This window comes from Polymorphospora sp. NPDC051019 (genome assembly GCF_040683055.1).
In the GTDB taxonomy this organism is placed as follows: Bacteria; Actinomycetota; Actinomycetes; order Mycobacteriales; family Micromonosporaceae; genus Polymorphospora; species Polymorphospora lycopeni.
In genome coordinates this window covers 872,071-923,427 of record NZ_JBFBCH010000001.1, presented here as the reverse complement: position 1 = coordinate 923,427, position 51,357 = coordinate 872,071, and the positions used below count along the sequence as shown (strand labels likewise).

54 protein-coding genes and 1 pseudogene (1 of these 55 only partly in view) are annotated in these 51,357 nt (G+C 72.8%); 10 read left to right on the top strand and 45 right to left on the bottom strand.

Annotation, left to right across the window (positions count from 1 at the left end):
• Positions 1-602 precede the first annotated feature (602 nt).
• Complete coding sequence (gene tyrS, locus AB0M79_RS04170; RefSeq protein WP_364207575.1) at positions 603-1,862, bottom strand: tyrosine--tRNA ligase; 1,260 nt, start codon at positions 1,860-1,862, stop codon at positions 603-605.
• 42 nt (positions 1,863-1,904) lie between these two features.
• Positions 1,905-2,543 (bottom strand): DNA-3-methyladenine glycosylase, encoded by a 639-nt coding sequence (locus tag AB0M79_RS04165; RefSeq protein ID WP_364207635.1) that lies wholly within the window; start codon positions 2,541-2,543, stop codon positions 1,905-1,907.
• Positions 2,544-2,626: 83 nt separating this feature from the next.
• Here AB0M79_RS04165 and AB0M79_RS04160 point away from each other — a divergent pair, with 83 nt between their 5' ends.
• A complete protein-coding gene (locus AB0M79_RS04160; RefSeq protein WP_364207573.1) occupies positions 2,627-3,424 on the top strand; it encodes an aminoglycoside 3'-phosphotransferase in 798 nt (265 codons plus the stop codon).
• A gap of 47 nt (positions 3,425-3,471) precedes the next feature.
• Here AB0M79_RS04160 and argH read toward each other — a convergent pair whose 3' ends face one another.
• From argH to AB0M79_RS04070, 18 genes are all read right to left on the bottom strand, one after another.
• Positions 3,472-4,935, bottom strand: a complete 1,464-nt coding sequence (argH, locus tag AB0M79_RS04155; protein WP_364207633.1) for an argininosuccinate lyase — start codon at positions 4,933-4,935, stop codon at positions 3,472-3,474.
• Between the two features lie 116 nt (positions 4,936-5,051).
• Positions 5,052-5,564, bottom strand: coding sequence for an arginine repressor (locus AB0M79_RS04150; RefSeq protein WP_357540126.1), 513 nt, complete (start codon positions 5,562-5,564; stop codon positions 5,052-5,054).
• A gap of 94 nt (positions 5,565-5,658) precedes the next feature.
• Entirely contained in the window at positions 5,659-6,588 is a 930-nt protein-coding gene (gene argF / locus AB0M79_RS04145) for an ornithine carbamoyltransferase (protein WP_364207571.1), read from the bottom strand.
• The gene (locus tag AB0M79_RS04140; RefSeq protein WP_357540122.1) at positions 6,585-7,769 is read right to left on the bottom strand and encodes an acetylornithine transaminase; all 1,185 of its coding nucleotides are present in this window, start codon (positions 7,767-7,769) and stop codon (positions 6,585-6,587) included. Before AB0M79_RS04140 ends, argF begins: the two co-directional genes overlap by 4 nt.
• The gene (gene argB / locus AB0M79_RS04135) at positions 7,766-8,707 is read right to left on the bottom strand and encodes an acetylglutamate kinase (RefSeq protein WP_364207569.1); all 942 of its coding nucleotides are present in this window, start codon (positions 8,705-8,707) and stop codon (positions 7,766-7,768) included. Before argB ends, AB0M79_RS04140 begins: the two co-directional genes overlap by 4 nt.
• Positions 8,708-8,763: 56 nt before the next feature.
• Positions 8,764-9,936: a bifunctional glutamate N-acetyltransferase/amino-acid acetyltransferase ArgJ gene (argJ, locus tag AB0M79_RS04130; protein WP_357540118.1), complete on the bottom strand. Its 1,173-nt coding sequence runs from the start codon at positions 9,934-9,936 to the stop codon at positions 8,764-8,766.
• A 70-nt stretch (positions 9,937-10,006) separates the two neighbouring features.
• Positions 10,007-11,008: an N-acetyl-gamma-glutamyl-phosphate reductase gene (argC, locus tag AB0M79_RS04125; protein ID WP_364207567.1), complete on the bottom strand. Its 1,002-nt coding sequence runs from the start codon at positions 11,006-11,008 to the stop codon at positions 10,007-10,009.
• A 79-nt stretch (positions 11,009-11,087) separates the two neighbouring features.
• Positions 11,088-11,399 (bottom strand): DUF6510 family protein, encoded by a 312-nt coding sequence (locus AB0M79_RS04120; RefSeq protein ID WP_364207565.1) that lies wholly within the window; start codon positions 11,397-11,399, stop codon positions 11,088-11,090.
• A gap of 1 nt (position 11,400) precedes the next feature.
• Entirely contained in the window at positions 11,401-12,165 is a 765-nt protein-coding gene (locus AB0M79_RS04115; RefSeq protein ID WP_364207563.1) for a ferredoxin reductase, read from the bottom strand.
• Positions 12,135-12,734 carry a sulfite oxidase-like oxidoreductase gene (locus tag AB0M79_RS04110; RefSeq protein ID WP_364207561.1) on the bottom strand — a complete coding sequence of 200 codons (600 nt, stop codon included), beginning with the start codon at positions 12,732-12,734 and terminating at the stop codon, positions 12,135-12,137. Before AB0M79_RS04110 ends, AB0M79_RS04115 begins: the two co-directional genes overlap by 31 nt.
• 71 nt (positions 12,735-12,805) lie before the next feature.
• Positions 12,806-13,294, bottom strand: a complete 489-nt coding sequence (locus tag AB0M79_RS04105; protein ID WP_364207559.1) for a S26 family signal peptidase — start codon at positions 13,292-13,294, stop codon at positions 12,806-12,808.
• A gap of 5 nt (positions 13,295-13,299) precedes the next feature.
• A complete protein-coding gene (gene pheT, locus AB0M79_RS04100; RefSeq protein WP_364207557.1) occupies positions 13,300-15,822 on the bottom strand; it encodes a phenylalanine--tRNA ligase subunit beta in 2,523 nt (840 codons plus the stop codon).
• A gap of 27 nt (positions 15,823-15,849) precedes the next feature.
• Complete coding sequence (gene pheS / locus AB0M79_RS04095; RefSeq protein WP_357540105.1) at positions 15,850-16,932, bottom strand: phenylalanine--tRNA ligase subunit alpha; 1,083 nt, start codon at positions 16,930-16,932, stop codon at positions 15,850-15,852.
• A gap of 258 nt (positions 16,933-17,190) precedes the next feature.
• On the bottom strand, positions 17,191-18,054 hold the full coding sequence (locus AB0M79_RS04090; RefSeq protein WP_364207631.1) for an RNA methyltransferase: 864 nt from the start codon (positions 18,052-18,054) through the stop codon (positions 17,191-17,193).
• A 32-nt stretch (positions 18,055-18,086) separates the two neighbouring features.
• Positions 18,087-18,479 (bottom strand): 50S ribosomal protein L20, encoded by a 393-nt coding sequence (gene rplT, locus AB0M79_RS04085; protein WP_212817162.1) that lies wholly within the window; start codon positions 18,477-18,479, stop codon positions 18,087-18,089.
• A 35-nt stretch (positions 18,480-18,514) separates the two neighbouring features.
• Positions 18,515-18,709 (bottom strand): 50S ribosomal protein L35, encoded by a 195-nt coding sequence (gene rpmI, locus AB0M79_RS04080; RefSeq protein ID WP_212817161.1) that lies wholly within the window; start codon positions 18,707-18,709, stop codon positions 18,515-18,517.
• 19 nt (positions 18,710-18,728) lie between these two features.
• Positions 18,729-19,364, bottom strand: coding sequence for a translation initiation factor IF-3 (gene infC, locus AB0M79_RS04075; protein ID WP_364207554.1), 636 nt, complete (start codon positions 19,362-19,364; stop codon positions 18,729-18,731).
• Positions 19,365-19,757: 393 nt separating this feature from the next.
• A complete protein-coding gene (locus AB0M79_RS04070) occupies positions 19,758-20,222 on the bottom strand; it encodes a PH domain-containing protein (protein ID WP_364207552.1) in 465 nt (154 codons plus the stop codon).
• A gap of 229 nt (positions 20,223-20,451) precedes the next feature.
• On the opposite strand from AB0M79_RS04070, the gene AB0M79_RS04065 reads away from it, so the two are divergent.
• Positions 20,452-21,600 (top strand): PASTA domain-containing protein, encoded by a 1,149-nt coding sequence (locus tag AB0M79_RS04065; RefSeq protein ID WP_364207550.1) that lies wholly within the window; start codon positions 20,452-20,454, stop codon positions 21,598-21,600.
• A gap of 24 nt (positions 21,601-21,624) precedes the next feature.
• Here the strand turns inward: AB0M79_RS04065 and AB0M79_RS04060 are convergent, their stop codons facing one another.
• Genes AB0M79_RS04060 through AB0M79_RS04045 form a run of 4 tightly spaced genes read right to left on the bottom strand, consistent with a single transcriptional unit; the run spans position 21,625 to position 24,483 of the window.
• Entirely contained in the window at positions 21,625-22,248 is a 624-nt protein-coding gene (locus AB0M79_RS04060; protein WP_364207548.1) for a class I SAM-dependent methyltransferase, read from the bottom strand.
• 36 nt (positions 22,249-22,284) lie between these two features.
• Positions 22,285-23,211, bottom strand: a complete 927-nt coding sequence (locus tag AB0M79_RS04055; protein WP_364207546.1) for a DMT family transporter — start codon at positions 23,209-23,211, stop codon at positions 22,285-22,287.
• A gap of 56 nt (positions 23,212-23,267) precedes the next feature.
• Positions 23,268-24,170: an ATP phosphoribosyltransferase gene (gene hisG / locus AB0M79_RS04050; protein WP_364207544.1), complete on the bottom strand. Its 903-nt coding sequence runs from the start codon at positions 24,168-24,170 to the stop codon at positions 23,268-23,270.
• A gap of 43 nt (positions 24,171-24,213) precedes the next feature.
• Entirely contained in the window at positions 24,214-24,483 is a 270-nt protein-coding gene (locus AB0M79_RS04045) for a phosphoribosyl-ATP diphosphatase (protein ID WP_343221495.1), read from the bottom strand.
• Between the two features lie 261 nt (positions 24,484-24,744).
• Between AB0M79_RS04045 and AB0M79_RS04040 the strand changes: the two genes are divergently transcribed.
• Genes AB0M79_RS04040 through AB0M79_RS04030 form a run of 3 tightly spaced genes read left to right on the top strand, consistent with a single transcriptional unit; the run spans position 24,745 to position 27,198 of the window.
• Complete coding sequence (locus tag AB0M79_RS04040; RefSeq protein WP_364207541.1) at positions 24,745-25,617, top strand: ABC transporter substrate-binding protein; 873 nt, start codon at positions 24,745-24,747, stop codon at positions 25,615-25,617.
• Positions 25,614-26,453, top strand: a complete 840-nt coding sequence (locus AB0M79_RS04035; protein ID WP_364207539.1) for an amino acid ABC transporter permease — start codon at positions 25,614-25,616, stop codon at positions 26,451-26,453. Before AB0M79_RS04040 ends, AB0M79_RS04035 begins: the two co-directional genes overlap by 4 nt.
• A 1-nt stretch (position 26,454) precedes the next feature.
• Positions 26,455-27,198, top strand: coding sequence for an amino acid ABC transporter ATP-binding protein (locus tag AB0M79_RS04030; protein ID WP_364207537.1), 744 nt, complete (start codon positions 26,455-26,457; stop codon positions 27,196-27,198).
• A gap of 88 nt (positions 27,199-27,286) precedes the next feature.
• Here AB0M79_RS04030 and ribH read toward each other — a convergent pair whose 3' ends face one another.
• From ribH to rpe, 6 genes are all read right to left on the bottom strand, one after another.
• Entirely contained in the window at positions 27,287-27,754 is a 468-nt protein-coding gene (gene ribH, locus AB0M79_RS04025; RefSeq protein WP_364207535.1) for a 6,7-dimethyl-8-ribityllumazine synthase, read from the bottom strand.
• A 38-nt stretch (positions 27,755-27,792) separates the two neighbouring features.
• Positions 27,793-29,046, bottom strand: a complete 1,254-nt coding sequence (locus AB0M79_RS04020) for a bifunctional 3,4-dihydroxy-2-butanone-4-phosphate synthase/GTP cyclohydrolase II (RefSeq protein ID WP_357540083.1) — start codon at positions 29,044-29,046, stop codon at positions 27,793-27,795.
• Positions 29,046-29,675: a riboflavin synthase gene (locus AB0M79_RS04015; RefSeq protein ID WP_357540081.1), complete on the bottom strand. Its 630-nt coding sequence runs from the start codon at positions 29,673-29,675 to the stop codon at positions 29,046-29,048. The genes AB0M79_RS04020 and AB0M79_RS04015 overlap by 1 nt, the downstream gene beginning before the upstream one ends.
• Positions 29,676-29,678: 3 nt before the next feature.
• A complete protein-coding gene (gene ribD / locus AB0M79_RS04010; RefSeq protein ID WP_364207532.1) occupies positions 29,679-30,740 on the bottom strand; it encodes a bifunctional diaminohydroxyphosphoribosylaminopyrimidine deaminase/5-amino-6-(5-phosphoribosylamino)uracil reductase RibD in 1,062 nt (353 codons plus the stop codon).
• Between the two features lie 438 nt (positions 30,741-31,178).
• Positions 31,179-32,141, bottom strand: a complete 963-nt coding sequence (locus AB0M79_RS04005; protein ID WP_364207530.1) for a response regulator — start codon at positions 32,139-32,141, stop codon at positions 31,179-31,181.
• 94 nt (positions 32,142-32,235) lie between these two features.
• A complete protein-coding gene (gene rpe, locus AB0M79_RS04000; protein ID WP_357540075.1) occupies positions 32,236-32,916 on the bottom strand; it encodes a ribulose-phosphate 3-epimerase in 681 nt (226 codons plus the stop codon).
• A 138-nt stretch (positions 32,917-33,054) separates the two neighbouring features.
• On the opposite strand from rpe, the gene ppgK reads away from it, so the two are divergent.
• On the top strand, positions 33,055-33,789 hold the full coding sequence (gene ppgK, locus AB0M79_RS03995; RefSeq protein WP_357540073.1) for a polyphosphate--glucose phosphotransferase: 735 nt from the start codon (positions 33,055-33,057) through the stop codon (positions 33,787-33,789).
• 69 nt (positions 33,790-33,858) lie between these two features.
• Here the strand turns inward: ppgK and AB0M79_RS03990 are convergent, their stop codons facing one another.
• Positions 33,859-34,359, bottom strand: coding sequence for a DUF456 domain-containing protein (locus AB0M79_RS03990; RefSeq protein ID WP_364207528.1), 501 nt, complete (start codon positions 34,357-34,359; stop codon positions 33,859-33,861).
• Between the two features lie 269 nt (positions 34,360-34,628).
• Between AB0M79_RS03990 and AB0M79_RS03985 the strand changes: the two genes are divergently transcribed.
• From AB0M79_RS03985 to AB0M79_RS03975, 3 genes are read left to right on the top strand one after another with little or no spacing between them, the layout of a single operon-like run.
• Complete coding sequence (locus AB0M79_RS03985; RefSeq protein ID WP_364207526.1) at positions 34,629-35,501, top strand: septum formation family protein; 873 nt, start codon at positions 34,629-34,631, stop codon at positions 35,499-35,501.
• Positions 35,498-36,403, top strand: a complete 906-nt coding sequence (locus AB0M79_RS03980) for a septum formation family protein (protein WP_364207524.1) — start codon at positions 35,498-35,500, stop codon at positions 36,401-36,403. The genes AB0M79_RS03985 and AB0M79_RS03980 overlap by 4 nt, the downstream gene beginning before the upstream one ends.
• A gap of 8 nt (positions 36,404-36,411) precedes the next feature.
• Positions 36,412-37,296 (top strand): septum formation family protein, encoded by an 885-nt coding sequence (locus tag AB0M79_RS03975; protein ID WP_364207522.1) that lies wholly within the window; start codon positions 36,412-36,414, stop codon positions 37,294-37,296.
• Between the two features lie 40 nt (positions 37,297-37,336).
• Here the strand turns inward: AB0M79_RS03975 and AB0M79_RS03970 are convergent, their stop codons facing one another.
• From AB0M79_RS03970 to AB0M79_RS03955, 4 genes are all read right to left on the bottom strand, one after another.
• The gene (locus AB0M79_RS03970; protein ID WP_364207520.1) at positions 37,337-38,866 is read right to left on the bottom strand and encodes a transcription antitermination factor NusB; all 1,530 of its coding nucleotides are present in this window, start codon (positions 38,864-38,866) and stop codon (positions 37,337-37,339) included.
• A complete protein-coding gene (fmt, locus tag AB0M79_RS03965) occupies positions 38,863-39,789 on the bottom strand; it encodes a methionyl-tRNA formyltransferase (RefSeq protein WP_364207518.1) in 927 nt (308 codons plus the stop codon). The genes AB0M79_RS03970 and fmt overlap by 4 nt, the downstream gene beginning before the upstream one ends.
• A gap of 5 nt (positions 39,790-39,794) precedes the next feature.
• Positions 39,795-40,355: a peptide deformylase gene (gene def / locus AB0M79_RS03960; RefSeq protein WP_364207516.1), complete on the bottom strand. Its 561-nt coding sequence runs from the start codon at positions 40,353-40,355 to the stop codon at positions 39,795-39,797.
• A gap of 191 nt (positions 40,356-40,546) precedes the next feature.
• A complete protein-coding gene (locus AB0M79_RS03955; protein WP_364207514.1) occupies positions 40,547-41,128 on the bottom strand; it encodes a type 1 glutamine amidotransferase domain-containing protein in 582 nt (193 codons plus the stop codon).
• 384 nt (positions 41,129-41,512) lie between these two features.
• On the opposite strand from AB0M79_RS03955, the gene AB0M79_RS03950 reads away from it, so the two are divergent.
• Entirely contained in the window at positions 41,513-41,689 is a 177-nt protein-coding gene (locus tag AB0M79_RS03950; RefSeq protein ID WP_357540055.1) for a hypothetical protein, read from the top strand.
• Positions 41,690-41,705: 16 nt separating this feature from the next.
• Here AB0M79_RS03950 and AB0M79_RS03945 read toward each other — a convergent pair whose 3' ends face one another.
• The 10 genes and pseudogenes from AB0M79_RS03945 to AB0M79_RS03900 all read right to left on the bottom strand — a co-directional run.
• Positions 41,706-42,350, bottom strand: a complete 645-nt coding sequence (locus tag AB0M79_RS03945) for a hypothetical protein (RefSeq protein ID WP_364207512.1) — start codon at positions 42,348-42,350, stop codon at positions 41,706-41,708.
• A gap of 82 nt (positions 42,351-42,432) precedes the next feature.
• Complete coding sequence (locus tag AB0M79_RS03940) at positions 42,433-42,642, bottom strand: phosphatidylethanolamine-binding protein (protein ID WP_357540051.1); 210 nt, start codon at positions 42,640-42,642, stop codon at positions 42,433-42,435.
• 64 nt (positions 42,643-42,706) lie between these two features.
• Entirely contained in the window at positions 42,707-44,698 is a 1,992-nt protein-coding gene (locus AB0M79_RS03935; RefSeq protein WP_364207629.1) for a primosomal protein N', read from the bottom strand.
• Between the two features lie 113 nt (positions 44,699-44,811).
• Positions 44,812-46,008: a methionine adenosyltransferase gene (gene metK, locus AB0M79_RS03930; protein ID WP_364207510.1), complete on the bottom strand. Its 1,197-nt coding sequence runs from the start codon at positions 46,006-46,008 to the stop codon at positions 44,812-44,814.
• A 106-nt stretch (positions 46,009-46,114) separates the two neighbouring features.
• On the bottom strand, positions 46,115-47,320 hold the full coding sequence (coaBC, locus tag AB0M79_RS03925) for a bifunctional phosphopantothenoylcysteine decarboxylase/phosphopantothenate--cysteine ligase CoaBC (protein ID WP_364207508.1): 1,206 nt from the start codon (positions 47,318-47,320) through the stop codon (positions 46,115-46,117).
• Between the two features lie 15 nt (positions 47,321-47,335).
• A complete protein-coding gene (rpoZ, locus tag AB0M79_RS03920; RefSeq protein ID WP_067373935.1) occupies positions 47,336-47,599 on the bottom strand; it encodes a DNA-directed RNA polymerase subunit omega in 264 nt (87 codons plus the stop codon).
• 248 nt (positions 47,600-47,847) lie between these two features.
• Positions 47,848-48,420, bottom strand: a pseudogene (gene gmk, locus AB0M79_RS03915) (guanylate kinase); the annotation flags it as partial.
• Positions 48,421-48,452: 32 nt separating this feature from the next.
• The gene (gene mihF / locus AB0M79_RS03910) at positions 48,453-48,770 is read right to left on the bottom strand and encodes an integration host factor, actinobacterial type (RefSeq protein ID WP_357540045.1); all 318 of its coding nucleotides are present in this window, start codon (positions 48,768-48,770) and stop codon (positions 48,453-48,455) included.
• Between the two features lie 170 nt (positions 48,771-48,940).
• The gene (gene pyrF / locus AB0M79_RS03905) at positions 48,941-49,783 is read right to left on the bottom strand and encodes an orotidine-5'-phosphate decarboxylase (RefSeq protein WP_364207506.1); all 843 of its coding nucleotides are present in this window, start codon (positions 49,781-49,783) and stop codon (positions 48,941-48,943) included.
• Between the two features lie 346 nt (positions 49,784-50,129).
• Positions 50,130-51,357 carry the 3' portion of an adenosylmethionine--8-amino-7-oxononanoate transaminase gene (locus tag AB0M79_RS03900; RefSeq protein ID WP_364207504.1) on the bottom strand. The gene runs 47 nt beyond the window's last position, so the window shows 1,228 of its 1,275 coding nt (coding positions 48-1,275); its start codon lies beyond the right edge, outside the window — the gene reads right to left on this strand; the stop codon is at positions 50,130-50,132.

The following is a 51,357-nucleotide window of genomic DNA, read 5'->3' as shown; positions in this document are numbered from 1 at the left end:
AAGCAGACCAGGCCCGGGAAATAATCATTCTTGGCACTGGCTTACAAGCACCCTGTTGAGTTCTCAAAGAACAAACACACACCAAACCCGAACCCGACCAACAAGCAGGACCCGAACCCGGGGCTCCACACCCTGCACCCCGCGCTCAGCGCCAGGCACTTTTACTACGTTACCCGCCAGTTTCTACCGTGTCAACCCGATATTTCCGATCAACACCGCATCATCCAGCTTTGCCCCAACCGCAACACGCAGAGTCATGCCCCGCAGTGTTGATGTTTGGGATTCCGGCAGGCCGGCCGCCGCAGGTCCGCTCCCTCGGGAGCGACTTGCTGGCTCGCCCGGTTCCCTGTCCGGTCGTTCACTCTACCCGGCCGGTTTCGCGGCGCCAAATCGACCCTTCAGGTCGTCGTGCCGCACCACCCGGCCCCGATCAGATCCGGCGGAACGCCGTACCGTCTCGGGGTTGCCCCTGTGGTCCTCGGCCTCGAGGTGCTTTCGCACCTTTCGTCCGTGTCCCCTGCGGGCAGAGAGAAAGTTACGCACCCGGTGGATCGATCGTCAAATCCACCGGGTGCGTCCCGCGTCACATCAACGAGGACTGACTATCTGGCCAGCTCAACGCCGGCGAAGGTGCGCTTGCCCCGGCGCAGGACCAGGAACCGGCCGTGCAGCAGCGCCGCCGGCGCGACCGTCGCCTCGACGTCGGTCACCCGCTCGTTGTTGAGGTACGCGCCGCCCTCGGTGATCGCCCGACGCGCCTCGTTGAAGCTGCCGACCAGGCCGGAGTCCTTCAACAACGTGGCCACGGTCGGCAGCTCCCCACGGACCTCCAGCAGGCCGGCCTCGGCCAGCGCGGCACGCAACGTCTCCGGCGCCAACTCGTCGAGCGACCCGCGGCCGAACAGCGCCTGGCTGGCGGCGATCACCTGCCGCGTCTCCTCCTCGCCGTGCACGAGCGTGGTCAGTTCCTCCGCCAGCGCCCGTTGTCCGAGCCGGGCCTGCGGCCGCTCCTCGGTCGCGGCGACCAGCTCCTCGATCTCGTCACGGGATCGGAAGCTGAAGTAGCGCAGGTAACGCGGCACATCCCGGTCGTCGCTGTTGAGCCAGAACTGGTAGAAGGCGTACGGGCTGGTCATGGTGGGGTCGATCCAGACGGCACCGCCCTCGCTCTTGCCGAACTTGGTCCCGTCGGACTTGGTCACCAGCGGTGTGGTGAACGCGTGCACCGGCCCGGCGCCGCGCCGGCGGATGTAGTCGACCCCGGCGGTGATGTTGCCCCACTGGTCGGAGCCACCGAACTGCAGCGTGCAGCCGTGCCGGCAGTGCAGTTCGAAGTAGTCGTTGGCCTGGAGCAACTGGTAGCTGAACTCGGTGAAGCTGATGCCGCTCTCCAGGCGCGCCTTGACCACCTCGCGGGCCAGCATCCGGTTGACCGGGAAGTGCTTGCCGACGTCGCGGAGAAACTCGACGACCGACATCTCCGCCGTCCAGTCCAGGTTGTTGACCAGGGTCGCGGCGTTGTCGCCGGTGTACGTCACGAACGGCGAGAGCTGGTCACGGATCCGGGCCACCCATCCGGTCACCGTCTCCGGGCTGTGCAGGCTGCGTTCGCCGCCCTCCTTCGGATCACCGATCTGGCCGGTCGCCCCACCGACCAGCAGCAGCGGACGGTGACCGGCGAGCTGCAGGCGCCGGGCGGTCAGCACCTGCACCAGGTGGCCGACGTGCAGGCTCGCGGCGGTCGGGTCGAAGCCGACATAGAAGGTCACCTGCTCGTTGTCCAGGTGCTTGCGCAACTCGTCGAGGTCGGTCGAGTCCTGGATGAGACCCCGCCACAGCAGGTCGTCGATCAGATCGGTCACACAGCGAATTGTCCCCCACGACCGCGCCCCACCTGTACCGGGTTACGGACGGACGCCCGACGCGCCGGCCGTACGCGCCGGTTTCGGAACATGCCGGCGGTAGGCGCTGACGGTCGGGTCCCCGGTGATCCAGAACCGCCACGGCCGGTCGTGCGCGCCGGTCACCCCGACCCGGGGGCCGGCGCTGACCGTCGCCGGATCGACCGGTGCCGGCGGCGCGGTGAGCCGTACCGGACCGGCGCCGAGCAGGTGGACGCCGTACGCGGAGCCGTCCAGGCCGAGCGCGGAACACAGCCGCGCCGGACCGCGGGCCAGGTCGACGTCCCGGCGTACGGCGGGACGCCGGGACCGGGCGACGTCCAGGCCCGCGACGATCTCGCCGGCCCGCAGGAGTACCGCGGACGCCTCCCCTTCCGGTCCGGTCACCACGTTCATGCACCAGTGCATGCCGTACGTGAAGTAGACGTAGGCGTACCCGGACGGGCCGAACATGACCGAGTTGCGTGGGGTACGGCCCCGGTACGCGTGCGAGGCGGGGTCACCGGCGGTGCCCGCGTACGCCTCGACCTCGGTGACGCGCACGGTGACGCCGCCGGCGGACAGCCGGCAACCGAGCAGTCCGTGCGCCGCGGGCACGACCGGGCCGGCGAGCAGGTGGGCGAGGTCGGTCACGTCGTACAGGACAGCACGGATGGTGCCGCCGATGCCACCTCGGTGCGGGTCGCGGGACCCGCCGGCGGATCCGGCTCTGGCAGAATGCCCCGATGCTCTCCGGTCCCCCGCCGCCCGACCAACCGGTTCCCGAGGTCGTACGGCGGCTCGCCGCCGGGCGGCCGACCCGCCCGGTGTGGCGCAACGAACTGGGCGGCCTCACCTTCGAGATCACCGTCGGCGCCGGACGGTGGTTCGTGAAGTGGGCGCCGCCGGACAGCGGGCTGCGGCTGGACCGGGAGGCGGAACGGCTGCGGTGGGCGGTCCGGTACGCGCTCGTGCCGCCGGTCCTCGACGAGGGAGCCGACGAGAGCGGGAGCTGGCTGCTGACCGACGGCCTGCCCGGCGAACCTGCGGTCGTCGACCGGTGGAAGGCGGACCCGGCGACCGGCGCGGCCGCGATCGGCGCCGGGCTGCGGCGGTTGCACGACCGGCTGCCGGTCGCGGACTGCCCGTTCGGTTGGCGGGTCGAGGACCGGCTCGCCCGGGTGCGGCGGTCCGCCGCGGCCGGGCGGCTCGATCCGGCGTGGTGGCATCCGGACCACGCCGCGTTGGGCGTGGCCGGGGCGCTGGCCCGGCTCGCCGACGTGCCGGCGGTCGACCGGCTGGTGGTCTGCCAGGGTGACCCGTGCGCCCCCAACACGCTGATCACCCCGGACGGCCGGTTCGCCGGACACGTCGACCTCGGTGCGCTCGGGGTCGCCGACCGGTGGGCCGACCTGGCGGTGGCCACCTGGAGCCTGCACTGGAACTACGGGCCGGATTGGGAAGGTGTGCTGCTGGCCGCGTACGGGGTCGAGCCGGACGCCGACCGGATCGCCTACTACCGGCTGCTCTGGGACCTGGAGTAGGCCCCGGGCCACCGTGGCCGCCGCCCGGGCGGCGGCCACGGTGCCGGTCAGCGGGGTACGACGACCTCGGTGGCCCAGGCACGCCAGCCGGCGAGCTTGTCGATGGCGGTGGCGAGCTGGTCGGCGACCGGGCCGGGGCCGGTCGAGCCGGGCGTGGTGCGGGCGGCGAGTGCCGTACGGACCGACAGGACGTCGCGTACGCCGGCGTCGAGATGTGGGCTGACGAGGGTGAGGTCCTCGTCGGAGACCTCGTCGAGGGCGCAGTCGCGGGCCACGCACAGCGCCACCAGCTTGCCGGTGATCTCGTGTGCCTCCCGGAACGGCACGCCCTTGACGACCAGCCAGTCGGCGACCTCGGTGGCGAGGGTGAAGCCGACCGGCGCGGCGGCGGCGAGCCGGTCCACCCGTACCGTCATGGTGGAGATCATTCCGGCCAGTGCGGGCAGCAGGAGCTGGAGGGTGTCGACGGCGTCGAAGACCGGCTCCTTGTCCTCCTGCATGTCCCGGTCGTAGGTCAGCGGCAGGCCCTTGAGCATCGTCAGGACGGCGACGAGGCCGCCGACCAGCCGGCCGGACTTGCCGCGGGCCAGTTCGGCGATGTCGGCGTTCTTCTTCTGCGGCATGATCGACGATCCGGTGGCGAAGCTGTCGTCGAGTTCGACCCAGCCGAACTCCTGCGACGTCCAGAGCACCACCTCCTCGCCGAGCCGGGACAGGTGCACCCCGATCAGCGAGGTGACGAACAGGAACTCGGCCACGAAGTCCCGGTCGGCGACCGCGTCCATGGAGTTGGCGGCCGACGCGGTGAACCCGAGTTCCTTGGCGACCTGGACCGGGTCGAGCGGCAGCGAGGAGCCGGCGAGCGCGCCGGCGCCCAGTGGTGAGATCGCCGTACGGGCGTCCCAGTCCCGCAGCCGCTCCAGGTCGCGCAGCAGCGGCTGGACGTGGGCGAGCAGCCAGTGGCCGAAGGTGACCGGCTGGGCGTGCTGGACGTGGGTCATGCCCGGGGCGGGCGTGTCGACGTGCCGCTCGGCCTGCTCGACCAGGGCGTCGGCGAGCTCGACCAGCCGCTCGGCGACGCCGCGGGCGTGGTCACGCAGGTAGAGGCGCAGGTCGGTGGCGACCTGGTCGTTGCGGGAGCGGCCGGCGCGCAGCTTGCCGCCCAGGGTGCCGAGCCGTTCCAGCATCCCGCGTTCGAGCGCGGTGTGGACGTCCTCGTCGTCGACCGTCGGCCGGAACTCGCCGGAGGCGCAGGCGGCCTCCAGGTCGTCCAGGGCGGCCAGGACCCGGCCGAGTTCCTCGGCGTCGAGCAGCCCGGCGCGGGCCAGCACCCGGGCGTGTGCCCGGGAGCCCGCGAGGTCGTACGGCGCGAGGCGCCAGTCGAACTGGACGCTGACCGACAGCCGGGCCAGCGCCTCGGAGGGGCCGCCGGCGAACCGGCCTCCCCACAGGCTGGTCCGGTTGGCGGGCGCGCTGTTCTCGGTCAGGCTCTTGTCATCCACGCCGACAATCATTGCGAACGTGCCTTCCAATCAGATTTGCGGGGAGCCGAGGCGGGCGTCACGGGCGGCGGCCATCCGGCGTGGTGCTCCTTCTACGACGTGTCGACCGCGCCGGGTCGCGCCCGCTAGGCGGGTTCGGACCCGGCCGGCGGGGTGACGGCCCAGTCGGCCAGCTTCGCCGCGAGGGCGGCACCGCCGACCGTGTCCCTGGCCACCACCAGGATGGTGTCGTCGCCGGCGATGGTGCCGACCACCTCCGGCAGGCCGGAGCGGTCCAGGGCGCTGGCCAGGAACTGCGCGGCGCCGGGCGGGGTGCGCAACACGGCCATGTTGCCGCTGGCGTCGACGCTGGTCAGGAGTTCGCGCAGCAGCCGGAGCAGGCGGGCCGGGGCCTGCTCGGCGTCGCGCAGCGGTCGTAGGCCGTCCTCGGGGATGAGGTAGACGGCCGGCCCGCCGTCACCGCCACGGACCTTGACCGCGCCGAGTTCCTCCAGGTCACGTGACAGGGTGGCCTGGGTGACCTGGATGCCGTCGCCGGCGAGCAGGTCGGCGAGTTCGGTCTGCGAATGGACCACCTTGTCCCGGATCAGCTCGACGATGCGGGCGTGCCGTGCCGTCCGGGTGACCGGCCCGGTCACCCGACTGCCCTGCCCTGCTCGGTCACGCGCCCACCCCGCTGCGGCCGGCGGCCGGACGACCGCCGCCGGGCCTGTCGGCTTCCTCGCTGCCCGGTCACTTCGGCGCCTCCTGGCGCAGCAGCCAGGTGATCAGCGCCTTCTGCGCGTGTACCCGGTTCTCGGCCTCGTCGAACACGGCGCTGCGGTCGCCGTCCATGACCTCGTCGGTGATCTCCTCGCCGCGGTGGGCCGGCAGGCAGTGCAGCACGATCGCGTCCGGTGCGCCCGCCAGCAGCTCCTTGTTGACCTGGTAGGGCCAGAACGGGGTGAGCCGGTCGCGGCCGTCGTGCTCCTGCCCCATCGACGTCCAGGTGTCGGTGGCCACCACGTCGGCGCCGGCGACCGCCGCACGCGGGTCGCGCAGCACCTGGACCGAGCCACCGGTGCCCGCGGCGATCGCGGTCGCCGTGGCGACGATCTCCGGATCCGGGTCGTAGCCGGCGGGGCCGGCGACCCGGACGTGCATTCCAGCCGTCGCCCCGGCGACCAGGTAGGAGCGGGCCATGTTGTTGGCGGCGTCGCCGACGTACGCCAGGGTCCGGCCGGTGGTGCCGCCGCACCGCTGCCGGACCGTCAACAGGTCGGCGAGAAGCTGGCACGGGTGGAAGCCGTCGGTCAAGGCGTTGATCACCGGTACGGACGAGGCGGCCGCGACCTCGGCGATCCGGTCATCGCCGTGGGTCCGCATCACGATCGCCGCCACGTAGCGGGACAGTACCCGGGAGGCGTCGGCGAGCGTCTCGCCACGCCCGAAGTGGGTGCCGCCGGAATCGACGATGATCGCGTTGCCGCCGAGTTCGGCGATGCCGACGTCGAACGACAGCCGGGTCCGCAGGCTCTGCTTGTCGAAGAGGACCGCCACCGACCGGGGGCCGGCCAGCGGCCGTTCCCGGAACGGTTCCGCCTTGATCTGCTCCGCCAGGTCGAGTACGGCCGACTGCTCGGCCGGGGTCAGGTCGTCGTCACGCAGAAAGTGGCGGATCATGGCGTCTCCTCGTTCGGTGTCGCGGCGTCCAGCGCGGCCGGCAGGGCGGCGAGGAACGCGTCGGCCTGCTCGGCGGTGACGACCAGTGGCGGCGCCAGCCGCAGCACGTTCGGCTGGACCGGGTTGACGAGGAAACCGGCGTCCCGCAGCACTCCGGCGACCGCGCCCGACGCCGGGGCCCGCAGGACGATCCCGAGCAGCAGGCCGGCGCCGCGTACCTCGGCCACCAGCGGGTGGCCGAGCGCCTCGACGCCGTGCCGCAGCCGCTCGCCGATCCGCTTGACGTGGTCGAGCAGCCCCTCGTTGGCGATGGTGCTGACGACCGCCAGGGCGGCGGCGCAACTGACCGGGTTGCCGCCGAAGGTGCTGCCGTGCGCGCCCGGGGCGAGCAGGTCGGCGGCGGGGCCGAACGCGATGCAGGCGCCGATCGGCAGGCCGCCGCCGAGCCCCTTGGCCAGGGTCACCACGTCGGGCTCGATCCCCTCGGCCTGGTGGGCGAACCAGTGGCCGGTGCGTCCCATCCCGGTCTGCACCTCGTCGATGACGAGCAGCGCGCCGTGCCGGGTGGTGATCTCCCGGGCCGCGCCGAGATAGCCGGGCGGGGGCACGCACACGCCGTTCTCGCCCTGGATCGGTTCGAGGATGACCATGGCGGTCTCGGCGGTGACCGCGGCCGCCAGGGCGTCGACGTCACCGTACGGGACGTGGGTGACGTCGCCGGGCAGCGGCCGGAACGGGTCGGCCTTGGTCGGCTGACCGGTCAGGGCCAGCGCACCCATGGTGCGGCCGTGGAAGCCGCCGACGGTCGACACGACGTGGCCGCGGCCGGTCAGCCGGGACAGCTTGAACGCCGCCTCGTTGACCTCCGCCCCGGAGTTGGCGAAGAACACCCGGCCGGGCCGGCCGGCGAGGGCCAGCAGCAGCTCGGCGAGCGCGACCGGCGGTTCGGCCACGAAGAGGTTCGAGACGTGGCCGAGCGTGGCCACCTGCTTGGAGACGGCGGCGACCACGGCGGGGTGCGCGTGGCCGAGGCTGTTGACGGCGATTCCGCCGAGCAGATCCACGTACTGCTTGCCGGCCTCGTCCACGACGACCGCCCCCGAGCCGCTGACCAACGCGAGTGGCGGTGTCCCGTAGTTGTCCATCATGGACTGCCGCCAGCGGTCGACCAGGGTCGTCATGCTCCGTTCACCGTCTTCCCGTCCTGCGTCCCGGCACCCTCGGTGCCGGCGACGACCATCGTGCCGAAACCCTCGGAGGTGAACACCTCCAGCAACGTGGAATGCGCCACCCGGCCGTCGACGACGTGCGCGGCGGGCACACCACCCTGCACCGCCCGCAGGCACGCCTCCATCTTCGGCACCATTCCGGCCTCGAGGCGGGGCAGCAGCTTCGCCAGCTCGGCGACGGTGATCCGGTCGACGAGGCTGTCGGTGTCCGGCCAGTCGGCGTACAGGCCGGGCACGTCGGTCAACACGATCAGCTTGCGGGCGTCGAGCGCGACCGCGAGCGCCGCGGCCGCCGTGTCCGCGTTGAGGTTGTGCAGCACCCCGTCGGCGTCGGGTGCCACCGTCGAGATGACCGGGATCCGTCCGTTACCGATCAGGTCGGCGACCGCGGAGACGTTGACCGCGTCGACGTCACCGACCTGGCCGATGTCGACCGGCTCCCCGTCGACGTACGCCGGCCGGCGGACGGCGGTGAACAGCCGGGCGTCCTCACCGGACAGTCCCACCGCGAACGGGCCGTGCTCGTTGATCAGCCCGACGAGTTCGCGGCCGACCTGACCCACGAGCACCATCCGGACGACGTCCATCGCCTCCGGGGTGGTGACCCGCAGGCCGCCCTTGAACTCACTGGGGATGCCGAGCCGGCCCAGCATCGCCGAGATCTGCGGGCCGCCGCCGTGCACCACGACCGGCCGGAGACCGGCGTAACGCAGGAAGACCATGTCGGCGGCGAACGCCCGCTGCAATTCCGGGTCGATCATCGCGTTGCCGCCGTACTTGACGACGACGGTGGCCCCGTGGAACCGGGCCAGCCACGGCAGCGCCTCGATGAGCGTGGCCGCCTTCTCCTGGGCCGGACCGAGTCGATTCACCGCACTTCTCTCACTCATGTCGTGCCTGTCTTCGTTCGCGACTGCGGGGCTCCGCTCCGCCGCACTCCTCGCGCTCATGTCGAGTACGCCGAGTTCTCGTGCACGTACGCGTGCGACAGGTCGTTGGTCCAGACGGTGGCGCGCTCGTCGCCCGCGTTGAGGTTCACCTGGATCGTGACGTCGCGGCCCGACAGGTCCACCTTGGACCGGTCGTCGGCGGCCGTGCCGGACCGGCACACCCACACCCCGTTGACCGCCACGTCGAGGCCGTCCGGCTCGAACGCGGCCGCGGTCGTGCCGACCGCCGCGAGAATCCGGCCCCAGTTGGGATCGTTGCCGAACAGGGCCGTCTTCACCAGGTTGTTGCGGGCCACCGACCGGCCGACCTCGACCGCGTCGTCCTCCGTCGCCGCGCCGAAGACCTCGATCGCGATCTGCTTGGTGGCCCCCTCGGCATCGGCGACGAGCTGCTGCGCCAGATCGTGGCAGGCGGCGGTCACCGTCGCGGTCAGCTCCTCCTGCGACGGCTCGATGCCGGACGCTCCGCTGGCCAGCAGGATCACCGTGTCGTTGGTGGACATGCAACCGTCGGAGTCGACCCGGTCGAACGTGCGCCGGCACGCGGCCCGCAGCGCCTCGTCGAGGGCGGCCGACCCGGCAACGGCGTCGGTGGTGAGGACGGCGAGCATCGTCGCGAGCCCCGGGGCGAGCATGCCCGCGCCCTTGGCCATGCCGCCGACGGTCCAGCCGGTGCCGGCGGCCACGGTCGTCTTCGGACGGGTGTCCGTGGTCATGATCGCCTCGGCGGCGGCGGGGCCGCCGCTGCGGGCCAGCGCCCGCACCGCCGAACCGATCCCGGGCAGCAGCCGGTCCATCGGCAGCCGCTCCCCGATCAGCCCGGTCGAGCAGACCGCGACCTCGCTCGCGCCGATGAGCAGCCGGGAATTGGAGCGGCTCAGCGCGGTGGCGGTGCGTTCGGCGGTGGAGTGGGTGTCCTGGAACCCCAAGGGACCGGTGCAGGCGTTGGCACCGCCGGAGTTGAGCACGACCGCCCGCACGACGCCGCCCCGGACGACCTGCTGGGTCCACAGCACGGGGGCCGCCTTGACCCGGTTGCTGGTGAAGACGGCGGCGACGGTGGCGTCCGGGCCGTCGTTGACGATCAGCGCCACGTCCCGCGCGCCGGTCGACTTCAGCCCCGCGGTCACACCGGCCGCCCGGAACCCCTTCGGCGTAGTCACGCTCACGACGCCACCTCGCTGCGCTCGGCGGCGCCGTGTCCAACACCGAACCTCACGGCTCCCTCGCTCCGCTCACTCACGGCGCCACTCCGAATACGGACAGGCCGGTGGTCTCCGGCAGGTCGAACATCAGGTTGGCGCACTGCACGGCCTGGCCGGCGGCGCCCTTGCCGAGGTTGTCGATGGCACTGGTGACGATCACCCGGCCGGAGTCGACGTCGGTGGCCACCTGGAGGTGGCAGGAGTTGGAGCCCAGCGTGGCGGCGGTGTGCGGCCAGGCGCCCTCCGGCAGGAGGTGCACGAACGGGGCGTCGGCATAGGCGGCGGCGAGCACCTCGCGGGCGTCGGCGCTGCCGGTCGGCCGGGCGGTGACGGTCGCCAGGATGCCGCGCGGCATCGGCGCGAGGACCGGGGTGAACGAAAGACCGGTGGCTCCCGTGGCCTGCTTGATCTCCGGCACGTGCTGATGGGCGCCGACCTTGTAGGGCGTCAGGTCGCCCATCACCTCGCTGCCGAGCAGGTTGACCTTGGCGGCGCGGCCGGCGCCGGAGGTGCCGGAGGAGGCGACGACGACCACGTCGGCGGGCTCCACGGCGCTGGCGGCGATCAGTGGGGCGAGCGCCAGACTGGTCGCGGCGGCGTAGCAGCCGGTCGCGGCGACCCGTTCGGATCCGGCGATGGCGGCCCGGGCGCCGGGCAGTTCGGGCAGGCCGTAGGTCCAGGCGCCGGCGTGCGTGCCGCCGTAGTAGCGGGTCCAGGCGGCGGCGTCGGCGAGCCGGTGGTCGGCGCCGAGGTCGACGACCCGGACACCGGCGGGCAGCTGCGCGGCGAGCGCGGCGGACTGGCCGTGCGGCAGGGCCAGGAAGACCAGGTCCGCGTCGGCCAGGGTGGCCGGCCCGGTCTCGGCGAGCGTCAGGTCGAGGCCGGCGAGTTGTGGATGTACGGCGGAGACCCGTGCGCCGGCCTGGGTGTGGGCGGTGGCGGCGACGAGGTCGAACTCGGGGTGCCCGGCGAGTAGGCGGAGCAGTTCTCCGCCCGCGTAACCGCTCGCTCCGGCCACCGCGACCCTGATACCCATGTATACCTCCGTATTGCTATGCGAGCGAAGGTATCAGGATGCAGCAAGCCACCGCAAGAATATGCAGTCCATCTAATGATCAAACGGTGGCCGGTCCGTCAGGCGGGATCGGCAACCGGAGGCACACCACTCCGCGCAGGTCGAGCCACGCCGAGTCGGGCGACCGGACCAGTCGCAGCACCACCTCCGTACAGTTGGGGCAGCGCGCCACGAGTCCGGGCCCGTGGTCGAAGACCAGCAGCGTCGCCACCGGCGCGTCGAACCCGCACGAGGCGCACCGGCCGTCGGCCGCCGTCACGTCCACCGCGAAAAGCTCCCGCATCGGCCCGGCGAGCGAGTTGCCGTCGACGTACCGCCCGGTCATGGTGCCGGTGTCACTTCGCTCGGTCATGTCATCCTCCGGTCGGGCCGAACCGCTCGGTGCGGATCCGGCGCGGGTCGTGCCCGAGCGCGACGAGGACGTCGGCCACCGCCTCCACGAACCCCGTCGGCCCGCACACGTAACAGGTGGGTGCCAGGTCCGGCGGCCAGCCATGGGTGTTCACGTCCGCGACCGAGATCCGCCGGGGCGGCCCCGGCCACTCCGGCGGTGCCTGGCGGGTCCAGACGTACGCGACGTCCAGGCCGGCGTCGTCGCGGACCCGGCGGCGCAACTCGTCGGCGTAGAACAGGTCGTCGGGCGTACGCGCCGAACAGATCAGCCGGAACGGCACCCGGCTGCCGGCCGCCCGGCGGGCCCGGATCATCGCCATCAGCGGCACGATCCCCGATCCACCCGCGACCAGCAGCACCGGCGCGGTGTCCGCCGGCCGCCACACGAACCAGCCGCCGACCGGCCCGCGGACCTCCACCGGGTCACCGGTCCGGTACGTCTCGACCAGGTACGCCGACACCTCCCCGTCCGGCACCCGCTGCACGGTCAACTCGACCCGCTCACCGTCGCCCGGCGCGGCCAGCGAATAGCTGCGCGAGGCCTGGTATCCGTCCTCGGCGGTGAGCCGTACGTCGACGTGCTGCCCGGCCAGGTGGCCCGGCCAGCCGGCCACCTCGAGGACCAGCGTCCGGGCGGTCGGGGTCTCGTCGCGGGCTTCCACCAGGCGGCCGACCCGCCAGGTGAGCCGCGGGCTCAGTCCCCTTGATACCGCTGCTCGCGCCACGGGTCACCGTAGTCGTGGTAGCCGGCCGTCTCCCAGAACCCCGGCTCGTCGTCGCGCATCAGCCGGACGCCGCGCACCCACTTCGCCGACTTCCAGAAGTACAGGTGCGGAACGATCATCCGGGCCGGGCCGCCGTGCTCGGGTGCGAGGTCCGCGCCGTCGAACCGGTACGCGATCCACGCCTGCCCGTCCCGCAGGTCGGCCAGTGGCAGGTTGGTGGTGTAGCCGCCGTACGACCGGACCAGGGCGTGATCGGCGCCGGTCTCGACGTCGGCGAGCAGGGTGTCCAGGGAGACGCCCCGCCAGGTGGTGCCGAGCTTGGACCACCGGGTGACGCAGTGGATGTCGACCGTCGGTTCCTCGCTGGGCAGCGCCAGCATCTGCGGCCAGGTCCAGCGGTGCTCCGCGCCGGTCTCGGTGGTGATCACGAACTCCCAGTGGTCGAGGTCGATCCGCGGGGTCGGACCGGCCGACAGCACCGGGAAGTCCTCGACCAGGTATTGCCCGGGCGGCAGGGCCGGCTGCGTGGTGCGCCGGCGGCCCTGGAAACCGGGCGTGACGATGCCCATCCGTCAGTCGTACCACCGGTGGGGCGGCCTGTCCCGGCAGCCCGGAAACCCGGCCGGCGGCATCCGGCGGGTCAGGTCGGGTCGCGGCGACCGGTGAACCGGCGCGGCGCGACGACCACGCCGAGCAGGTCGGCCTCGGTGAAGTAGCCGACCTGCCGCGAGTCACGGCTGGCCGGAGGGTTGTCGCCGAACAGCACCAGATGACCGGGTGGCACCAGCCGGTGCCGGTCGGGTGGTGCCGACGGCGCGCTGGACGGTGCGGACGGCAGGCCGGGCGGCGCCGGATCGCCCGGCAGCGCCACCGCCCGCTTGACCAGCAGTCCGGCCGGCGGGCCGGTGGGCCAGCCGGCCGGTGTCCGCACCACGACGACATCGCCGCGGTGTATCCCGGCCAGGGTGGTGCGCCGGGCGACCACCCGGTCGCCCGGCCGCAACGTCGGCCGCATGCTGTCGCCGTCGATCGACACGACGAGCCAGCGGCGCCGGACCCACCACGCGATCCCGGCCGCCGTCACCGCGGAGGCGGCCAGGAGCGCGCAGACGGCCAGGACCGGCGTCACGACGGTCAGGCGCCGCGCAGCACCGCGCCGAACCGGGACGCCGCCCGCGAGACCGCCGCGTCGCGGGCCGCCACCGCCTCCTCGCCGGTCAGGGTCCGGTCCGGCGCCCGGAAGGTCAGCTTGTAGGCCAGCGACCGCCGACCGGCACCGAGTTGCTCGGAGGTGTAGACGTCGAACAGGCGTACCGACTCCAGCAGGTCACCGGCGCCTTCGGTGAGGGCCGCCTGCACCGACTCGGCCGGAACGTCCGCGTCGACGACCAGCGCCACGTCGATCAGCGCCGGCGGGAAGCCGGAGATCCGCGGGGCGGGCACCACCGGCGCGGCCGGCAGCGTGTCGAGGTCCAGCTCCATAGCGCAGGTGCGCCGGGGCAACTCCAGCGCCGCCACCACCCGCGGGTGCAGCTCACCGGCGTATCCGACGACGACGTCGTCGACAAGCACCTCGGCGCAGCGCCCCGGGTGCCACGGCGCCCGGTCACCCGAGCGGACGGTGACCCGGTCGCCGGGGATGCCGGCCACCTCGACCACGGTCCGGGCGGCCTGCACCGCGTCGGACCAGTCGGCCGGGCGGCCGCCGCCCCACCAGCCGGCCGGATCGACCTCGCCGGCGAGCGCCGCCGCCACGTGCCACGGCTGGTGCGGCACGGTCGCGTCGGCGGCGGTGAACCGGGCCGGCGACGGCCGGTCGTCGACCCCCATCGCCGGCGGACGGCCGGCACCCGGACGCGGCTGGAACACCATGCCGATCTCGTACAGCGCCAGGTCGCGGTGGCCGCGGCCGACGTTGCGGCGCAGGACGCCCAGCAGCGGGCCGAGCAGCGTCGTCCGCAGCAGCGGCTCCTCGTCGGACAGCGGGTTGGCCAGCCGCACCGCCGACCGGCGGGCGTCGTCGGCCGGCAGCCCCAGGGCGTCGAGCGTCTCGGGGCCGACGAACGGATACGACAGCACCTCGACGAACCCGGTCTCGGCGAGCGTACGGGCGATGGAGCGGCGCCGGCGCTGATCGTCGGTGAGGCCCCGGCCGGCCGGGGCCAGCGGCAACGCCCCGGGGACGTTGTCGTATCCGTCGAGGCGGGCGACCTCCTCGACGAAGTCGGCCGGGTCGGTCAGGTCGGGCCGCCAGGTCGGCGGGGTGACGCCGATCCGGTCGCCGGTGCCGCTGCCGGGCGCGGCGCCACCCGCCGAGGTGACGGTGCAGCCGATCTCCTCCAGGAGGGCGACCACACGGGCCGGCGGGTAGGCCACACCGACCCGGCGGGCCGGCAGCGTCACGTCGAGTTCGACCGGCACCGGCGGGGCGACCTCGTCGAAGTCGAGGATCTCGGCACCGGCCGTGCCGCCGCCGTGCTCGGTGAGCAGGCTGACCGCGCGCTCGATGGCGACCAGCGGCAGCGCCGGGTCGACGCCGCGCTCCCACCGCTTGGCGGCCTCGCTGAACAGCTTGTGACGGCGGGCGGTGCGACCGACCATGACCGGGTCCCAGTGCGCCGCCTCGAAGAGCACGTCGATGGTGTCCGGCATGACCTCGCTGGTCTGCCCGCCCATCACCGCCGCCAGCGAGATCGGGCCGGTGTCGTCGCAGATGACCATGTCCTCGGCGTCGAGGACCCGGGCCACCCCGTCGAGCGTGGTCAGCTTCTCCCCCGCCGTGGCCCGCCGGACCACCAGCGGGCCGGTGAGCCGGGCCAGGTCGAAGGCGTGCATCGGCTGGCCCAGTTCGAGCATCACGTAGTTGGTGATGTCGACCGCCAGCGAGATGGCGCGGATGCCGGCCAGGGTCAGGCGGCGCGTCATCCACTCCGGCGAGGCGGCCGTCGGGTCGACGCCCCGGACCACCCGGCCGGCGAACCGGTCGCAGCCGAGCGGGTCACGGACCTCGACCGGGTATGCCGGCTGCGGGGTCGCCGCCGGGGCCGGCACCAGGCCGGGGTCGCGGAACGGCACCCCGAACGAGTGGGCCAGCTCGCGGGCGATGCCGCGCACCGACATGGCGTAGCCACGGTCCGGGGTGATCTCGACCTCGACGACGATCTCGTCGAGCCCGACGACCGGCCGCGCGTCGTCGCCCGGGCGGGCGGGGCTGTCGGCCGGCAGCACCATGATGCCGGCGTGGTCCTCGCCGAGCCCCAGCTCACGGGCCGAGCAGATCATGCCGTTGGAGTTGCGGCCGTATGTCTTGCGGGCGCCGATCCGGAACCCGCCGGGCAGCTCGCCGCCGGGCAGGATCACCACGACCCGGTCGCCGACGGCGAAGTTGGTCGCCCCGCAGACGATCTCCTGCGGCTCGCCGGTGCCGTTGGCGTCGCCGACGTCGACCCGGCAGAACCGGATCGGCTTCTTGAACCCGGTCAGCTCCTCGATCTCGCGCACCTCGCCGACGACCAGCCCGCCGGTCACCGTCGCGCGCAGGTCCACGATGGACTCGACCTCGATGCCGAGGCCGACCAGGGCCTGCTCCAGGCGCTCCGTGGTCAGGTCGGCGGGCAGGTCGACGTGCTCGCGCAGCCAGGAAATAGGAACTCGCATGTCTTCGTGTCTCCCAGGACTCGGCCGCTAGATCTCGACGCCGAAGGCGCGGGTGAACCGCACGTCGCCCTCGACCATGTCGCGCATGTCGCTGACCCCGTGCCGGAACATCAGCGTGCGCTCGATGCCCATCCCGAACGCGAACCCGGAGTAGACCTCCGGGTCGATGCCGCAGGCCCGCAGGACCCTCGGGTTGACCATGCCGCAGCCGCCCCACTCGACCCAGCGCGGACCGTCGCGGTGCTCGGCGAACCACACGTCGAACTCGGCCGACGGCTCGGTGAACGGGAAGTAGTGCGGCCGCCAGCGGGTCCGCGCGTCCGGTCCGAACATGGCCCGGGCGAAGTGGTCCAGGGTGCCGCGCAGGTGCGCCATCGTGATGCCCTTGTCGACCACCAGGCCCTCGACCTGGTGGAAGACCGGCGTGTGGGTGGCGTCGAGTTCGTCGGTGCGGTAGACCCGGCCCGGCACCACGACGTAGATCGGCGGGGTGCGGGTCAGCATCGTGCGCGCCTGCACCGGCGAGGTGTGCGTACGCAGCACCAGCCCGGAGCCCTCCGTGGACCCGTCGGCCGCGGCGACGTGGAAGGTGTCCATCAGGCCGCGGGCCGGGTGGTCCGGCGGGATGTTCAGCGCGTCGAAGTTGGCCCACTCCAGCTCGACCTCGGGGCCGTCGGCGATCTCGTAGCCCATGCCGACGAACAGGTCGCCGATGCGCTCCATGAGGGTGCTCAACGGGTGCCGCGCGCCGCGGGGGCGCCGGTCGCCGGGCAGGCTGACGTCGACCCGCTCCTCGGCCAGCACCCGCTGCGCCTGCTCCTCGCGCAGCACCACCTGGCGGGCGTCGAAGCCGGCCTGGATCGTGGTCCGGGCCTGGTTGACGCGCTTGCCCGCGTCGGACTTCGCCGCCGGCGGCAGTGCGCCGATCTCGCGGCGGGCCAGCGACACCGGGGCCCGGTCGCCCAGGTGTGCCGGGCGCAGCGCGGCGAGGGCGTCGAGGTCACCGGCATCGGCGAACGCCTTCTCGGCGGCGGCGACGGCTTCGTCGAGGGCACTCTGGTCGAGCAACGCGACCTGTTTGGGGTCGTACGGGTCGTTGCGGTAGGTCATGACGGGCGGGCACTCCTTCACGTCGGGCGCGGCCCGGACGCACGCGGTGAGCGGGCGCGACGTGGTCGACGCGGCGCGTGGCGTCACGTGTTCCGGACGGCGGTGGAGAGTCTACGGACGCGCGGCTGTGCCGCAGCCCGCCGGTCGACGATCAAGGGATGGTTCAGCCCCACCGCCCGCCGCGACCGGCGGGCTGGCTAAACGAGCGGCGGCGCGCGGCGGCGTCGGACCGGCCGCGTTCGCTCGTGCCGTGCTCGTTCATCTGCGGGGCTCCCTGTTACGAAGTGCTCTGGCCGAAGCGTACAGGCATACCGCCGCCGCGGCAGCCAGGTTCAGGCTCTCGGCGCGGCCGTGCAGCGGCACCCGGACCCGGGCGTCGGCGGCCGCGGCCAGCTCCGGCGGCAGGCCGTGGGCCTCCGACCCGAACAGCCACGCGGTGGGCCGGGTGAGGCCGCCGTCGTCGGCGAGGTCGTCGAGGTCGGTGTCGCCGTACCCGGTGGCGGCCAGCACGGTCAGCCCGGCGCCGCGCAGCGCGGCGACGACCGCGGCCGGGTCGCCGTCGCGCACCACGTCGAGGTGGAAGAGGCTGCCGGCGGTCGCCCGGACGCACTTGCCGTTGTACGGGTCGACGGCATCGCCGGCGAAGACGACCGCGCCCGCGCCGGCGGCGTCGGCCGTACGCAGCACGGTGCCGGCGTTGCCCGGATCGCGGATCCCGGCGAGGACGGCGACCAGCCGGGGTGCCCCGGCCAGCGCGGCGGCCAGCGGCACGTGTCGTTGCGCGCAGACGGCCACGACCCCCTGCGGGGCCACCGTCTCGGTCAGCGCGGCCAGGCCGTCGCCGGTCACCGGCGACACCGGTACGCCCGCGGCGACGGCGGCGGCGACCAGCTCGTCGTGCCGGCGCAACGCGTCGTCGGTGCCGAAGAGTTCGTGTACGCCACCGGCGGCGGTCAGCGCCTCGCGGACCGCCTGCGGGCCCTCGGCCAGGAACCGGCCGGTCGCCTCCCGGTCCCGGCGGCGGTGCAGCCGGCGGGCGGCGACGACCCGCGGCGTACGCGCGGTGAAGCGGGGCTCCGCCGCCCAGACATGGTCGAGGCGCCCCTCATGCTGTCCGGACAACACGCGGGACGCCTCGACCATGGTTCAGGGGATCAGGCGGCCTGGGCCGCCGGGCCACCGGTGCCCTCGGCCGCGACCGCGGCCTTGGCGACCTCGACGAGCGCGGTGAACGCCGCCGCGTCGTTGACGGCCAGGTCGGCCAGGATCTTGCGGTCGACCTCGACACCGGCGAGCCGCAGGCCCTGGATGAACCGGTTGTAGGTCAGCCCGTTGGCGCGGGCGCCCGCGTTGATCCGGGTGATCCAGAGCTGCCGGAAGTCGCCCTTGCGGTCGCGACGGTCCCGGTAGGCGTACTGCATCGAGTGCAGCACCTGCTCCTTGGCCTTGCGGTACAGGCGCGAGCGCTGGCCGCGGTAGCCGCTGGCGGTCTCCAGCAGGGTGCGGCGCTTCTTCTGGGCGTTGACTGCCCGCTTGACGCGTGCCATCTCAACTACTCCTTAGGTCAGTCGGGTGGCGCGCGTCAGCGGCCGAGCAGCTTCTTGATTCGCTTGACGTCAGCCTTGGCCACCTCGACCGTGCCGGTCAGCCGGCGCGTACGGGTGGAGGGCTTGCCCTCCAGCAGGTGGCGCTTGCCGGCCTGCTCGGTACGGAGCTTGCCGCGGCCGGTCACCCGGACCCGCTTTCCCGTACCGGTGTGGCTCTTCATCTTCGGCATTTGAAACGTCTCTCCCCTGTTACTCGCCGCTGTTGTCGGCGGCGGTGCCGGTGTCCCCGGCGGCTCGGGCCGGACCGGCCGGATTGGCCGGTGCCGCCTCGGTGTCACGGTCACGCGGCGCTCCGCCACGGGCGGCGGTGGCGGCCACGGCGGACGCCTTGACGGCGCGGTGCGGCGCCAGAACCATGATCATGTTTCGGCCGTCCTGCTTGGGGGCGGCCTCGACGTATCCCAGCTCCGAGATCTCCGACTCGAGCCGGCGCAGGAGCCGGTAGCCCAGCTCCGGACGGCTCTGCTCGCGACCGCGGAACATGATCGTCACCTTGACCTTGTCGCCCGCCTTGAGGAACCGCACCACGTGACCCTTCTTGGTCTCGTAGTCGTGCGGGTCGATCTTGGGCCGCAGCTTCATTTCCTTGATGACGGTCTGTTGCTGGTTACGCCGGGCTTCGCGCGCCTTGAGTGCACTCTCGTACTTGAACTTTCCGAAGTCCATGAGCTTGCACACCGGCGGGCGCGCCATCGGCGCAACCTCGACCAGGTCCAGGTCGACGTCCGCGGCCAACTGCAGGGCACGCTCCAGCGGGACGATGCCCACCTGCTCACCCTCAGGGCCGACGAGTCGGACCTCACGTGCCCGGATCTGCTCGTTCACCCGTGGCTCGACGCTGATGTGGCCTCCTCAGTCTGTTATCACCTTGGCGCCGACTCCCGGCGGTGTCCCGGACGGGACACCGACCCGGAAAGCAGAAGGCCCCGGCGCATGCCAGGGCCTGCTCGACCGGTCGGCCACGACCCGCGCACGCGGACGTGACACCCGGGTAGGGACGAACCCTCCCGGGTTGACCGGACCCGATCACCTGTCGCGGCGATCCGGGTGGGAGCAGGCGCTCCGCTTCGTGGCTGCCATGCGGGCAGCCTGGTCGACGCTGAAAAGTCTACCAGGCTGCTCACATTTACACGCACGACCCCGGCCGCGCTGCTCACATCTACACACACGGCCCCACCGGCCCGGGTCGCGCCGCTTCGGCACCGACCGACGACGGCGTCAGCCGGGCGTGGGGGCCGACACCCCGGCGTCGGCGTGCAGGGCACGCAGTGCCCGTACGCCTTCGACGGCGTGCTCCTTGTCGACCACCTGCAACGCCAGTACCGGGATCAGTTCGTCGTCGTGCAGTTCCACGCTGGCCCACGCCGAGCCGCGGTCGAACCGGACCGACCGGACGACATCCCACGGCAGGTCCCAGGAACCGAGCACGTTGCGGATCCGGACCCCCTCGGCGTCGGCCTCGACCCGGGGACGGGTGAACATCAGGATGCCGGCGGCGATCAACACGCCCAGACCGATCATCGCGAACTGGTCACCGCGCTGGAACGTACCCATTCCGTCACCGGTCGGTCCGCGCAGCGCGGTCCCGACCACGGTGAACAGGACGACCACCGCCGCCGCCAGGGCCCAGCAGGTCTTGCGGATTCGCCGCGGCCGCAGCCGCACGACAGCGGAGTCACTCACCACCCCAGTGTGCCGCATCGATCAGCCGCGATGTCGCACCCGGCCCCGGAACGGCCCCGTCCCCGGCGCCCCGAGAACGACCCGCCGCCTCGGCGAATGATCGGCGAACACCATTTCTCCGATCCCGCGGGCATCGCTGATCGGACTTTCCAATATCACCGGAAAAGGGCACTGACGGCTACGCGATAGTCTTCTCGATTGTCGCCCGGAACCGCCGAATGATTGCCTCATGACGGGACCGACACCACCGCCCGCGAGCTGCCCGATCGGTTGGCAGCCGAGCGCACTGACCCCGGTCTTCCACGGGATGCGGGAATACTCCCCCGCGGAGGGCGCACCGACCCGGGTCCGGGTCTTCTTTCCCAGTCTCGACGGCGCGGTGGCCACGGCTCCGATCCTCGACGGTTGCGGACGTTATCCACTGATCATTTTCGCGCACGGTCACTGCGCCAATGATCCGAACCATTTCCGCAAGTGGATCCAACTGCCGGCCCAACTCGCCCGCAGCGGCTACGTCGTGGCGGTCCCGGAACTGACCCACATATCCATCCTTCCGCAGAACGCGAGCCACCCGTCCGTACCGGTGCTCGGGACGCTGCTGAACTGGATGCGGCAGAGCTGGGAACACAGCGACGTCCTGATGCCGGCGGAGAAGACCGGCGTCGCCGGACATTCGTACGGGGCGCTTCTCACCGCCTGGTTCGCGACGGTCACCCCGACCGTGGCCGCGTACGCCGGGCTGAGCGGCACCTGGCAGGAACTGAACGTCACGCTGCCGATCGCCGCCCTGAACCGGCCGAAGCTGATCGTCGCGGGACATCCGGCCGAGGACTCCTTCACCGAACTCAACGCCGCCCAGTGGTCGGCGCTGCCGATCCCCCGGCACCGGGCGACGTTCGCCAACGGCCGCCACTTCGACTACCTGCCCGCCGGCCAGACGCCGTGCGACCCGGAACGCGGCCCGTGCCCGCCGCTGGCCCTGGCCGCCGCCGACCTGGTGACCATGTTCTTCGCCAAGTACCTCTGGCCCGAGCACTCGCCGCACCTGCCCGGCCGGGTACCGGACAACCTCGTGCCGCCGCCGCTGAACCTGACCCCGGAACAGGAGTTCTACGCCGGCAGCCACCTGATCGGGATGCCGGCGATGACGGGGGCGAACTGCGCGTACACCCTCGACTTCCAGGTGCCGCTACGCCCGGTGCCGCACGTCGTGGGCCTGCCCATGGTGCCGGCCCGGCAACAGGTCATCGCGGCCGGCTTCCGGCCGACGCTGACCGGGCTCGGCACCTGGGTCTCCGCCCAGTCGCCGGCGGGCGGCAGCAGTGCCCCGTCCGGCAGCACCGTACGGCTGACGCTGCGCAGCGGCCCGATCCCCTGACCGGCCGGTCGCGCCGGTGTGCGGTCAGGGCCGCCGGACGGCCAGGTGGGTCAGCCAGGCGGTGCCGATCTCGGAGGTGTACCGGCGCTGCACCCGGGTGTCGAAGTCGGCGGCGAGCAGCGCGTCGACCTCCGTCGAGGCGTACCGGGCGAAGAAGCGGGTGACGCCGCCGGGAGCGTTCCAGAAGGACTCGTCCTCCCAGCCCTCCCCACCGCCCTCCTTGAGTGCGACCATCAGCACGCCACCGGGCCGCAGCACCCGGGCGACCTCGGCGAGTACCACCGGGGCCAGCGCCTTAGGCAGGTGCAGCAGCGATGCCGAGCACCAGACTCCCGTGAAGACCCCGGCCCGGAACGGCAGGCCGCACATGTCGCCCTGGGCCAGGGGTTGCCCGCAACGGGCCGCAGCCTGCCGGAGCATGCCGAGTGACAGATCCAGCCCGACCACCCGGCGGCCGCGGTCCGCCCAGTACGCCATGTCCCGACCGGCACCGCAGCCGAGGTCCAGAATCGGGCCGGCCTCGGCGAGTTTCCCGAACTCCTGCGCCGGTACGAGGTAGCCGGCTGGCATCTCGGCATTGATCTCGGCGAACCGCTCCGCGATCTCGTCGTAGGCGACCTGGTGACGGATATTGATCTCGTCCAACATGCCGCCACGATAGGCGGGGCCGGACGGGCGCGGGGGTCAGGAGCCGGCCGGGGCGGGGCGGACGACCCGGCCGGACACGACCACCGCCACCACCGTCAGCAGCGCGCCGGCCAGCACCGCGAGGCTCGCACCGGGGCCGCCGGGCACGATCAGGTCGAGCAGCAGCGCGCCGCCGAGCTGGCCGCCGACGATGGCCAGCCCGGTCCGCAGTACGCCGACGGACCGGACGCTGAGCAGCAGGATCACCACGATGATCACGGCGAGTACGCCGCCGACGTAGAGGTACCAGTCGGTCGGCCACGGCCCGCTCAGGTGCGGCACGATGCCGAGCGCCACCGCGGCGGCGACGACGGCCGGGGTGCTGACCGCGAAGTTGACGGCGGTGCCGGCGGCATTGGTGCTGGCCGCCGAGAGCCGCGCGTTGAGCGCCGACTGCAACGCCACGGCAAGGCCGCCGGCGACCGCGAGCGCGACCCCGGCCAGCGCCAGGTCGCCGTACGGGCGGCCGACCTGGGCCAGCGCCACCGCGCCGATCCCGAGCAGGGCGCCGGCCACCCGTGGCCAGGTCAGCGCCAGACGTCCGCCGGGTGCCAGGCCGCCGCGGTCGACCGCCAGCCCGCCGAAGCTGTTGCCGGTCACCTGGGCGATGGTGAACAGGGCGACGCCGAGCACCGGTACGGCGTAGGTGGCGGCGGTGACGAAGAACGCGCCGCCGAGCCCACCGAGGTAGGCCCACCACGGCAGCCCGGACCGCCGCAGTGCCCGCAGGCCGCTACGCATCGACGGCATGACCAGCAGTCCGACGAGTAGGACGGCCGTACCGACGGCGTTGTTGACCACCGCGCCGAGGGCGGCGTTGCCCATCCGGGCGCCGAGTTCGGCGTTGGTCGCGCTCTGCGCCGCCGAGGCGACCCCGCCGACGGTGGCCAGACCGAGGGCCGCCCAGCCGGGCAGCGCCTTCACGACCGGCCCTCGGACCCCGGCCCCGCGCCGGCCGCTCGGGCCGGATCCGGCCGGTCTCACAGCCGGCAGGCGTGGATGACGGTGACCAGGATCGCCCGGGCGCCCAGATCGTACAGCTCGTCCATGATCCGGTGTACGGCGTCGCGCCGCACCATCGCCTGGACGGCGACCCAGCCCTCGCGGTGCAGCGGCGAGATGGTCGGCGACTCGATGCCGGGCGTCAGCGCGGACGCCTGGTCGAGCAGGTCGGCGCGTACGTCGTAGGCGAGCATCACGTAACGGCGGGCGACCAGGACGCCCTGGAGCCGGCGGATGAGCTGGCCCGCCTGGCCGCTCAGCGGCGCGGCCGGGCCGGCGCCGCCGCCGGCCGCGTCGGCGCCGGTGGTCGGGGCGGACGGCGCGTCGGAGCGGCCGATCAGCACCGCCGTGGAGTGCAGGATCGGCTCGCCGACGACGACCAGGCCGGCCTGGCGCAGCGTGGCGCCGGTCTCGACCACGTCGGCGACGACGTCGGCTACACCGAGCCGGATGGCGTTCTCGACCGCGCCGTCGAGCCGGATGACCTCGGCCTCGCGGCCGTGCTCGGCGAGGTGGCGGGCGACGACACCGGGGAACGAGGTGGCGATCCGCCGGCCACTGACGTCGCCGTCGGGGCCGAGGGTGCCCGGCCGGGCGGCGAACCGGAACGAGGCGGCGGCGAAGTTCAGGTCGAGGATCTCGGTGGCCGGGCTGTCGGAGTCGACGAGCAGGTCGCGGCCGGTGATGCCGAGGTCCAGGTCGCCGGAGCCGACGTAGGTGGCGATGTCGCGGGGGCGCAGGTAGAAGAACTCGACGTCGTTGCCCTCGTCCTGGCAGACGAGGTCACGGTCGGAGGTGCGTTGGCGGTAGCCGGCCTCGCGCAGCATGTCGGCGGCCGGACGGGAGAGGGTGCCTTTGTTGGGTACGGCGATCCGCAGCATCTGTGGTGCTCCTTATGACGTTTCCGGTCGGTCGACGGGCACGTCACAGATGTCGGTAGACGTCCTTGAGCTCCAGTCCGGTGGCGAGCATCAGCACCTGGGCCTGGTAGAGCAGTTGGGAGATCTCCTCCGCGGCGCGTTCGGGGCCCTCGTGCTCGGCCGCCATCCACGCCTCGGCCGCCTCCTCGACGACCTTCTTGCCGATCGCGTGCACGCCGCGCTCCAGCGCGGCCACCGTCCCCGATCCCGGGGTGCCGGCGGCGGCCTTGGCCTGGAGTTCGGCGAACAGCTCCTCGAACGTCTTCACGGTCACGGATTCTCGCAGCCTCCCCGGCGCGGCCCCGCCGCCGGCCCTCCCCCTTCCCCATCCCCTGGCCCGGCACGGCCGCGCCAACCCCCGTCGATCTTGCACTCGTCGCCCGACAAAAGCCCCGAAAGGGGGAGATAACCGCAAGATCGCGGGAGCCGGGACGGGGGTGACCGGCCGCGTCGTCACGTGGGGCAGGTCACAGGGAAGTCGCGATGGTGTGACGGTTGACGATCCACGTCACCGCGCGCCCTATGCTCACCAGCCATGGCACGCCCATCCACCACCGTCACGCGCCTCGCCGCGACCGCCGCCGTACTGGTCGCGCTCACCGGCTGCGCCCCCGAGGAACCCACCCCCACCGCCACCGGCACCCCCGCCGGCGGATCGACCTGCACCAAGGAGTCGCTGCCGACCCGCACCGCGGGCAAGCTCACCATCGGCACCGACGACCCGGCGTACGAGCCGTGGTTCAGCGGCAACGACCCGGCCAACGGCGAGGGCTTCGAGTCCGCCGTCGCGTACGCGATCGCCGAGAAGCTCGGCTACGCCAAAGAGGACGTGGTCTGGACCCGGGTCCGGTTCGACAACGCGATCGCCCCGGGGCCGAAGGAGTTCGACTTCGACATCAACCAGTTCTCCATCACCGACGCCCGCAAGCAGGCCGTCGACTTCTCCTCCCCCTACTACAAGGTGCGGCAGACGATCATCGCGCTGAAGTCGTCGAAGATCGCCGGCGCCACCTCGCTCGCCGACCTCAAGGACGCCAAGCTCGGCGCCCAGGTCGGCACCACCAGCTACTCGGCGATCACCGAACTGGTCCAGCCCAGCAGCCAGCCGCAGGTCTACAACAGCAACGACGACGCGAAGAAGGCCCTCCAGAACGGCCAGATCGACGGTCTCGTGGTCGACCTGCCGACCGCCTTCTACATCACCGCCGCGGAGATCACCGACGCGAAGATCGTCGGCCAGGTGCCGCAGGTCGGCGTACCGGAGCTGTTCGGCCTGGTCCTGGACAAGGGATCGGCGCTGACCGGCTGCGTCAGCACCGCCGTCGACGACCTGAGCCGGGCCGGCACGCTCGCCGAGTTGGAGAAGAAGTGGCTCGCCCAAGTGGCGGGCGCCCCCGAACTCACGTGACACCGCACACCCCGTCGAAGCACCAGCTCGAGCGGGCCGCCTACCGCAGGCGGCAGACGGTCCGCTCGGTGCTGGTCGCCGCACTGTCGACCGGGGTGCTCGGCACCCTGCTCGTCGTCGCGGTCACCGGTGCGCCCGGCTGGGAGCGGGTCCGCGCGTCGTTCCTCGACCTCGACATCGCCCGCGACGCGTTCCCGGCCGTCCTCACCGGACTGTGGCTCAACGTACGGCTGCTGGTCTTCTGCGCGCTCGGCGCGCTCGCCCTCGGCCTGCTGATCGCGTTGCTGCGCACCCTGCGCGGCGCGGTCTTCTTCCCGGTCCGGGCGCTGGCGACCGGCTACACCTACACGTTCCGCGGCCTGCCGCTGATCATCGTGCTGTACGTGCTCACCCTCGGCGTGCCCGGGCTGCGGCTGCAGGGCATGCCGAGCGTGCTGGTGCTCGGCGGCGCCGCCCTGGTGCTGACGTACGGCGGCTATCTGGCCGAGGTGTTCCGGGCCGGCATCGAGTCGGTGCACCCGAGCCAGCTCGCGGCGGCCCGCTCGCTCGGGCTGACGTACCGGCAGACGATGCGGCACGTGGTGCTGCCACAGGCGGTGCGCCGGGTGGCGCCGCCACTGCTCAACGACACCGTCGCGCTCCAGAAGGACGTCGGGCTGGTGTCGCTGGCCGGTCCGATCGACGCGGTACGCGCCGCGCAGATCGCGACCGCCGAGACGTTCAACTACACCCCGTACATCGTGGCCGGGATGCTTTTCGTGCTGCTGGCGATCCCGCTGATCGCGGTCACCGACTGGGTGACGCTGCGGGCGGCCCGCCGCCAGGCAGGAGGATGAGATGGCGGTGCTGTCCTGCCGGGGCCTGCGCAAGGTGTTCGCCGGCAACGTCGTACTCGACGGGCTGGACCTCGACGTCGCCGAGCACGAGGTGGTGGCGCTGATCGGGGCGTCCGGCTCGGGCAAGTCGACGCTCCTGCGCTGCGTCAACCTGCTGGAGGAGATCGACGACGGCACGATCCACCTCGACGGCGACCACATCACCGCCCCCGGCACCGACGCCGACGGGGTACGCCAGCGGATCGGGATCGTGTTCCAGGCGTACAACCTGTTCCCGCACCTGACGGTGCTGGACAACATCACCCTCGCCCCGCGCCGGGTGCACCGGCGGGACCGGGCCGACGCCGAGGCGCAGGCCCGCGACCTGCTGGCCCGGGTCGGACTGGCGGAGAAGGCCGGCGCCTACCCCGACCGGCTCTCCGGCGGCCAGCAGCAGCGGGTGGCGATCGTCCGGGCACTGGTCAACTCGCCGCGGCTGATGCTGCTCGACGAGGTCACCTCGGCCCTGGACCCGGAACTGGTCGGCGAGGTGCTGACCATGATCCGCGACCTGAAGGCGGACGGGATGACGATGGTGCTGGCCACCCACGAGATGAGCTTCGCCCGTCAGGTCGCCGACCGGGTCTGCTTCCTCGACGGCGGCCGGGTGATCGAGCAGGGACCGCCCGAGCGGGTGTTCGGTGACCCGACCGAGCCGCGTACGAGGCAGTTCCTGCGCCGCATCATCGAGGCCGGCCGCCTCTGACTCCCCCGCGATCTTGCACTTGTCGCCGGGCAAACCCGACAAAGGGAGGAGACAACCGCAAGATCGCGGGGATGGAAGAGCGCGGGGGTCAGAGGGCGCGGATGGCCAGGGCGGCGTCGAGCACCGCGACGGCGCTGTCCCAGCCCTTGTCCTCGGCCGAGTCGGGCAGCCCGGCCCGGTCCCGGGCCTGCTCGATCGTGTTGACGGTCAGCACGCCATGGCCGACCGGGGTCGACTCGTCGAGCGCGACCCGGGTCAGCCCCTCGGTCACCGACTGGCACACGTAGTCGAAGTGCGCGGTCTCGCCGCGTACGACCACACCGAGCGCCACCACCGCGTCGCAGCGGCGGGCCAGCGCCTGCGCCACCACCGGCAGCTCCACCGACCCGGCGACCCGGGCGACCACCACCTCGCGTACGCCGCACGCCTTGCCGGCCGCGACCGCCCGGTCGAGCATGTGGTCGACCAGTTGCCCGTGCCAGCGCGCGGCGACCACGCCGAGCGTCAACCCGCCCGCGTCCACCGTGGACACCCCGGGGGCACCGAATCCCGCCATCGTCAGACTCCGTTCCGTGGAAAGACCGGTGGACCGCTCTACGCCGTACCGTCGGCGACGGCGTCGAGCCGGCCCGTCTCGTTGTCCAGCTCGTCGAGCAGGTGTCCCATCCGGTCACGCTTGGTGCGCAGGTAGCGCACGTTCTCCGGATGCGAGCGCACCGGCAGCCGTACCCCGCCGACGATCTTGAGGCCGTAACCCTCCAGCCCGGCACGCTTCGCCGGGTTGTTGGTGATCAGCCGCATCGACCGGACGCCGAGGTCGTAGAGGATCTGGGCGCCGGTGCCGTAGTCGCGGGCGTCGGCCGGCAGGCCCAGTTCCAGGTTGGCGTCGACGGTGTCGCGCCCCAGGTCCTGCAACTGGTAGGCCTGCAACTTGTGCAGCAGCCCGATGCCGCGCCCCTCGTGGCCGCGCACGTACAGCACGACCCCGCGCCCCTCCTGCGCCACCCGGGCCAGCGCCGCGTCGAGCTGCGGGCCGCAGTCGCAGCGCAGCGAACCGAACACGTCCCCGGTCAGGCACTCCGAGTGCACCCGGACCAGCACGTCCTCACCGTCGCCGAGGTCGCCGGCGACCAGGGCGATGTGCTCGTTGGTGTCGTACTCGGCGCGGTAGCCGACCGCCCGGAACACCCCGTGCGCGGTCGGGATGCGGGCCTCCGCGACCCGCTCGACCTGCTTCTCCGTACGCCGCCGGTAGGCGATCAGGTCGGCGATGGTGATCAGCGTCAGTCCGTGCTCTGCGCTGAACCGGGCGAGGTCCGGCAGCCGCTGCATGGTGCCGTCGTCGTTGACCAGCTCGCACAGCACCGCCGCCGGTCGCAGGCCGGCCAGCACGGCCAGGTCGACGGCGGCCTCGGTGTGCCCGGGCCGGCGCAGGACCCCGCCGGCCTTGGCCCGCAGCGGCACCACGTGGCCGGGCCGGGCCAGGTCGGCCGGCGACGTCGCCGCGTCGGCGAGCAGCCGGATGGTGTGCGCCCGGTCGGCGGCCGAGATGCCGGTGCTGACCCCCTCGCGGGCGTCGACGGTGACCGTGTACGCGGTGCCGCGCCGGTCCTGGTTGGTGTGGTACATCGGCGGCAGTTCGAGCCGGTCGGCGTCGGCCTCGGTCAGCGGCGCGCAGATGTAGCCCGAGGTGTGGCGGACCATGAACGCCAGCAGTTCCGGGGTGGCCAGCTCGGCGGCGAAGATCAGGTCGCCCTCGTTCTCGCGGTCCTCGTCGTCCACGACGACGACCGGGCGGCCGGCCGCGATGTCGGCGACGGCCTGCTCGATGGTGCCGAAGGTGCCCATCACGACCGCCCCGAAAGCGGCGCGGCCGACGCGGCGCCGGTCCCGCCCAGCAGCTTCTCCACGTACTTGGCGATCACGTCGACCTCCAGGTTGACCGGGTCACCGACGCCCTTGCGGCCGAAGGTGGTCAGGGTGAGGGTGGTCGGGATCAGACCGACCGAGAACGAGTCGTCGTCCACGTCGACGACGGTCAGCGACACCCCGTCGACGGTGATCGAGCCCTTCTCGACCACGTAGCGGGCGAGGTCGGCGGGGAGCGAGAACCGCACCGTCTCCCACTTCTCGGCGGGTTCGCGGGCGGTGATCGTGGCCACCCCGTCGACGTGCCCCTGCACCAGGTGACCGCCGAGCCGGGTGGCGAGCGTGGCGGCCCGCTCCAGGTTCACCCGGTCGCCCTCGGCCAGCGCGCCGAGCGACGAACGGCGCAGCGTCTCGCCCATCACGTCGGCGGTGAACACGTCGCCGTCGACGTCGACGACGGTCAGGCAGACGCCGTTGACCGAGATCGAGTCGCCGTGCCGGGCGTCCGGGGCGACCACCGGGCCGCGTACGGCGACGAGCACCGAGTCGGTGCCGGTGTCGGTGACCCGGATGATCTCGCCGAGCTCCTCGACGATGCCGGTGAACATGCCCTAGCCCTCCCTCTTGCGGGGAACCGCGGTGAACCGCAGGTCGGGGCCGACCTGGGTGATGTCGACGAAGTCCAGCTCGATGATCTCGGCGATCGTGGTCACGCCGGCCCCGGACAGGGCGGCCGGGCCGGCGCCGAGCAGCTTCGGCGCGACGTACCCGATCACCCGGTCGACGAGGCCGGCGGCCAGGAACGCCCCGGCGAGCGTCGGCCCGCCCTCCAGCAGCACCGACCGGACACCGCGCCGGTCCAGGGCCGCGAGCAGCGCCGGCAGGTCGACCCGCCCGCCGTCGACGGTGCCGACCTCGTCGGCGGTCGCCACCCAGGTCCCGGCGGCGCCGTCGCGGACCCGGGCCTGTTCCGGGGTACGCCCCGAGGAGTCGACCACGACCCGCAGCGGCTGCCGGATGGCGAGGCTGCCGTCACGCAGGTTGCGGGCGGTGAGCCGGGGGTCGTCGGCGAGCACGGTGCCGACGCCGACCAGGACGGCGTCGACGGTGCCGCGCAGGGCATGCACGTCCATCCGGGCCGCCTCGGAGGTGATCCACATGCTGGTGTTGTCGGCGGCGGCGGACCGGCCGTCGAGGGTGGCGGCGTACTTCCAGGTCACGTACGGCCAGCCGCGGCGTACCGAGGTCAGCCAGGCGATGTTGCCGGCCTCCGCCTCGGCGGCGCGGACCCCGGTGACCACCTCGATCCCGGCCTCGCGCAGCGTGTGCGCGCCCCCGGAGGCGACCGGGTTGGGGTCGCTGACCGCGACCACGACCCGGGAGATGCCGGCCTGGATCAGCGCCTGCGCGCACGGGCCGGTGCGGCCGGTGTGGTTGCACGGCTCCAGCGTGACGACGGCGGTGCCGCCCTTGGCCCGCTCACCGGCCTGTGCCAGCGCCACGATCTCGGCGTGCGGACCGCCGGTGTAGGCGTGGAATCCCTCGCCGACGACCTCGCCGGACGGGTCGAGCAACACGCAGCCGACCACCGGGTTGGGGCTGGTGGTGCCGAGCCCCCGGGCGGCCAGCGCGATCGCGCGGCGCATCGCCTCGTCGGTGGAGACGTTCGCCATGGTGCTGCCCCTGCTTTCCTCGCGTGCCGGTCGGCGCGCGGGCAGGGGGATGAGCGGCGGCGAACCCGGGGACGGCGAAGCCGACCCCGGAAAAGCCCGAGGAACGGCACACGAAAGGTGCCGTCGACGGACCCGTCCGTCCCGCGCGCTGTCTCCCATCCGGACTGTCTGGGCGCGGGCCGCCGGGCGACCTGCCCCCAACCGTCGGCCCTGGAATCGTCACCAGGTCAACCGGCCGTTGGTTACGACCGGGTCGCGGGCTGACCGGGGCGGAAACCCCGGATCACCGCCGGTTCGGAATTACACCGAGTCCCGCCAGCGCGTGGTGGGTACTGCCCAGAGTCTTACACGTCCGCGCGCACAAGGCGCGCCAGGGGCGACCTACGTCACACTCGCCGGTCCGCTCGCCGGTCGCCTCTTCACAGGCGTCGGCCCAGGTCAGTGGCTGTTGAGCCGGCGGTCGGCGGCGATGAACGAGCCGGGCTGACTCTTCGCCACCGACTTCATCTCGTTGGCGACCGCGATGATCTCGCGCGGGTCGGTGAACCGCCGGGCCGGGGTCGACAGGGCCACCCCGACCGACAGGGTCACCAGGTGGGCCTTGTGCACGTTGCCGCGCCGGTCCTTGACCTCGACGAAGCCACGTTTGGCGTCGCGCGGGTCGTACAACTCGTCCGCGGCCCGCTCGAAGTCGACGACGGCCCGCTCGGTCAGCGGCCGGACCTGGTCGGGGGCACAGACGATCACGAAGTCGTCGCCGCCGACATGGCCGAGGAAGGCCGGCGGCAGACCCGCGCCGAGAACCGCCCGGTGCAGGCTGCGGGCCAGGGCGCTGATGAACTCGTCGCCGCGGCCGAAGCCGTAGCAGTCGTTGACGCTCTTGAACCGGTCGATGTCGATGTAGCAGACGGCGTAGTCGAAGCCGCCGCGTACCCGGTCGGTGATCTCCCGCTGGATCCGGGTGTTGCCCGGCAGCCCGGTCAGCGGCGACAGCTCGCGGTATTCCCGGTTGCGGCGCAGTGTCGAGACGACCCGGGCCACCAGCTCGGAGGTGTCGAACGGCTTGACCAGGTAGTCGTCGGCGCCGGCGGTGAGCCCGACCACCTTGTCGACCGTGAGCCCCTTGGCGGTCAGCATGATGATCGCCAGGGCGGCCGACAGCGGGTTGGCCCGCAGCCGGCGGGTCAGCTCCAGGCCGTCGATCTGCGGCATCATCAGGTCGACCACGGCCAGGTCGGGGCGGTGCCGCTCGACCATCGCCAGCGCCTCCAGGCCGTCGCGGGCGCGGATCACCTCGAAGCCGTGCAGGCGAAGGTTGAACTCGACGAACCGGGCGATGTCGTCGTCGTCGTCCACGACCAGGATCAGGTCGGGACGGGCATCGGCCGGCTCGACGCTCACCGCCGCCCCCTGCCTTCCGCCGCGACGGGGCGGGACCGGCGGGGCCGGACCGGCCCGCCCACCGCCGCGCTCCCGCGCATCCCGCCCGCCCCGTTCACGCCCGCGCCGCGGCGCGCTCGGCGAGCCGCCGCAGCTTCCGTACGGCCTCGGCCGGATCGTCGGCCCCGTAGACGGCGGTCCCGGCGACGAACGCGTCGGCGCCGGCGTCGGCGGCCTGCTCGATGGTGTCGGCGGCGATCCCGCCGTCGACCTCGATCCGCAGCTCCAGGTGGCCGGCGTCGACGTGCCGCCGGGCGGCGCGGACCTTGTCGAGCAGCTCGGGGATGAACCGCTGCCCGCCGAACCCGGCCTTGATCGTCATGATCAGCAGGGTGTCGAAGCTGGGCAGCAGTTCCAGGTAGGGCTCGATCGGGGTGTCCCGGTCGATCGCCAGACCCGCCTTGGCGCCGGCCGCCCGCAGGTCGCGGGCCAGCGCCACCGGATTGTCCGACGCCTCGGCGTGGAAGGTGACGTTGTACGCGCCGGCGTCGGCGTAGCCGGGTGCCCAGCGCCGCGGATCCTCGATCATCAGGTGTACGTCGAACGGCAGCGACGTGGCCGCGATCAGGCTCTGCACGACCGGCAGGCCGATCGTCAGGTTGGGCACGAAGTGGTTGTCCATCACGTCGACGTGCAGCCAGTCCGCGGCCCCCTCCACCGCCCGGGCCTCGTCGGCCAGGTTGGCGAAGTCGGCGGCGAGGATGCTGGGCGCGACGATCGGAGCTGGGGCGTTCACCGCGCCAGTGTACGAATCATCGACCGGCACCGGACACGCGCCACCGCCGAAGGTCACGTAGGTTCGTTGTTCCAGTGGACACGGCAGCCGGCGGGTGCGGGTGGCACCCCCGGGTGCGGAACGGACGGTGAGTGGTCAATGAGCGTGTTGGGCGTCGACATCGGCGGTTCGGGCATCAAGGGGGCACCGGTCGACCTCGCGACAGGTGAACTCGCCCAGCCCCGGCAGCGGATCGAGACCCCGGCACCGGCCGACGTGACCAGCGTGGTGGAGACCGTCGCCGAGGTGGTGTCCCGCTTCGACGCGACCGACCGGGTCGGGATCACCTTCCCCGGCGTCGTCGTCGACGGTGTCGTACGCACCGCGGCCAACATGGACGCCTCCTGGCTGGACGCCCCGGCCGCCGAACTGTTCGCCGCCCGGATCGGGATGCCGGTCGTGGTGCTCAACGACGCCGACGCGGCGGGCGTGGCCGAGATGACGTACGGGGCCGGACGCGGGCGGCCCGGCGTGACCCTGATGCTCACCTTCGGCACCGGCATCGGCAGCGCCCTGTTCCTCGACGGGAGGCTGGTGCCGAACACCGAGTTCGGTCACCTGGAGCTGCGCGGCGGCGACGCCGAGGACTACGCCTCCGACCGGGCCCGCCAGCTCGACGGGCTGGACTGGCCGACCTGGGCCGGCCGGGTCCAGGAATACCTGGAGATGGTGGAGATGCTGCTCCGCCCCGATCTGATGATCATCGGCGGCGGGGTGAGCAAGAAGGCGGCCGAGTTCCTGCCGCTGATCGACATCCGTACCCCGGTGGTGCCGGCCGAACTGCGCAACACCGCCGGCATCGTCGGCGCGGCCCAGGCCGCCACGCTGCGCTGACCGGCACCCGTACCGCCCGGCCGGGGTGACCCCGGCCGGGCGGACCCGCCGGACCGTCCCGGCCTGCCGTCATACGACGATCAGGCCGACGACCCAGACGAAGGCGATTCCCAGCGCGGCGCCGAGCTCGATGAGCATCGACAGGCCGGCGGCCTTCAACGCGTTCTTCGTCGACGGCCACGCGGCCTGGTTGTCGCCCAGCCGCATCCGCTCGGCCAGCCACACCCCGAGCACGAAGCCGAGGAGCAGGCCCACCACCGGCACCACGAAGAACCCGACCAGGCCGAGCAGGCCGCCGAGCAGCAGCGTCCGGTTGGGTACGCCGGAGCGTTTCAGGTTGCGCCCCGGCCAGGCGTACTGGACGACGGCGCCGACGACCGCGATCACGGTGGCGACGGCCAGGATCACCCACTTCACCCAGCCGCCGTCGGCGAAGATCGCCCACAGCAGCACGCCACCCCAGCACAGCGGCAGTCCCGGCAGCACCGGGACGATCACCCCGAGGATGCCGACGACGATCGCCACCCCGGCGATGAACGTGATCAGTGTGTCGGTGTCCGCGAGGTTCATATCGGCACTCCAGCGGCGAAGCGGACGGATCGGCGTCATCGTACGTCGGCCCCGCGAGCGACCCGGTTTCCACCGCGCCGGGCGCCCGCCGGTGTGGATGATCGAATTCGGCCGTACGGCCGACCCACCCACGCGGCCGTTCCCGTAGGCTCCACGCCCGGCGGCCCCCCTACCCGACCTCCGGTTCCCCCAGACCCGATCCACGCACGACCGTCGACGGCCGGGCGGCCCGCCGCTTCGACGAGCCCCCGAAAGGCATGGAACGATCAATGCGACGGTGGATGGCGGCCCTGGCCGCGACCGTGACGCTGACCGTGGCGACCGGCTGCGGCAACCCGGCCGGAGTCGACGGCATGCTGACCGACGACTGGCCGGAGTTGCCGGCCGCGGTCGGCTTCGCGCCGGAGGCGAACGTCTGCCACGAGTACGCCGGCTGGGTACGCCGCAAGGCCATTGACTACCGCCCCGTCGCCTGCACCGAGAAGCATCTGGCCGAGACCATCCAGGTCGGCAGCTTCCCGGCGGCGGTGACCGAGTATCCCGACGGCGGCACCAAGCCGCTGCGTGACGCGTACGCCGAATGCGACAAGGCGTCCCGGGGCTGGCTCGGCGGCGACTGGCGGGAGGCTGCGCTGACGCTGAACGTCGTACCGCCCAGCCAGAACGCCTGGCGCGGCGGCGCCCGCTGGTTCCGCTGCGACCTCGGCCGGCGCAACTCCATCGAGGACAACGGGCCCCGTTCCGGCACGGCGTCGCTCAAGGACGCCATGACCAACGGGTCGGAGCCGCGCTACGGCTGCTACGACTTCGACGAGGACGGGAACAAGGCGACCCTCGTCCCGTGCGACCGGCCACACACGGCCGAGTTCGCCGGCACCTTCGAGACGAACCTGAGCTGGGAGAAGTTGACCGCCGACGGCGGCGACGAAGCCACCCACCGCAACTGCCTGAAGGTCATCGCGAAGTTCGCGAAGGTGCCCGACGACGGCAACGTCAAATACCGCTCCGGCAGCATCTCCTACTACCCGAGCCTCGACGAGTGGACGATGGGCAGCCGCACCGTCCGGTGCCTGCTCTGGTTGGCGGACAGCACCAACCGGTCCGTACGCGGTGGCGGCACCAGCGCCCTTCCGATCGGATGAGGGCGGCCATCCCCGGCGGGCGGTGGTTCCGTGGACCGCTCGCGGCGCTGGCCGCCGGTCTGACCCTGACGGTGGCCGGCTGCGGCAACCCGGCCGAGGTCGACGGCCTGCTCACCGACGACTGGGCGGCCTTTCCCGAACCGGTCGCGGTGGTGCCGGTCGTCGGCGAGTGCCACGAGTCCACCTCGGGCATCAGGGTCCGGGTGTCGGACCACCACCCCATCGACTGCGCCAACAGCCAGCGTGTCGAGACGATCCACGTCGGAACGTTCGAGGACGCCGACTCCGTCCCGGCGGAAGGCGGCCAGACAATGCGGGCCAGGTTCAACGAGTGTGACCGAAAGGCCCGCGACTGGGTGGGTGGGGACTGGCGGACGGCGCGGCTCAGGCTGACGGTCCGTACGCCCACCGAGACGGCCTGGGCCGGGGGTGCCCGATGGTTCCGGTGCGACCTGAGCGAGGCCCGAGCGGTGGACGCCGCCCTCGAGGTGCCGCGTAGGGGCTCGCTGAAGAACGCGCTGACGGCGGAACCGCAACTGCTGCACCAGTGTTTCAAGGTCAACCTGTCGACCCACGAGACGGTGATGTCCATTGTGGCGGTGACCTGCGACAAACCGCACGAGGCCGAGTTCACCGGGATCCACACCACTCAACAGGTGACCTACGAGGCATTCCTCGAGAACTTCGACGGCACCGAGGCGGCCTGTCTACGGGTGGTCGCCGCCTACGCGAAGGTGCCTGTCGACGGCAACCTGGAGTACCGTGTCGGCACGCTCTTCTACGGGCCGGACGAGGCGGCCTGGGAAGCCGGCGACCGCGGCGTGCGCTGCCTGGCCTGGCTCCCGGACCAACTGACCCGGTCGGTACGCGCCGGCGGCACCAGCGCCCTTCCGGCCCGGTGACGACAGCGATGCGCCACCGACTGCTCGCGGCGCTGGCCACCGGCCTGGCGCTGGCGGTGACCGGCTGCGGCAACCCGGCGGACGTCGACGGCATGCTCACCGACGACTGGCCGGCGCTGGCCGAGCCAGCCCTGTTCACGCCGGCCGCCGGGGTCTGTCACCGCTACGCACCCCGGTTCGACATCGGTGTGGCCGACTACAAGCCGGTCGACTGCGGCACCACCCACCAGACCGAGACGCTCCACGTCGACGCGTTCGACGCCGGACAGGTCGAGCCGCCGAAGCTCGGCGACCCGGCGTTGAAGTCGGCGTACGACACCTGCGACGGGAAGGCCCGGGAATGGCTCGGCGGCCGGTGGCAGGACGCCCGGCTGAGCCTGCGGGTCGGGATACCCACCCGGCGCGCCTGGGGCGCCGGCGCCCGCTGGTTCCGGTGCGACATTCAGCAGTTCGTGGCCCTACACGCCCGGGACGCGGCCGAACGCAAGGAAAGCCTCCGGGGTGAACTCACAGGCGAGTCCGATCTGCGGCTCGGCTGCTTCGACTACGAGGTGGGCGACGAGTACATCGAGAAAATACTGCCGACCCTCTGCGGCATTCCCCATCTCAGCGAATACGTCGGAACCCACACCGCGACGCACCGGACGTACGAGGCGATGGAGGCCGACCACGACGGACTCGACCGGGCCTGCCGGCGGATCGTCGCCGGCTACGCGAAGGTTCCCGACGACGCCCGGCTCGCCGACCGCGCGGGATGGTTCTACTACCAGCCGGACCCGTACGAGTGGGGCCTCGGCGACCGGGCCGTCCGGTGTTTCGTGGACCAGTACGGTCGGGAGATGACCCGGTCGGTACGCGACGGCGGTGACGCCGCCCTGCCGGTACGGTACTGACGGCGCCGGCCCGGACCGGATGGTCCGGGCCGGCGGGCGGTCACTCGGTGCGGCGCAGCACGGCCAGGAACATCGCGTCGGTGCCGTGCCGGTGCGGCCACAGCTGCACCGTCGGCCCCTCGCCCAGCCCCGGCATCCCGGCCGGAAGCAGCGGGCGGGCGTCGACGAAGTCGACCGACACCCCGGACCGGCGGGCCGCCTCGGTGACCGTCACGTGCGTCTCGACGGTGTGCGGCGAGCAGGTGACGTAGGCGACGACACCGCCCGGCCGGACCGCGTTCAGGGCGGCGCCCAGCAGTTCGCGTTGCAGCCGGGTCAGCGGCGGCAGGTCGGACGGCTGGCGGCGCCACCGCGACTCCGGGCGCCGGCGCAGCGAGCCGAGGCCGGTGCAGGGGGCGTCGACCAGCACCCGGTCGAAGCCGCCGGCGGGAAGTTGCTCGTCGCGGCCGACGGTGCGCCCGTCGGTGGCCAGCACGGTGACCGGCATACCGCGTACCGCCTGGGCGACCAGCGCGGCCCGGTGTTCGGCGACCTCGACCGCGGTCAGGTGGGCGTCGCGCTGGGCGGCCAGCGCGCCGAGCAGGCCCGCCTTGCCGCCCGGCCCGGCGCACAGGTCGAGCCAGCGCCGGTCGTCGCCGTCGACCGGGGCTTCGGCGAGGGCGAGCGCGACCAGCTGGGAGCCCTCGTCCTGCACGTGCGCCCGGCCGTCGCGCACCGCGTTCAGGTCGCCCGGCGCGCCGCCGGGAAGGTAGACGGCGTACGGGGAGAAGGCGCCCGGTGCCCCGCCGACCTGGTCGGCGATCTTGACGGCGTCGGCGCGGCCGGGGCGTACGCACAGGTGCACCGGCGGGGGTTCGTTGTCCTCGATGAGCAGCCGGGTCGTCTCGCCGAGGTCGCCACCGAGCGCCTCGGAGAACGCCCGCACTATCCACCGTGGATGGTGGTGGGCGATGGCGAGGTGCCCGAGCGGGTCCGCCTCGTACGCCGGGGCGAGCTGCTCGACCCAGCCGTCGGCGTCCTTCACCGTGATCCCACGTAGTACGGCGTTGGCGAACCCGGTCGCTCCGGGCGCGACGGCGCGGACCAGGTCGACCGTCGACGACACCGCGGCGTGTGCCGGCACCCGGGTGTGCAGGATCTGGTAGGCGCCCAGCCGCAGCGCGTCGCGGGCCGGCGGGTCGATCCGGTCGACGTCCCGCTCGGCGGCCGCGGCGATGATCAGGTCGAGGGTGCCCTGCGCCCGCAGGGTGCCGTACGTCAGCTCGGTGGCGAACGCCGCGTCCCGGCCGTGCAGGCCCATGTCGCGCAGGATCGCCGGCAGCACCAGGTTCGCGTACGCGTCGTCGCGGTGGACCGCGGCGATCGCCTCGTACGCCGCCTGCCGTGCGCGGTCCACGATGGACCGGGCGGACCGCGCCGGGCGGCCGTCGCGCCCCGGCCGGGCGTCCCGGCTCCGGAAGTCGCGGCCCTGACCACGTGGGTCGCGGCCCCGGCTGTCGCGGGCGGGGCGGGCCGGGTGTGCCGGGCGGGTGGCCGGGTGGCCGCCCTCGTGCGGATTGGTGTCGGTCACGCGAAACGCTCCCCCGCCGTGACGCGCACGCCACGTGCCCAGTCGGTGGCCGGCATCGCCTTCTTGCCCGCGGCGCGGACCTCGCCGAGCGCGACGGGCGTGGTGGCCGTACCGGCCAGCACCTGGCTCCGCTCGACGAGCAGCTCGCCGGGTGCGAGGTCGGGACCGTTGGCGACCGGGCGCACCGGGCCGAGTTTGACCCGGTCGGACCGGAACGTGGTCCAGGCCCCGGGGGCCGGGGTGCAGGCCCGGATACGCCGGTCGACCGCGAACGCCGGGTCGGTCCAGCGGACCTGGGCGTCCTCGGCGGTCAGCTTCGGAGCCAGGCTGACCCCGTCGGCGGGCTGCGGCTCGGCCCGCGCCGCCCCGGAGGCGATCGCGTCGAGCACCGCGACCAGCAGCCCGGCGCCGGAGACGGCGAGCCGCTCAAGCAGGTCGCCGGAGGTGTCGCCGGGCCGGATCTCGTCGGTGAGCGTGCCGAAGACCGGGCCGGTGTCCAGGCCGGCCTCCAGTTGGAAGACGCTGGCGCCGGCCAGCTCGTCGCCGTGCAGCACCGCGTGCTGCACGGGCGCCGCGCCGCGCCAGGCCGGCAGCAGCGAGAAGTGCAGGTTGATCCAGCCCTTCGCCGGGATGTCCAGCGCCACCTGCGGCACCAGGGCGCCGTACGCGACGACCGGCACCACGTCGGGCGCGAGGTTCCGCAGCCGGTCCAGGAACTCGGGCTCGCGCGGCTTCTCCGGGGTGAGTACCTCGATGCCGCGCTCGTCGGCCCAGGCGCCGACGGGTGAGCGGACCAGCCGGCGGCCCCGGCCGGCCGGGGCGTCGGGCCGGGTCACCACGGCCAGCAGTTCGTGGCCGGCGGCGGCGATCGCGTCGAGGGCGGGTACGGCGACGGCCGGCGTACCGGCGAATACCAGGCGCAAGCGGGTCACCGGCCCAGCCCGAACGGGTTGCCCGCGCCGTGCGGGCTGACCTTGACCACCGGCGGGGCGGCGCGGTCGTACCAGTCCGCCTGCCGGATCGCCTTCATCGCCTCCTTGCGGCCCTGCGCGTCGAGCCGGTCGAGGAAGAGCACCCCGTCGAGGTGGTCGGTCTCGTGCTGCACGCAGCGGGCCATCAGACCGGTGCCGACCACCTGCACCGGGTCGCCGTACGAGTTGAAGCCCTTGGCCACCACGTTCATCCGCCGTTTGGTGTCGAAGTAGAGCCCCGGGATCGACAGGCACCCCTCCGGGCCGTCCTGCTCCTCCTCGTCGGGGAAGTCGAGCACCGGGTTGATCAGGTGACCGACGACGTCGTCGACGTCGAAGGCGAAGACCCGCAGGCCCACACCGAGCTGCGGGGCGGCGAGGCCGGCACCGCTGCTGTCCAGCATGGTGTCGGTGAGGTCGGCGACGAGCTTGCGCAGCTCGGCGTCGAAGTCGACCACCGGCTCGGCCGGCGTGCGCAGCACCGGATCTCCGAACAGGCGGATGGGCTGGACGGTCACGCGGGGTGGCTCCTTCACGTACGGCGGCGGTGCTGACGGTCCAGTCTACGGCCGTGGCCGGGGGCCGACCGGCCCCGGCACGGCGGGGGGGGGCCGCGGCCCACACGCCGAGGGGGTGGGTCCTCCCGACGCGGGCCACGGCCCCGTCCACCGGACACCCGCCTGCCGCGGGTCCGGTGCTCAGGTGGGGATCAGACCGTCGCCATCTGGCCGGCCTGCCGTCCCGTGGCTATCTCCTCGACCATCGCCGCGCAGAACGCCGGGATGTCGTCGGGCCGTCGGCTGGTGACCAGCCCCGCATCCACCTGGACCTCCTTGTCCACCCAGATGCCGCCGGCGTTCATGATGTCGGTGCGCAGGCTCGGGAACGACGTCACCGTCCGCCCCCCGACCACGTCGGCCTCGACCAGGCTCCACGGGCCGTGGCAGATCGCGGCGACCGGCTTGTGCTGCTCGAAGAACGACCGGACGAAACGCATCGCGGCCTCGTTCATCCGCAGGCGGTCCGGATTGACCGCGCCACCGGGCAGCACCAGCGCGTCGTAGTCGTCGGCGCTGGCCTCGTCCACGGTCCGGCTGACCTCGTGGCTGCCGGCCTTGTTCAGGTCCTTCTCCATCGCCTGGATCCGGCCCGGCCGGATCGACACCAGCTCGACCTGTGCGCCGGCCTCCTCGGCGGCCTTGCGCGGCTCGGTGTACTCGACCTCCTCGACCCCATCGGCGGCCAGGAACGCCACCCATCGGCCCGTCAGCGGGTTCTGCTGGGCTGTCATGATGCGGCCTCCTTCCGCGGCGCGGCTCGCGAATCCGCACCGCTCATCGACCAGCGTTCCCACCCCCACCCCCGGCAAACGCGTCGATGCCGGCGCCCCCGGCGGCCGCGAAGGGTGGCCGCGAAGGGTGGCCGCGTTGATCAAGGACTCGTTGCGCGGCAATTCGGACCAAAGAGCCACGTTTACTCCTTGATCAGCGGGGTGTGGACCGCCCGGCGGGCGGGCAGACCGGGCAGACCGGGCGAAGCGGCCAGGCGGACCGGGCAGACCGGCGCGGACCGAAACACGGGAGCCGCGGGCCGAAGCGGCGGCGCTCCCGGCAGGACCGGCACCCGAACCCCGAAGCACGCGGAGCGCCCGAACGGTCACCCTAGGTTTCGAGTCGTGGACAACCGTCGGTTCCGGACGATCGCGTCCTTCGGGGCGGGGATCGCCGTTCTGGTCTTCGGCATCGGTGGCAGCGAGGAGGGCCGGCCGTCAGGCGCCATCTTCGTGCTCGCCGCCATCGCCGCGTTCATCGTGTGGTCGGTGACCAAGCCGCCGGCCAGCGACAAGAAATGACTCCCGCCGGCCGGGGCTAGCGGGCGGCGACCACGTCGCCGGCCGAATCCGGGTCCAGCGCCACCCGGACCAGCGCCGCCGTCAACCGGGCGAAGTCCCGCCCCGGCACCAGCCCGGCCAGCGCGTCCGGCGCGGACGGCAGGCCCACCCGGTCGGCGCCGGCGGCGACCCGCCGGTCGGCGTACGGCCGGACGTCGTCCCACACCGCCTGCGCCTCACGCAGGTAGATGTCGGCACCGGTGGGTCCGATGCCCGGAAACTCGGTCAGCAGCTTGCGGGTCCGGGACAGGTCGCCGGCCGCCTCGGCGTGCAGCCGCCGCAGGTCGCCGCGCCACCGGTCCAGGCACAACCGCGCCTCTTCGGCGAGCATCGTCGCGGTCCGCTCGTCGTACCGGCGGTAGTGGCCCCGGCCGAGCGCCGCGATCAGGTCCGGGCGGCGGGCGGCGGCCATGTCCTTCGGGGTACGCAGGCCGGCGGCGAACAGTTCCCGGGCGGCGGCGGTCGCCACCCCCGCCCGGATGCGGGTGCTCAGCAACGTGGCGAGCACCAGTAGCTGGTACAGCGGGCCCGGCGCGTCGGCGAGCCGGATGCCGGCCTCCTCGGCGTAGAGGCGGCCGTGCCGGTCCAGCAGTGCCCGGACCCGTACCCGATCCGCGCTCATCCTTCCCCTCCGTCCCCGGGCCGCGTCGGGCCCGGCATGCCGTCGGCGGGGGCCGCAGGCATGCCGGGCGGACGCCGGCCGGTCACTTGGGCTCGCCCGGTCCCCGTTCGCCCTTGGGACCCAGGCCGCGCGTGCCGCGCAGCACTCCGGTGCGCCGCTCGTCCTCGCGCAGAACCCGGTTGGCCAGCTCGTCGGCGCGGCCGTCCGGGGCCACCCCGGTGTTCTCGATCTCGTTACGCAGCCGGGCACGCTTGATGTCGTACCCCTTGCTGCCTGGCCGTTTACCCGACATCACGTCCTCCCTCGTCTGCGACACGGTGGTCTACCCGCGCCTGCGGAGGCCAACCACCGGGTACTCAGAAGAGGTCGTGCGGGTCGACCTGGACACGGACCGGTCGGGCGGCCTTGCGGGCCGACCGGATCCCGGCCGCCTCGTGCAGGGCGCGGGCCAGCGCGGCCGCCCCGGAGCGGGCCACCCGGACGAGCATCCGTTCCTGGCCGTCGCCGGCGGGGACCGGCCCCAACACGACCGCGCCGTCGGGCAGCCGGGCCGCGGCCAGCAGGTCGGCGACCGCCTCGGGTACGCCGGTGACGCTGGCCATCCGTACGGCCGGCGGGAAGCCGAGTTCCCGGCGCTCGGCGAGTTCCCGGCCAGCGAACCAGCCGGGATCCCAGCGCAGCAGGGCCTGGACCGGGGTGAGCCCGCCGTCGGCGACGACCACGACCCGGCCGCCGGCCGCCGCCGGGCGGGCCAGCGCCGCCGCCGCCATCCAGCGGCGCAGCGCCTCCTCGCCGGCCCGCAGGTCGGCCCGGGTCAGCATGGCCCAGGTGTCGAGCAGCAGCACCGCGCCGTAGCCGCCGTCGGCGACCGGTTCGGCGCCGGGCGTGGCGACCACGAGGGCGGCGCCGCCGGGTACGGCGGCCAGCACCTCGTCGCGACCGGAGGTGCGTACCGGGGCGCCGGGAAAGGCCCGGCCGAGTTCCTCGGCGGTGCGGCGGGCGCCGACGACGGCGGCCCGCAGCCGCCGGCCGCCGCAGGTCGGGCAGGTGTACGCGGCGGTGACGCGGCCGCACCACCGGCAGGCGGGCGGGGCGTTCGCCGAGCGCAGGGCGAGTGGGCCGGCACAGTGCGCACACCGGGCCGGGGTACGGCAGTCGACGCAGGCGACGGCCGGCAGGTAGCCGCGCCGGGGCACCTGCACCAGCACCGGGGCGTCGGCCTTCAACGCGGCGCGGGCGGCGTCCCAGGCGAGGCTGGGCAGCCGCGCGGTCGCGGCGGCCGGGTCGCGGGCCAACTGCGGGTCGTCGCCGGTCGGCCGCACCGCCGGGGTACGCGCCCGCAGCATGGCCCGGCTCGCCACGATCTCGCGGGCCCAGCCGGTCTCGACGAGCTGCTGCGCCTCCCCGGTACGGGCGTACCCGCCGACCAGCACGGCGGCGTCGGCGAGCTGGGCACGGGTCAGCAGCACCTCGCGGGCGTGCGGGTACGGCGCCCGGGGTTCGGCGTGCAGGTCGTCGCCGTCGTCCCAGATGGCGACCAGGCCGAGGCGCTCGACCGGGGCGAACATGGCGGCCCGGGTGCCGACCACGACGGGTACCTGCCCGCGGCTGGCGGCGAGGAAGGCCCGGTATCGCTTGGCCGGGCCGAGGGCGGCGGACAGTGCGACGTGCCGGCCCGGGCCGAGGACGGCGGAAAGAGCGGTGTCGAGCCGGTCGAGGTCGCGGGCGTCGGCGACGACGGCGACCGCGCCCCGGCCGGCGCCGACGGTGGCGGCGATGGCGTGCGCGTACGCGGCGGCCCAGTCGGTGCCGGGCAGCGCCGACCAGACGGCCCGGGGCCCGCGCTCTTCGGCGAGCGCCCGCAGGAACCCCGGCCCCGCCGGGTAGTCCCCCCACCCGCCGTCCCCGTCCCCCACCCCACGCTCCGCCGAACTCTCCGCGATCTTGCGGTTGTCTCCCCCTTCTGCCCCGTTCCGGGCGGCGACATCCGCAAGATCGCGGGGCGGGGTGGTCTGTTCGGCGCGGGCGTGGCGGGGTGGGACGGCCAGTCGCAGGACGTCGGCTAGGTTGCCCGAGTAGCGGTCGGCGACCGCCCGGGCGAGCCGGGCGACCTCCGGGGTCAGTACCCGTTCGGGTGACACCAGCCGTTCGAGGAAGGCGAGCTTGCCGTCGTGGCCGGACGAGTCGACCCGGTCCAGCAGCCAGCCGTCGACGAGTTGCCCGGCGAACCGCACCCGGACCCGGGTGCCGGGCAGTGCCGTCTCCTCCACGTCGGCGGGGACCAGGTAGTCGAACGGCCGGTCGAGGTGGGCCAGCGGCACGTCGACACAGACGCGGGCGACCGGCAGCCGCTGGGCGGGCTGCCGGTCGCTCCGGCTACGTGTCGTGGTCACCGCGCCATCCTGCCTGGGTCCGGCGGTCGGCTGCCGACCGCCGGGAACCGCGGCGTGGCGCGGCCGGCTCAGGCGCCGACGGCGGACTTCAGGTCGCCGGCCCGCTCGGTGCTCTCCCAGCTCAGGTCCGGCAGCTCGCGGCCGAAGTGGCCGTAGGCGGCGGTCTGCTGGTAGATCGGGCGCAGCAGGTCGAGGTCGCGGATGATCGCGGCGGGCCGCAGGTCGAAGACCTCCTTGATCGCCGCCTCGATCCGGTCGACCGGGACGGTCTCGGTGCCGAACGTCTCGACGAAGAGGCTGACCGGGTGGGCCTTGCCGATCGCGTACGCGACCTGCACCTCGCAGCGCTCGGCGAGCCCGGCGGCGACGACGTTCTTGGCGACCCAGCGGGTCGCGTACGCCGCGGAGCGGTCGACCTTCGACGGGTCCTTACCGGAGAAGGCGCCGCCGCCGTGCCGGGCGTAGCCGCCGTAGGTGTCGACGATGATCTTGCGGCCGGTGAGGCCGGCGTCGCCCATCGGGCCGCCGATCTCGAAGCGGCCGGTCGGGTTGACCAGCAGCCGGTAGCCCTCGGTGTCCAGGCCCAGGCTCTCCAGCTCGGGGGCGATGACATGCTCGCGGACGTCGGGGGTCAGCAGCGACTCGAGCGAGATGTCGGCGGCGTGCTGGCTGGAGACGACGACGGTGTCGAGCCGCACCGGGCGCAGCCCGTCGTATTCGATGGTGACCTGGGTCTTGCCGTCGGGCCGCAGGTAGGGAATGGTGCCGTCCTTGCGGGCCGCGGAGAGCCGGCGGGCCAGCCGGTGGGCCAGCGCGATCGGCAGCGGCATCAGCTCGGGCGTCTCGGAGCAGGCGAAGCCGAACATCATGCCCTGGTCGCCGGCGCCCTGCTGGTCGAGCAGGTCGCTGCCGCCCTCGCCGGCCCGCAACTCGATCGCGGTGTCGACGCCCTGGGCGATGTCGGGCGACTGGGAGCCGATGGAGACGCTGACGCCGCACGACGCGCCGTCGAAGCCCTTCTTCGACGAGTCGTAGCCGATGCCCAGGATCGTCTCGCGGACGATCGTCGGGATGTCGGCGTATGCCTGGGTGGTCACCTCGCCGGCGACGTGGACCTGGCCGGTCGTGATCAGGGTTTCGACCGCGACCCGGCTGCGCGGGTCCTGTGACAGGAGCGCGTCCAGGATGCCGTCGCTGATCTGGTCGGCGATCTTGTCGGGGTGACCTTCCGTGACGGACTCGGAAGTAAACAGGCGTCGTGCCACGGTGCTCCTCACGTCTGGGAACTCTTTCGCAATCGAAAGTCCTCGCGGCAGTGTAGAGACCTACCGCCCCAAAGACCGAGCCTAGGCCCTCGCACCGACGCGAAGGTCACGAGCCGGTGAACCGGCTGACCACCAGCTCCCACACCGCGTCGGCCAGATCATCCTTGGCCTGTTGTGGGAGTTCTGTCGTTGATCCGTCAGCTCCGAGCACGGTGGCCGCGTTCGTCTCCGCCCCGAACACCTTGTCCGGTCCGACCTCGTTGACCACGATCAGATCCGCCCTCTTGCGCACCAGCTTGGCCCGGGCGTTGACCACCGCGTCACCGGTCTCGGCGGCGAAGGCCACCAGGATCTGGCCGGGCGGCTTACGCTCGCCCAGCTCGGCGGCGATGTCCGGGTTGGTGACCAGTTCGATCGTGGGCGCCACCCCGTCCGCCGCCTTCTTGATCTTCTGGTCGGCGTAGGTGGCGGGCCGGAAGTCCGCGGGTGCCGCCGCCATCACCACGACGTCGGCGTCCCCGGCGGCGGCGAGCGTCGCCCGCCGCAGCTCCTCGGTCGTGCCGACCCGCACGACGTCGACCCCGGCCGGATCGGGCAGGGTCACGTTCGCGGCGACCAGCGTCACCCGGGCGCCCCGGGCCGCGGCCGTGACGGCGAACGCGTATCCCTGCTTGCCCGACGAGCGGTTGCCGAGGAAACGCACCGGATCGAGTGGTTCGCGGGTGCCGCCGGCGGTGACGACCACGTGCCGGCCGGTCAGGTCGCGTGCGCCCGGGCCGCCGTGGCGCAGGACCCGCCGGGCGTACGCGAAGATGGCCGCCGGATCCGGCAATCGGCCCTTGCCGGTGTCGGCACCGGTCAGCCGGCCGCTGGCCGGCTCGATCACGAGTACGCCCCGGCGGCGCAGGGTGGCCACGTTGTCAGCGGTGGCCGGGTGCTCCCACATCTCGGTGTGCATCGCCGGGGCGAGCACCACCGGGCACCGCGCGGTCAGCAGGGTGTTGGTGAGCAGGTCGTCGGCCAGCCCGTGGGCCGCCTTCGCCAACAGGTCGGCGGTCGCCGGGGCGACCACCACGAGGTCGGCGGACTGGCCGAGCCGGACGTGCGGCACCTCGTGCACGTCCGACCACACGTCGGCGGCGACCGGATTGCCGGACAGGGCCGCCCAGGTCGGCGCCCCGACGAAGCGCAGCGCCGACGCGGTCGGCACCACCCGGACGTCATGCCCCGACTCGGTGAACAGCCGGAGCAGCTCGCAGGCCTTGTAGGCGGCGATGCCGCCGCCTACACCGAGAACGACCCGTGGGGGCATCGGGACGTCGCCGGGTTACGGCTGGTCGGTCGGCTCTGCGGTGAGCAGCCCCGCGTTGATCTCGCGCATCGCGATGGAGAGCGGCTTCTCCTGCGGCGTGGTCTCCACCAGCGGCCCGACGTACTCCAGCAGGCCCTCGCCGAGCTGGCTGTAGTAGGCGTTGACCTGGCGGGCCCGCTTGGCGGCGAAGATGACCAGGGCGTACTTCGACGTGGTCTTGTCGAGCAGCTCGTCGATCGGGGGGTTGGTGATGCCTTCCGGATTCGCGATGGATCCCACGGAAACAAACCTCTGAGTTCTCAACCACCTGCCGGCGGTTGGTTCTGGGGCCGGTCTGGCCGGTCTGGATTGTGCCCGGGCTACCGATGAAGCGAGTTCAGGTGACCCGGGTCGGGGTTCGTCGCCTCGAACTCGCCCGACTCGAAATCGCTCGCCCCGAATCCACCTGCTCCGAAACGGGTGGGCTCGAAGTGGGCGGCTTCGAAACGGGTGGCTTCGAAACGGGTGGAACCAAGTTGAGTCGGGGTCAGAAACGACGAACCGAGCAATCCTACCAGCTCATCCGCGGCGCGCTCGACGACGTCATTGACGATCGTCCGGTCGAACTCGGCCTCCGCCGCCAATTCCTCGTCGGCGTGCGCCAACCGGCGCCGGATCGTCTCCTCGTCCTCGGTGCCACGCCCGACCAGCCGGCGTTTCAGCTCCTCGATGCTCGGCGGCGCCAGGAACACCAACTGCGCCTCGGGCATCGCGGCCCGCACCTGGCGGGCGCCCTGAAGGTCGATCTTCAGCAGCACCGGAACGCCCTCGCGCAGCCGCGCCTCGACCGCAGCGCGGGGCGTGCCGTAGAGGTTGCCGGCGAACTCGGCCCACTCCAGCAGTTGCCCGCTGGCTCTGAGCCGCTCGAACTCGACCCGGTCGACGAAGTAGTAGTGCACCCCGTCGACCTCGTTGTCGCGCATCTTCCGGGTCGTCACCGACACCGACAGCCATACCCAGTGCGAGCGCGCCCGGACGGACTCGATCACGCTGTCCTTGCCGACCCCGGAGGGGCCGGACAGGACGGTGAGCCGAGCTGCCGGGCGCGCGTCGTCATCCATGCTCACTGCTTGTTTCTACACGGTGCCGCGAACTAGTTCGCAGCGAACTCCCCGAGCAGCGCCTTCCGCTGCTGCTCACCGAGACCGCGGAGGCGGCGGCTGTCGGCAATCTTGAGCTTCTCCATGATCTGGGTGGCTCGGATCTTGCCGATGCCAGGCAGCGCCTGGAGGACGGCCGAAACCTTCAACTTTCCGACGACGTCGTCGCCTTCCGCCCGGTCGAGCACGGCGGCGAGGGTGGTCTTGCCCTGCTTGAGCTGCTCCTTCAGCTCAGCACGGGCTTTGCGGATCTCCGCGGCCTTCACCAGCGCGGCAGCACGCTGTTCGGGGCTCAGTGACGGGAGCGGCACCAGTTCTCCTCGGGTCCCTATCGCGGTGGGCGGGACGCACCACCGCATCTGTGAAACGTGGTGTGACCGGGAACCAAAGGGGCATGTGGTTCCCAGCGCCGGGAAAACTAGCGGCGAATGACGTTTTCAGCAACGTCGCCGCGCCATGATCACGCACAGGCGTCGCCCAATCACTCAAAGCCGACACCGAGCGCATCACGGCATTCGACCTGTACCCGGACCACCGCGTCCCGCAAACCGGACACCGAGGGACCTTGCGCCAGGACGTCGCGGGAGTACGACGGGAGGACCAGGGAAAGCCCTTTCCCGAAGACCGCGCGGAGGTCCTCCGCGGTCGCACCCTGGGCGCCGAGCCCCGGCGCGAGCAGCGGGCCATTGACCCGCGACAGATCATGTCCGGTCTCGCCGATCGTCGCCCCGACCACCAGCCCGAAGCTGCCGAGCGGCTCCGCACCCACGTTGAGCTGGGAAATCTCGTCGATCACCGTCTGCGCGACCGTGCGCCCGTCGGCCGCACGGGCATGCTGGACGGCCCGCCCCTCGGGATTCGAGGTCAACGCCAACACGAACACACCGCCGCCGTTGCGGCGTGCGGCGTCGAACATCGGACCGAGCGCGCCGACCCCGAGAAAAGGGCTCGCGGTGATCGCGTCGACATACATCGGACTGGATGGCTCCAGGTAGGCCGACGCGTACGCGGTCATCGTGGAACCGACGTCCCCACGCTTCGCGTCCAGGAGAACGAGCGCCCCGGCATTCCGCAACTGTCGGATAATTGACTCAAGTACCGCGAGTCCCTGGGATCCGAAACGTTCGAAAAATGCGGATTGTGGCTTGAAGATGGCAACCCGGTCCGCGAGCGCGTCGACAACCGTCTGACCAAAGCTGGCAAGACCGTCGACATCGTCCGGCAGCCCCCAGCGGGCGAGCAGCGCGGCGTGCGGGTCGATGCCCACGCAGACCGGACCACGCTCGCTGGTCGCCCGCCGCAGCCGGGTCCCGAAACTCTCCATGGAAGATCCTCTCGTCGTCACTTCTCGGACCACCTCACTTCGTCTCCACCCCTCGTTCCGCCCGCCCCGTGCGGGACCACTGCACCCGGCCGCGTCGGCCATGCCCGCACCTCACCCCGCCCCGCCTCTCCCCGCGCCCGCGCCGCGCCGCCGCGCCCCGCCGATCGAGGGGAAGGACGACTTCTCCTTCATCAGCGCGGCGGGTCGCGCGACCCGCCGCGCGCCCCGGTTCCCGGCCGACTCCGTCGGCGCCCGCAACCCGGCCGGGAGCCGGCGCGTACGGAACGGTGGCGGGCGGCGCGGGACGGACCGGGCGGGCGGGGCGGGCGGTGTGCACCGGGCCGGGCTAGGCCGCCTTGGCGGCGGCGGTGATGGCGGTGGTGATGCGGGTCAGGTCTTCGTCGGATGTCGGATAGGGCGGCATCGTGTAGATCAGGTCGCGGAACGGTCGCAGCCACACGCCGTGGTCGACCGCCGCGGCCGTCGCGGCGGCCACGTCCACCGGACGGTCGAGCTGCACGACGCCGATCGCGCCGAGGACCCGTACGTCGGTCACCCCGGCAACGCCGTCCAGCGGCTCCAGGCCGGCCCGGAGTCCCCGTTCCAGGCGCCGTACGTCGGATTGCCAGTCTCGGCCCCGCAGCAGGCCGATGGAGGCGTTTGCGACGGCACAGGCGAGCGGGTTGCCCATGAACGTCGGGCCGTGGGCGAGCACCCCGCCCGCCGAGATCCCGGCGGCCACCTCCGGGGTGCACAGGGTGGCGGCCAGCGTCAGGTAGCCACCGGTCAGCGCCTTGCCCACGCACAGCACGTCGGGGCTCACCCCGGCGTGCTCGGCGGCGAAGAGCACGCCGGTACGGCCGAACCCGGTGGCGATCTCGTCGAAGACGAGCACGATGTCGTGCGCGCGGGTCACCTCACGCAGCGCCCGCAGGTAGCCGGGGTTGTGGAAGCGCATCCCGCCGGCGCCCTGCACCACCGGTTCGACGATCACGGCGGCCAGTTCGTCGGCGTGCCGGGCGACCGCGTCGGTGAGCGCGGCGACGTAGGCGTCGTCGACCGGGGTGTCGAAGCCGTCCGGCGGGTTGTCGGCGAAGACCTGCCGGGGCAGTACGTCGCGCCAGAGGTGGTGCATGCCGCCCTCGGGGTCGCACACGCTCATCGGGTGGAACGTGTCGCCGTGGTAGCCGCCACGCCAGGTCGCCAGCCGGTGCCGCCCGGGGCGACCCCGCCCCAACTGGTATTGCAATGCCATCTTGACCGAGACTTCGACGCTGACCGACCCGGAGTCGCACAGGAAGACGTGTTCGAGACCGGGCGGGGTGATCTCGACCAGGGTCGCCGCGAGCCGTACGGCGGGCTCGTGGGTGAGCCCGCCGAACATGACGTGACTCATCCGGCCGAGCTGGTCGTGGACGGCCGCGTCGAGCACCGGATGGCGGTAGCCGTGGATGGCCGACCACCACGACGACATGCCGTCGACCAGTTCACGGCCGTCGGCCAGCCGCAGCCGTACGCCCTCGGCGCCGGCGACCACGAGGGCGTCGCCGGTCGCGGGCATCGGGGCGTACGGG

What these genes read in the sequence shown, in the direction of transcription:
- AB0M79_RS04160 (WP_364207573.1), top strand. Translation starts at nt 2,627, where the DNA reads ATGCTCTCCGGTCCCCCGCCGCCCGACCAACCGGTTCCCGAGGTCGTA.
- argF (WP_364207571.1), bottom strand. Translation starts at nt 6,588, where the DNA reads ATGATCCGCCACTTTCTGCGTGACGACGACCTGACCCCGGCCGAGCAG.
- AB0M79_RS04140 (WP_357540122.1), bottom strand. Translation starts at nt 7,769, where the DNA reads ATGACGACCCTGGTCGACCGCTGGCGGCAGTCCATGATGGACAACTAC.
- argB (WP_364207569.1), bottom strand. Translation starts at nt 8,707, where the DNA reads ATGAGTGAGAGAAGTGCGGTGAATCGACTCGGTCCGGCCCAGGAGAAG.
- argC (WP_364207567.1), bottom strand. Translation starts at nt 11,008, where the DNA reads ATGGGTATCAGGGTCGCGGTGGCCGGAGCGAGCGGTTACGCGGGCGGA.
- AB0M79_RS04120 (WP_364207565.1), bottom strand. Translation starts at nt 11,399, where the DNA reads ATGACCGAGCGAAGTGACACCGGCACCATGACCGGGCGGTACGTCGAC.
- AB0M79_RS04110 (WP_364207561.1), bottom strand. Translation starts at nt 12,734, where the DNA reads ATGGGCATCGTCACGCCCGGTTTCCAGGGCCGCCGGCGCACCACGCAG.
- pheT (WP_364207557.1), bottom strand. Translation starts at nt 15,822, where the DNA reads ATGCGAGTTCCTATTTCCTGGCTGCGCGAGCACGTCGACCTGCCCGCC.
- pheS (WP_357540105.1), bottom strand. Translation starts at nt 16,932, where the DNA reads ATGACCTACCGCAACGACCCGTACGACCCCAAACAGGTCGCGTTGCTC.
- rplT (WP_212817162.1), bottom strand. Translation starts at nt 18,479, where the DNA reads ATGGCACGCGTCAAGCGGGCAGTCAACGCCCAGAAGAAGCGCCGCACC.
- rpmI (WP_212817161.1), bottom strand. Translation starts at nt 18,709, where the DNA reads ATGCCGAAGATGAAGAGCCACACCGGTACGGGAAAGCGGGTCCGGGTG.
- AB0M79_RS04065 (WP_364207550.1), top strand. Translation starts at nt 20,452, where the DNA reads ATGACGGGACCGACACCACCGCCCGCGAGCTGCCCGATCGGTTGGCAG.
- AB0M79_RS04060 (WP_364207548.1), bottom strand. Translation starts at nt 22,248, where the DNA reads ATGTTGGACGAGATCAATATCCGTCACCAGGTCGCCTACGACGAGATC.
- hisG (WP_364207544.1), bottom strand. Translation starts at nt 24,170, where the DNA reads ATGCTGCGGATCGCCGTACCCAACAAAGGCACCCTCTCCCGTCCGGCC.
- AB0M79_RS04040 (WP_364207541.1), top strand. Translation starts at nt 24,745, where the DNA reads ATGGCACGCCCATCCACCACCGTCACGCGCCTCGCCGCGACCGCCGCC.
- AB0M79_RS04030 (WP_364207537.1), top strand. Translation starts at nt 26,455, where the DNA reads ATGGCGGTGCTGTCCTGCCGGGGCCTGCGCAAGGTGTTCGCCGGCAAC.
- ribH (WP_364207535.1), bottom strand. Translation starts at nt 27,754, where the DNA reads ATGGCGGGATTCGGTGCCCCCGGGGTGTCCACGGTGGACGCGGGCGGG.
- AB0M79_RS04020 (WP_357540083.1), bottom strand. Translation starts at nt 29,046, where the DNA reads ATGGGCACCTTCGGCACCATCGAGCAGGCCGTCGCCGACATCGCGGCC.
- AB0M79_RS04015 (WP_357540081.1), bottom strand. Translation starts at nt 29,675, where the DNA reads ATGTTCACCGGCATCGTCGAGGAGCTCGGCGAGATCATCCGGGTCACC.
- ribD (WP_364207532.1), bottom strand. Translation starts at nt 30,740, where the DNA reads ATGGCGAACGTCTCCACCGACGAGGCGATGCGCCGCGCGATCGCGCTG.
- ppgK (WP_357540073.1), top strand. Translation starts at nt 33,055, where the DNA reads ATGAGCGTGTTGGGCGTCGACATCGGCGGTTCGGGCATCAAGGGGGCA.
- AB0M79_RS03990 (WP_364207528.1), bottom strand. Translation starts at nt 34,359, where the DNA reads ATGAACCTCGCGGACACCGACACACTGATCACGTTCATCGCCGGGGTG.
- AB0M79_RS03985 (WP_364207526.1), top strand. Translation starts at nt 34,629, where the DNA reads ATGCGACGGTGGATGGCGGCCCTGGCCGCGACCGTGACGCTGACCGTG.
- AB0M79_RS03980 (WP_364207524.1), top strand. Translation starts at nt 35,498, where the DNA reads ATGAGGGCGGCCATCCCCGGCGGGCGGTGGTTCCGTGGACCGCTCGCG.
- AB0M79_RS03975 (WP_364207522.1), top strand. Translation starts at nt 36,412, where the DNA reads ATGCGCCACCGACTGCTCGCGGCGCTGGCCACCGGCCTGGCGCTGGCG.
- AB0M79_RS03955 (WP_364207514.1), bottom strand. Translation starts at nt 41,128, where the DNA reads ATGACAGCCCAGCAGAACCCGCTGACGGGCCGATGGGTGGCGTTCCTG.
- AB0M79_RS03945 (WP_364207512.1), bottom strand. Translation starts at nt 42,350, where the DNA reads ATGAGCGCGGATCGGGTACGGGTCCGGGCACTGCTGGACCGGCACGGC.
- AB0M79_RS03940 (WP_357540051.1), bottom strand. Translation starts at nt 42,642, where the DNA reads ATGTCGGGTAAACGGCCAGGCAGCAAGGGGTACGACATCAAGCGTGCC.
- coaBC (WP_364207508.1), bottom strand. Translation starts at nt 47,320, where the DNA reads ATGCCCCCACGGGTCGTTCTCGGTGTAGGCGGCGGCATCGCCGCCTAC.
- pyrF (WP_364207506.1), bottom strand. Translation starts at nt 49,783, where the DNA reads ATGGAGAGTTTCGGGACCCGGCTGCGGCGGGCGACCAGCGAGCGTGGT.